The sequence below is a fragment of the Nostoc parmelioides FACHB-3921 genome (genome assembly GCF_014696625.1).
Taxonomy (GTDB): Bacteria; Cyanobacteriota; Cyanobacteriia; order Cyanobacteriales; family Nostocaceae; genus Trichormus; species Trichormus parmelioides.
On sequence record NZ_JACJQL010000006.1, the window covers coordinates 115,344 to 171,334 of the forward strand.

Here is a 55,991-nt window from a genome sequence, read left to right on the forward strand (position 1 = left end):
CGGTAACAGTATCTTACTAAGTACCTGGCAGGAATTTTATAGATAAAGAAAGCGTAGAAGGACGCAGAATATTACTAAGTAATACTCAAAACTTAGAAAGCTGCTCAACGTCCCACTACAGCTAATATCACTCGGCACTTATTTTGACCTCATCGGCAAAATTATGCAAACGTACAAAATAGAACGGCCCAGCAACAGAACCCCAGATGTGTGCATCGGTTTCTAAATCTCGCCCTCTATCAAGACTGATAAATTTCTCTTCGTTAATTTCAAATTCGCTATCTAAGTAGGTCTTTTGACCTTTACGAACAACAATACAACCTTTTCCTGGTTCTACCGTACCTTTAAAGCTGTTACCAGTCCACTCAACAATCATGTTACAGCCTGGTAATTTTTCCAAAGATTCGCTAGTTAAAGTTTTCAAACGATTAAGGTCACGGGAAGCACCGTAAAAATTTTCTTCTTGCTTAACTATATAATTTTCAATATGGATGCGATCGCCTACGGTCATTAGCTTGAGTACCCGCAAACGATAGGGATCGTTGAGCATATAATCATAAGCTTGTTCAACGAAAAAACCTACTCCAGACAATACTTCCCACGGTAGAGGACGCATACACACACGAATATGGGCGTAAAAAGGTGGGTTTTCAAAGGCTTGGGCTTGATTACTAAAATCGGCTGCCATCCACCGTGCTAAGGTGGCTATGTCTGTAGAATGAGTCATTACATCAGATTTATTAAAAAATATCTGAGAGTATTTTAAAGCTTAATGGGGATTGGAGACTGGGGATTAGGAATTGGGGATATTTATTTCAGGTTGATGCGTCTAATGGATTTGCAGTTAAAGTTATTAGGCAGCAACTCATAAGGTGATACGCACTTAGATCAAATATTCTTGCGTCAGGGCTGTCCATAGTCAAGAGTCCAGAGTTAAAGGTTAGCTTGGACTGTGGACTTTGGACTTTTGACAACCTGAGTGCGAAATATACCATTTAAATGCGTAACAGCTTACCCATTATCGGTTACTCACCTTCATACCCACAAAATCGTCAAATCCTTATGCTAAGGCGCTTAAGTCTCCTCATTACGACTGTGATTATTTGGCAACTTACCAATTCTGTAACTCTAGCCAGGAGTAACGATCCTCAACAAGCAGACAGGTTTCCTCCTAGCCCATTGGAAATTACTACACCTGATCCGCTTGTACCGACTTTACGCGATAAACAACAGTTAACTGTTGCAGAAAGACAAAAGCTGGAGGCTGCGTTAGATGATTTGAACCAACAAGCAACAGCAAAGCTACAAGCTGGGGATAGTTTAGGGGCGTTTGAAATTTGGAACCGTGAACTACGCTTGCGCCGTTATTTAGGGGCTGTTGCTGAAGTCAAGGCGCTGTCACGAGTTGGTGAGATTGCGTGGAATCAAAACGATCGCCAAGAGCTACTGTACATCACTCAACGATTACAAGCAATTCAAAAACAGGCACAACCGCGAAACAAAAATGTGCAGCACAGTGTTGACTTACCACTACTACAAGCTTTAGGCGAAGCTTATCAGAAAACGCGATCGCTAAAAAGTGCCATTACAGTTTACAACGAAGTTTTAGCCACAGTTCGAGAAAAACAAGATTTAGTTGCCCAAGTAAATACTCTCACAACCATAGGGGAAATAAATCTCAATTGGTTTGATTATCCCCAAGCAGCTACCGCCTACGAGGAATTGCTCAGATTAGCTACCTCTGGGGGAGAAAATCAAAATCAGGAGTTCACATACTTGCAAAAGCTGGCTTATATTTATCAACAATCTAAGCAAGCACAAAAATCTATTGATGTTTTAAACAAAATAAAAGCTATTTATGTTCAGAATAATAATTTTACTCAGTTGCCAACCCTACAGCTAGCGATCGCCGCTAATTATGAAATGTTAGCGCGAAAAAATCCTGCTTTAATAGAAGCAGCTTTTAAAAACTATCAAGAAGCTTACATAACTGCATGGCAATTGCAACAATATCCTAGTGCGGCGGAAGCTGTACAGAAGTTAATCTCTCTGTACCGTTCTCAAGGACAACTAGATGAAGCTTTGCAAGCCAGCGAAATTCTTTTAGAAATACAAACACGAGCCGTCAACTTTTATGGTCTGATGGAAGCTTACGACCAAATAGGAAAATTATATTTAGAGCGTAAAGACTCCCCAGCAGCCCTCGCAGCATTTCAAAAAGGTTTAGAACTGGCGAGACAATTAAAACATCAAGAAGCTTATTTCACACAGCAAATTAACAGTATTTAAGTTGCACAATCCATTGTGAGGGCTGTTGACAGTTGACAGTTAACAGCCCTTATTAGTAGTTAGTTAGGTACGCGTTAGCTTATTACACAGAAGTTACTTCTTGCTTGCCGGAAGATTGTACTAATTCATACAGCTTGCTTTCAAACTTTTCCATACAAGCTGACCAATCGTAACCTATGATGGAAGGGCGGGCTTGTTCACTCAAGGCAGATTTGAGTTCAGGATTTTCCAAAATGGTAATTATTTTTTGAGCAAAATCCTGCGGATTATTCGGTTCTGCTAAAAGACCATTCATACCAGGGAAAACTTGTTCTGAAGTTGATGGTGCGATCGCCGCAACGACGGGAGTACCAGAGGCTAAGGCTTCGTTGGTTGTGGTGCAGAAGTTTTCTGTTACAGAAGGATTGACAAAAACATCGGCGCGGGCGAACCAACCTAAAAGTTCTGTACCGTGAGACTCACCCCAGAAGGTAATACCGGAAGGGAATTTTTGGGCGCGTTTGCGGATTTCTTCATCTAGAGGCCCACTACCAATAATTACCAAATGCACATCAGGAATTTTGGCAGCAATCATAGGATACATATCTATGAGTTGCGTGACATTTTTCTCGGCGGTAATGCGTCCTACAAACAATAGAGTCGGTCTACCATCGTTGGGAATGGGGTTGTGAGTGATGTTGCGGGGATGAAATTTCTCGCAATCAATTCCTTGATAAGGCACGTATTCACTACGCTGACATTTTAAGTTGTGGTATTTCTTGAGTTGTTCTCGTGAAGGAAACACATTCAAGTCATAATTGTCACTAAACTGTTTTACTAAAAGTGGAATCAGAGGACGCACCAAGCTAAAGAAGATATCACCAAAGTAATATTTGATATAGGCAACAATGTCTGTGTGGAAGACAGAAATAATGGGGGTATGGGTGCGTTTAGCATATTTCACACCTACAGGACGACCATAACCTTGCAACAAACCAGAGTATAAACCCCGCATTTGCGCTGCTTCTTCCACTACGATAATATCTGGTTGGAAGTCTGAAAGTAACTTACTATCACTCCAATGGCGATAGCTTAAAGGTTGGGGAAGAGACTTATAAAATATTAGTGGCTGTGTAGGAAATGCAAAGGAAGAAAAATTAGGGAAAGGTTTTAGTTCTTCTAGTCCCACCATTGGGCGGCTTCCAACTTTTTTGGGGAACTTGTCGTTGATTTGGGGGTGAACAAGTAATACTTCATGCCCTTGTTTTAACAACCAATGAACCCTCTGGTGTACCGCAACTGAGACTCCAGTTAAGAAGGGTGCATACAAACCGCTAAACAGCGCAATGCGAAGCTTTGATTTTTGCATACTTTTAGTAAATTTTTGTATTTCTTAGGGAAATTTGGTATTTGCAAGCACCCTATTGTTTATTAGTCATTAATCAACAGTTACAGCTGTAGCCAGATAAATTAGGACATCAAGCTAAGGTCAAACCCTAACAATAAAAGGCTTTCAAGTCTGTTAACCGTCAACAGTCAACAGCTATATCTTCCCCTTACACCCATACCTGAATTTCCCTCATCAACAAATTTGGCGGGACTTATGGGTTAATTCAATGGTTGATAAGGACGATAATCAGCTAGGCGAATATTCACAGGCCCGTTAACTTCATAGGTGACACCGCACCAATTAACTGTTTGCATCCGTAGAGAGGCTATCATCGCCCAGCCATAAACCCAGTGTGTAAGGGGTATTCCCATGACTATTCTCAAGATGAGAGAGGCTGACAATTGACTCACAGGTTTACCTTGTGAACGGATGATTGGTTGTAAACCCAACTCTAAAAACAGGATGAGCATAGTTAATGCCAATATATAAATGACATACCAGCTCAAAGCAAAAATGGCTGTATCTCCTTGTCCGCTAAAAAATGAGATAAACCACACAAACAATAGAAGTTGAGATAGCCCTATTGTTAAAACCGCTTCACCTACTAACACCCACCACCAAGGATGATAAAGTCGGAACGAAAGTAGTTGGCGCTGGAACGAGTATTTTAAATTTGGTAAATCACACTCTTGTGGATTGACCATAATCAGAGAAGGTACAAACTTTACTTGAAGATTATATTTAGCCATGACGCTAGATAGCATCGTATCTTCGTTTAGGGTATGTTCCCACCTCTCTAACAATCCTGTTCGATGCAGCACTTCCGTTTTGATTGCTAAACTTCCACCCCAAGGAATGCCGTATAGGCACATCTGGACGATCGCCGAAATATTGCCAATGTACCTAACCACAGTCCCCCAATAGGTTCCTGTAGGTACATACCAATGATTACCTGTAGTTACTCCTACCGTCGGATTTGTCAGAGGACTAACTAATTCTCGTAACCAATTGGCATGAACGATAGTCTCAGCATCTACTAAAGCCACTACCTGATAAGAATCATCTAATTCTGAAACAGCTTGCACTAAGGAACTGCATTTGAGACTACAAGTTTGGCTGATAGTCCGCAAATAATTAATTTGAAAATTATTTGCACCTATTTCTTTGATAGTCTCGTTGACAACTTGCCAAGCTGGGTCTTGTTCACTATCGACGATCAGCTTTAAATCATAGCGTGGATAGTTTTGCTGGAGGAGCGATCGCAAACAATCAGGTAATAACGGATATTCTCCCCGCAAATATAACAATACTGCCGTTTTTGGCAACTTCTCATCAGGTAAGCTATGGGATCGTAAGTTCAAAGACCACAAAAATCTTAGTACCAAGCCCACCTGAACAACTAACCAAATCACCAATAACTTTGATATTGATATCGCCAATTCATCCATTTATTGATTACCTCTACGCGATTTCTTAATTGGCGTGATTGAGAAGGCATTGCAATGCAACGCCTCTACATGGCATTTTGGTAATCTCACAGAGACATTTTGCTATCAATAGGTTGATCCAAAAAATCATAGGCATGATACTCAACTAAGCGGATATCGTCATGGCTATGAATCCGATAAATAATGCCCCGCCATTTAACAGTTGATATCCACACAGAAGATAGCATTGCTAACCCATACACCCATTGTGTTAGGGGAATTGCCAGTAACATTTTGCCCATTCTGGCAACTGATAACTGTGTCCCTGGTTGACCTTGAGCGCAAATTACTGGTTGTAGTCCTATCTCCATCACCAGCATAAGTAAGAGCAATCCCAGGGTATAAATGCTGTAAGAATTTAACAATAAACCTGCTACGTCCCATTGAGCATCACCCAAAGACAACAGAAACACAATAATGCTTAAAGTGGGGAACAAAATGCTAGAAACAGCTTCACTAACTATAGCTAGCCACTGGGGATGATAAAGCCGAGAATAAAGCAGAAAGCGCTGGAGATATTCGATAATTCCTAATAAATCGCACTCTTCACGATTGACCATAATCAAAGAAGGCACAAATTTAACCCGCAAACCATGCTTTTTCAGCACATTGGGCATCATTAAATCCTCGCCAAAGGATTGCGCCCACTTTTCCAGCAGTCCTGTTTGACGCAACACCTCTGTTTTCACAGCTAGAGTCCCACCCCAAGGAATACCAAATAGGTACATCTGCACAACAGTAGCTATATTACCGGTGTAACGTACCAAAGAACCCCAATAGCGGTTAGTAGGAACATACCAGCGATTACCAGTTGTCGCCCCAATTTTGGGATCACCCAGAGGGCTAACTAATTCCCGCAACCAATGAGGATGAACGATTGTATCTGCATCGGCTAAAGCAACTACTTGATAAGAATCATCCAAATCGGAAATAGCTTGAATTAGGGAACTGCACTTAAGACTACAGTTGTGGCGGATAACTCGCAAATGGTTGATTTGAGCGTTAGTTGCGGCTAATTTATCGATGCTATCACTAGCAATCTTCCAAGCAGGGTCATCCTGACTATCAACAACTACCTTTAAATCGTAATTTGGGTAATTTTGCTGTAACAGTGCTTCTAAGCAGTTGGGTAAAAAAGGGTCGGCTCCCCGTAAACAAATAATTACCGCCGCTTTTGGTAACTGCTCGTCAGGTATGTTTTTAGACCGCCATGTCCGCACATACAGCAAAAATACCAATGAAAGACACATCTGAATAACTAACCACCCCAGCAAAGACTTAGACAAGAAAATTGCCAACTCTTTCATCACATCTTTGTCTCCGGCAAATTTTGTCTTGCTTGTGTAATGGTCAAGATATGGGAGATTGAGAAGTGTTCAGCTCATCCCACCCCTAAAAGGGGATGGGATTTCACGTTGACGGTTGACAGTTAACAGTCAGCAGTTAACGGTGGCGGGGCGGCTATCCCTCCTACTCCTTGAAAGGAGCAGGTTTCCCGCCGCCTTCGATGAGTAAACATCTATTCCCCAATCCCCAATCTCTACTCCTTATGGATCAAGTGAGTATTTAACGGAAATATTCACGCTGGTGCTTTTTGTGACTGTAAAACTTGACTTACTAAATGCTGGTGTTCCTGTTTGGATAGAAACGATGGGATTATTAGAAATTCCAAAACCTTCTTTGGGAATACCAAAAAAGTCTGTATCTAATTTGCGATTGCCATTTTCATCATGGACGATCGCCACCGCATATTTACCTGGTTTCAAGCCGGAGAAACTTTTAGTTACACTCTTACCTGTAACTCTTGTACAGCCACTTTGGATTTCGCTAGTATCACTCATGGGAAATCCTTTCTCGCTGGCGTACACCCGGAAGCATATTGCGCCTTTTTGTTGGCGTATCCCATTGACTACAACAGTTAATTTAGTTGTAGGTTGTGCATTTACGGCTTGAACACAACCTAAAGCTAATAAGCTAGCTAACAACAGATGAGAGATTTTGTGCATAATTATTACCCCGCATAATGGTATATCTGAGCTTGTTTGATTTATTTGTCTGTTGGAAAAACTGAATGTTTTTCCAACCGAAGCAAACGTTTAGGAAAAAAATCTTGTTTGCAGATGTGAGAAATTAAACAAACTTCTCCATAATGTTTTCCCTGCAACCCATAAATCCTTGATTAACAGCCATTCTGTACCTTTCAACTGTTGATTTAAGCTGATAAAACAAAGGATGCGATCGCGTACACTCATTTTGAACATCAATATAGAGAAAATATACTCTTTCAGTAATCTCCAATGTGGCAATAATAGCTTTCCCTTTTTATCTGTATCAAACCAGACTGCATAAGAATAAAAATCAGGTAACATATTCAATGAATAATCCGGATCATTACTGGTAAAGGCAAGATAGTTAGGGAAAAACATACTCATTGATTGTTCTGGATGAATTCTTGCAGAAAATAGACATTCAGGAATTTCATAAAATTGACCAAGTACACCAAGTCTGAGTAATAAAATTCCATCTGCATTACCATAACCGCCCATAGGTGGAACAGCTTTGAGCATCCGGGAGCGAATTACTCCATAGCATGGATAACATAAATGTTTTGTCAGCAAGGAGTAAAAACGCTTATACAAATAAGGTGAATTTACGTCCAGTTTAACGTTGTAATTTTGGACAAATTTCCCTTGTTGATCAATGAAGTGAACTTCAGAGTAGCACAAAACTAAGTTTGGGTCTTTTTCAAGGATAGCAATACATTTTTCTACAAAATCTGGAGCGTGCAAATCATCATAAGCTATCCATTTAAAATACTCAGCAGTAGACAGTTCAAACACACGATTAAAGTTACGAGCGCAGCCGATATTATTTTGATTGCGATAGTAACGAATACGTGAGTCTTTAGCAGCATACTTTCGACAAATATCTTCTGTTTTATCTGTCGAAGCATTATCAGAAATGATTAACTCAAAATCTGTAAAAGTTTGAGCCAGGATAGAGTCTAGAGCTTGTTCTAGAAATTTTTCGCCATTATATACAGGTAGCCCAATGCTCAATTTTGGTTGATGGTTAGTCATGACAAACAATCTTTATTAAAAGGAAAGGTAACAGACTATCAGTATGGTTCAGTTAATCAAGGTTATTAAAGCTGGTATTGGCACACGCTCATCCAGCTTATCTGAACCGCATTTTATTGATTATTTAACTAATTTCTGAATGTCAGTTGTTTGTAGCCAGGCTTTTGTTTTTTGTAAACCCTGCTCTAGGTCAATTTTGGGTTTATAATTTAGTAAATTTTGGGCTTTGGCTATAGAATAGGCATGAGGGCGAGTCATGAAATCTACTGATTCTGGCAGAATATCGGCTTTTTTGCGAAATAGTTTTTGTCCCTGGTTTCGCAGTTTTAAAAACAACTTCATTTCATCCTTTGGTATAGACATGGGAGCAGATGCACCTTCCATTGCTGCTAGGCGCATGAAGTATTCCTTCCAAGAAGTTTCTTCGCCATCGGTGATATTAAAGATTTCACCATAGGCATCTTTTTCTACTGCTAAAAAGATGGCATCAATTAAGTTATCGATATACACATGATTGATAACTCCTTGACCTTCGTTAGCATAGGCGAATAATTTCTGCCGCATCATTAATATTGGTCTGACTATCCAGGGAATACTTCCCGGCCCATAAATATCCCCAGCGCGAATGATAATTAAGCCAAAATCCGGTGGAGAATTTAGGGGTAAAAGTTCGGTTTCCGCTTCGATTTTAGTTTGACAATAGGGATTGTTATCACCGGAGAGTGTCCCAGATTCAGTGATGCGATCGCTATAATTAAACCCATACACCATAACGCTGGAAAGATGCACAAAGCATTTCACACCAGCATTTTTGGCAGCCTTAGCCATATTGACTGCACCAGTCACATTAATTTCCCGAAAATTCTTGATGGGGCCTGCTTCTTCAGTCAATTGTTCTGTATGTAGAACAATATCTACTCCTTGACAAGCCTTGTGGGCGATCGCTGCATCAGTTATACTACCAACTATCACCTCAGCGCCTAATTTATGCGCTTTATCTTTATTAGTGGAAGTTTGCAGTCCACGCACTTTCATTCCCTGCGCGATCGCCAACTCAGCTGCACGCAAACCGATAAATTCATCAATCCCAGTAATCAGCAGAGTTTTATTTTGCAAATCCATAATACAGAGTTATTGTTTTACTAAAATTTCCATTCTCAACCCAGGAGAGAAATTACTCCTGACTCAGCACTAACTACTCCCTAAAAAATATCAGCCGGGTCAGCAGAACGAAGTTTGTTAATAGCTAATGCGCCGGAAGTGATGCACATTAACACTACTGATACAAAGACGATGAGGGCATTATTTGCAGTCATCACAATTGGTAACTTAGTAGCTGTCATCGCAAAATCATATAAGCCTACTGCAAATAAAAATCCTGGGATGTAAGCTAATAATGCCAAGATTAAAGCCTGTTGAAATACCACATTTAAAAGGTAAATGTTAGGATAACCAATAGCTTTTAAGGTGGCGTAAGCGATAAATTGGGTAGCAATATTACTGTAGAGAATTTGATAAACGATCACCACACCCACAACAGAAGCCATTGTTAGCATTATGTTCAGAATAAAACCAATTGGTGTTCTGACTGACCAATATTGTTTTTCAAAATCGATAAAGCCTTTACGAGTGAAAACTCTTACATCATTAGGTAAATTAGCTTCTAAATTAGCAACAATTCTCTCTTGATCAGCACCTGCTGTAAGAGTGATTGCACCAATATCAATTTTCTCTGCGGGGCGGGTATTAGGATTGATGCGGAGAAATGTGGAATCGCTGACAATTAAGTTACCATCAACGCCAAAAGAAGGGCCTAAACTGAATAGTCCACCTACTCTGACTTTATAGCCAATAGGCGCATCGAAGGGAAAAATTTCAATTGTCTGCTCTGTATCTCCTTTGTTAAAATTGGCAGCAATTGGGCCAAATTCTGGACGGGAATCTCTGTCAAAAAGCATGACATCAGGAATTTTGAGCTTGTCTAAATTTTCTTCCACTTCGGGAATATTCATGACTGGTTGACCTGGGTCAAAACCAATTACATAGATTGAATATTTCTCTCCAGTTTCCGGATTTTTTAATTTTGCAAACTGCAAATACATGGGGCTGACTGATTCTACCCCATCGAACCCTAAAGCTTGATACAATCGAGTGCGAGAAAAACTTTGACTTGCTGTCAAAGATTTATATTGTGAACTGACTAAGAACAAGTCACCGCGTAGATTTTGATGTACTGCGGTAGCACTAGAGTAAAGCGCATCTTGGAAACCAAGTTGCACAAACATCAGTAAGACAATAAAAGCAATGCCAGCTACAGCTATAAGAAAACGAATTTTCTGTTGGACTAGCTGTAGCCATGCTAAAGGAATTTTAAAATTCATATTGATTGTGTCAGTTGATAGTTGTCAGTTGTCAGTTGACGGTTGACGGTTGACGGTTGACTATTGACCAATGACAATTAAATTTGAATTGATACATCAACTTGTAAGTTGGTTAAACGTGCGACTTTTTCGCTATCTGCGGGGTTATCAATGGAGACTTTGACCTCAATGATTCTCCGGTCGGTATCTGATCTGGGGTTGAGGCTAAAAATGCTTTGTTTATCAACTTGCCAACCAATCTCCTTAACAGTTCCTTGGAGTTTGCCAGAAAATGCTGTGCTGGTAATTGTTGCTTTTTGACCTACACGCACTTTTTGAATGTCAGTTTGGTAAACTTCGGCAATTACATACATCTGTGATGTTTTACCAATATCAGCAAATCCACTACTGGGGATAACTTCCCCTGTTTTGGCATGAGTTTTTAAAATTCTGCCATCGATGGGAGCTTTTATGTAAGTTAACTCCTGGTCAGCTTTGGCTTGCTTAACTGCTGTTACCGCGCTTCTCACTTCCATCTGGGCTAAGTCTACATCTACAGCCCGTACTTCTTTGACGCTGCTAAGTTTAGCTTTAGCCTCTTTGATTTGGTCAGCTAGGGTGTTTTGAGAGCGACTGAGAGAGGCTTTGGCTTCTGTGAGTTGTTGTTCGACAGTTTTGAGTTGTAAAGCTTTGCTGTCGGCTACAGATGCAGAAACAGCGCCTTCTTTGAATAATTTTTGATAGCGATCGTTTTCAGTTTGGGCGTTGTTGAGTTCAGCGTTGATCCGATTGATTGTTGCTTGTTGGGTAGCAACTTCTCCTTTTAGTTGTGACTCTAAACGGGCAACAGTTGCTTTTTGAGCATCAATGTCTCCAGGTTTAGCACCTGCTTTTACTTGTGCAAGTCTGATTTTGGCAATTTGCAGTTTATCTAAAGCTTGTTCTAGGGCTGAGGTTGCACGGCTATAATCTTCCAGATATGCCAATACTTGTCCTGCTTGTACTTCGTCGCCTTCTTTCACCAGTAATCTATCTACACGGATACCGTTGGTGGAACTGGGAGCAGATAAAGTAGTGATTTGACCTTGTGGTTGCAAGCGTCCTAAAGCGGTGACAGCAACTCTCACTGGTGCAACTTTGGGAGGATTGGCAACAGGGGTCTTCACTGGTGCGGAAAATCGATTGGAGGACAAACTATAGAGGGATATTAGCCCAGCCGCTAAAGTGAGGGATGCTGCCAAAATTAACCGCCACCGGCCTTGGGGTTTGATAAATAATTGGCGTTCTTTATTTACTGCCATATTTTCATTCCAGTTTCTAATTGTAATTATTTAGGAGATAGCCCAGATGGCTATATTGGTAAACTGCTACTCGTCGGCAATTCACCAAAGACTCTTTTCTTAAATGGTTTTTTGAAAACAGGGTGTAGGAGTGTAGGGGAAAGACTTTTTCATGTTTGGTGGCTGTCTGGAAAGAGGGTGTAGGGGTGTAAGGGTATGAGGGTGTAGGGGAAGGATATCTTTCATCTATGACTGTGAAATTTTTTCATCGGGACTGTCTGGAAAATACTGTTGATGTGGTGGCCTTGCTGAGTAAAAATTCCAGTCCCTAGAGTTTACCAAACCGAAATTTCTCGGCTAGGGGAAGCAGGGGGAGAAAGAGGTTTTTTTGCTGTTATTAACCTTACAAAGTTGACTTGCCAGCCTACTAAGTCAATGCGAATGGACTGGCCTGTATTTAAAAGTAAAGCATTTAAGTCCTGAGAACCGAGAGGACGCAACGAAGGTATTTATGCTCTTTTGATCAGCGATCGCCTGTGAATATCTAGCAAAAAACTCTACTGTCAAGAATGGCGCTGACATTGGCTGATTGACCACTGTATTATCGACGCATTATTCTTGCCCTAGCTGTGTAGTATAAGACATTCTCATAGATTCTGGGGGGAAAATCATCATTTCTAGATACTGATGAAACTTATTAGGTGTATCTTAGTCGTATTTGCTTGGTGTGATAATTGACTGCACTGAAAAATAGTAATACCAATTTGAGAAAAGAATGGGACAGATACATACTCCAAAACCATAATTCAGCTTGGCTTCCTTAATTTTGAATTTTGAATTTTGAATTGGTATAACTATGCCTACAGTACCCATAGACCAAATTAAAATCGGTCGCAACCGCCGTCCGGTCAAGGGTGAAAAAGTTGACGAATTGAAGGAGTCCATCAAAACGAATGGTCTATTAAACCCTATCACGGTAGATCAACGCCTTACCTTGATTGCTGGACTACATCGGCTGACAGCTTGTAAGTTGTTGGGGTTAGAGGCTATTGAGTGCAATATTGTTAATTACGATGATGCTGACCAAGCCAGGTTGGCCGAAATCGATGAGAATTTGATTCGCAATGAGTTAGAGCCTTTAGAGCGTTCAGAATTGTGGTTGGAACGTGACCAAATTCTAGCACGTATGGGACTGCGGGCGAAAGTTGGAGATAATCAACATTCTTTTAAAGGTGGTGAAATGGTTTCACCACCTAAAAGAACAATAGAGTTAGCGAAAGAGGCTGGTTACTCGGAACGCACCTTTCAGCATGGTAAGCAAATTGCCAAAAGTATTCATCCGGAAGTCAAACAGTTAATTAAGGGTACACCCATTGCGGATAGTCCCACAGCCTTGTTACAGGTGGCAAGGGCGGGGACGCAGGAGCGAAATTTGGCAGAGTCAGCACAGCAGGCTTGGGAGTTAGCCAAGACTCAGGGTGATCAAGAAGAGGCGGAACGACAAGCAAAGCTGATAGAAGAGTTAAAGGTAAAGCAGAAAGCCGCGCAGTTATTGGCTTATAAAAGTGCGATCGCCCAAAAGGAAGCGAAGTTAGCAGCGAAGAAAACTCAACACCAAGCAGAACCAGTCACTGCCGATGAACCCAGGACTCAAATTGGGGATGAATGGATTTTAGGCAGACATTTAGTATATTGCGGCGACACAGCCAAGATGGAATTCCGCAATTTGTTGCCTTCGGATGCAGCACTGGCGATCGCTACCCTCTCACCCACCTGGGAGCATAATTACTTGGTAGATGAAGCCAAAGTTGTGGCGGTTATCCGTTCGGAAGGGCATATTTACGAATTTTACAAGCGTAGTCAAATGCCCTTTCAATATGAATTATTACTAGGCAATCTTTATGTAGGAATATTTTCTCATCAAGTAATAGCTAAACCCCAAACACCAATTAATATTGAAGGTGTTGAAGGAATTGTTAACTATTTGATCAATTTGTACACCAGTCCCAATCATTTTGTGATTGCTCCATTTATGGGACATGGTGAGATTTTGATTACTTGTGAGAGGATGGGAAGAATTTGTTTTATTGGCGACAGTAATGCAGAACTAACTAGTCGAGGTATTGGGAGATGGCAAAAGTGGACTAGCAAAAAAGCTATAAAATCAGTTACTAGTGAAACCAAAATTAAAAAAGCATAATCACTCATCAATACACCAAGATAGATGAAAATAAAAGTATTAATACCAATTTGAAAAAAGAATGTGACAAATAAACCATCTGTAGAGACACGATTCATCGCGTCTTCACCCAAGGACGTGTTGCAATCATTAATTGAATTGGTATAAGTTGGTATTGCCGCAGTCTATTAAGAATTAAAATTTATTCTGTAGCTTGTTTACCAAATACTAATTTAGATAGATGCAATTTAGGTAATTCCTAACAAGCCTTTCATATGTTTATTCTGCACAATCAACAAAATAAATATTTGCTTGATAAATACTCATTCGTGTTTATAGGTCATTTATATTAAAAATTCCTCAAAAATGACAGCTTAATTATGTCGTTATGCTGAAAAATTAATCTATGGATTTAAGTCATTAAATTTATTTATTCCGAGAATGATTACTGATGTGACAAATGGCTTGAAATTTCCGTACATCAAGATATAGTTAGCATTACAGCTTGGATCAAGCAAATTAACTGTTTTGATTTATTGGTTCTTAGTTATACTTTATTACTATATGCAAATTGTAATTTGCATCAACAAATAGCTAGTTTTTTTATAAAAATAATTTAAACAAATGATTTAGTTTCTATGAACTGTGCTATTGTTTGTATTAATTCAACGTAAAAAAGCGGCAAGGCAAATTAGTTATTTAATCCCGCGTGTAACAGCAAAAACTAAACCTAGTAAGCATGGCAGAAATAACTACTCAATTGAAAAGGCTAAAACACTTTCTTTAAATTCTGCCTCGTGCTTCCCGCCCCCTGCCATCTCACTACTGCATCACTATCACCTTTTATATGCTTGAATATTCGTTTAAATAATGGTGTGAATTTGGATTCAAGGTGATGTTTCTTCTGTAACGAACTTGTCAACTTTTCTGGGTTAAATCCCATAACATATATTATCCTGGACGCTGAAACTGGCTATGGCATTCATCAAGATACAGAACGTTGTCATTAATACCAGCTACGTGGCTGCGGTGAAGCTAGAAAATCAAACTAGTTTGGGAGAAAAAAGCGTTTCTGTCCTAATAGCTACTCCTCAGTTGCCATCGTTCCAGTGGGATACAATTGCTCAAAATCTCTACCATTACGAATGGATAGAATTTACTGGTCAAGCAGCTACCGTTATCCAAGATTATTTTACCAGTTTCAACAACGTGATTGACCTATTGCCACAATATCAAGAGTCAAGCGTTGGATAACATTCTACTAATTCAGGGTATAGGGGTATAAATCTGTTAACTGTTAACTGTTAACTGTTAACTGTTAACTGTTAACTGTTAAAACCCTCAGACCCCTATACCCCTCAAATTAACAGGGTTGAATGACCAGTATGTATGGTGTGGTGTTTCAAAAAAGCATTTAGCCTGACCTACAGCAATAGCAATTCACCAAAATTCAGTCATAAATTCAAACTCAAAAACCTGAGAGAAGATGGGTCTTTAAGTTTTCTATTTTGAATTTTGAATTGATATCAGCTGTGCCAACGCGCATAGGATAGCTAGTTGCTAACAAGAACCAATCGCTTATTTTAACTGAGCAACAGAAATTACTGTAGCTGCAAATTCCACAGTACTCCAGAACAGTATATGTCCTATGTCTGCTAATCCAATTGATACAGCCTTAGCGGAGTTAGAAGCCCAAATAAATAACTGCGAAAAGGCTTTGTTGAGGTGTATTGAGGAAAAGAAAATGAAATCAGAAAAACCAATGTCAATCAACAAAATTAATAGACAGCTACAACATAATCCTATTGCCATTATTGGTATGGCTTCCCTACTACCCGAATCGAGAAACTTACGGGAGTATTGGCAAAACATAGTTAACAAAATTGATTGTATTACTGATGTTCCCTCTACTCACTGGAGCGTTGAAGATTACTACGACCCCAACCCTAGAACCACCGAAGATAAAACCTATTGTAAACGGGGTGGCTTTATTCCTGAGGTGGATTTTAACCCAATGGAATTTGGGATTCCTCCCAGCATCTTGGAAGTAACCGACGTTTCCCAACTATTAAGTTTAGTAGTTGCGAAAGAAGCAATGGAAGATGCTGGTTACGGTGAATCCCGCGAATTTAACCGCGAGTTGGTGGGTGTAATCTTAGGTGTGGCGATGGCGAAACAATTGGGTATGCCATTGTCTGCAAGGTTAGAATATCCAATTTGGGAAAAAGTCCTCAAAAATAGTGGACTCTCCGACGAAGATACCAAGAAAATCGTCGATAAAATCAAAAGCGCTTACGTGAAGTGGGATGAGAACGCTTTCCCCGGTATGCTAGCTAACGTTGTGGCTGGACGCATCGCCAACCGCTTGAACTTTGGCGGGATGAACTGCGTTGTGGATGCAGCTTGCGCGAGTTCCTTCGGTGCGTTGAAGATGGCGATTAGTGAACTAGTCGAACATCGCGCTGATATGATGCTGACTGGTGGTGTAGATACTGATAACACCATCATGGCTTATATTTCCTTCAGCAAAACCCCAGCCGTATCTCCTAGTGATAACGTCAAACCCTTCGACGCTAAATCCGACGGGATGATGTTGGGTGAAGGTATCTGTATGCTGGTGCTGAAGCGCTTGGAAGATGCAGAACGTGATGGCGATCGCATTTATGCAGTCATCAAAGGGATTGGTACTTCCAGCGATGGTCGTTACAAGAGTATATATGCTCCCCGCAAGGAAGGACAAGTCAACGCATTGCGCCGTGCTTATGAAGATGCAGGCTTCTCTCCCGCTACCGTTGGTCTGATGGAAGCCCACGGGACAGGGACAATGGCTGGTGACCCCACCGAGTTCGGTTCTTTAAGAGATTTCTTTAGTGAACACGACAAGAAAAAGCAGCATATTGCTTTGGGTAGTGTGAAATCTCAAATCGGTCACACCAAAGCTGCTGCTGGTGCAGCCAGCTTGATTAAAACAGCTTTGGCGCTGCATCATAAAGTATTACCAGCGACAATTAATATTACTGAGCCTAACCCCAAGCTGAATATTGAAGAATCTTCTTTTTATCTCAATACTGAAACCAGACCTTGGATTCGTCCAGAAGGGGAAGCACCAAGAAGGGCTGGTGTAAGTTCCTTCGGTTTTGGTGGGACAAACTACCACGTAGTTTTGGAAGAACACGAAGCAGAACAAAATCGCCCTTACCGCTTACACAACAGCGCCAGCGAAATCTTACTGTTTGCGGCGAATCCGGCGGAACTCCTCAAACAATGTGAGGAAGTTTTAGGTAAGTTGCAATCAGAGGGTGGTGACAAGCACTATTCCCAATTAGTTCGGGATTGTCAAGGGGTACAAATTCCCCAGAATGCAGCTAGATTAGGCTTTGTCGCTGAGAATCTGCCAGAAGCTTGCAAGTTCATGCAAACCAGCATTGACTGGCTGAAGCATAAGGCTGGTGTAGCAAATTGGGAACATCCCCAAGGGATTTATTACCGTGCTTCCGGGATGGAATTAAACGGTAAAGTCGTGTCTCTGTTCTCCGGTCAAGGTTCTCAATACCTGGAGATGGGACGGGAACTGGTGATGAACTTCCCCACCTTGCGCCGTCTGTTCGGTTACATGGATGGATTGTTACTCAAAGATAACTTGCGCCCTCTGTCGGAAATTGTTTTCCCCCATCCTGTGTTCTCTGAAGCAGAGAAAAATGCTCAAGTTGCTGCACTGCAACGCACAGAATACGCACAGCCAGCAATTGGGGCATTTAGCGCCGGGTTGTATGCCATCCTGAAGCAAGCTGGATTTAAATCTGACTTTGTAGCCGGACACAGCTTCGGGGAAATTACCGCCTTGTGGGCTGCGGGTGTGTTGAGTGACGCAGATTATATGTACCTAGTGAAAGCTAGGGGTCAAGCAATGGCTGCGCCAGAAGACCCAGACCATGATGCGGGGACAATGTTGGCGGTGAAGGAAGACCTGAGCAAAATTGAACCCATCCTCAAGCAGTTTCCCCAAGTTAGCATCGCTAATTACAATTCTCCCACCCAGATTGTTTTAGCAGGGCCGACCGCCGAAATCGCTAAAGTCCGTCAAGCTTTACAAGCCCAAGGTTACGCGGCTGTACCCTTACCAGTTTCCGCCGCCTTCCACACCTCACTGATTGCTTTCGCCCAAAAATCCTTTGCGATCGCCACAAAATCAGTCCAATTCAACGAGCCAAAAATCCCTGTCTTCACCAACGTTACAGGTAAGCCTTATCCCAAAGAACCCCAAGCGATTCAAAAAATCCTGGAAACTCACCTAGCTAACTCGGTGTTGTTCAAGCAGGAGATTGAAAATATCTATGCGGCTGGTGGTCATTGCTTCGTAGAATTTGGGCCGAAGCGGATTCTTACCAACTTGGTGAAAGATATTCTCGGCGATCGCCCCCACATCACCGTCTCCTTGAACCCCAGCACCCAAAAGAACAGCGATCGCTCTCTGCGGGAAGCTGCTGTACAAATGCGCGTGATTGGGATGCAGTTGCAGAACCTCGACCCATACCAAGCCCCACCCGCACTACCCCCAGCCGAGACAAAGAAAGGTCTGAATGTCACCTTACGGGGTATCAACTACAGATCGGAAAAAACCAGAAAGGGATGGGAAGAAGCACTCAACGACGGCTTTAAAGTATCCCTACCTCCTGCACAAGTTACACCCGCCATTTCTGAACCTGTAGCACCAGTCAAAGAGACGAACGGTAACGGACACGGCAAAATCGCCGAACTGTCGAAAATTATTAATAACTCTACTAGTATTACCCCTGCCAAACCTGAAATGAATTCTGCGATCGTTTCACCTCAACTAGTCGAAGAAAAGAAGATGCAAACACCAGAAAAACTGGACAACTACAAGCGAGTGCTAGAAAGCTTAGAGTACCTGACAACTCAGTTCCAACAAAACCAAACTGAGAACCTGCAAGTTCATGGTACTTACCTCAACCATCAGATGGAATATACCAAAGCGTTCTTCCAACTGATGCAGCAACAAAACGCCTTGTTTGCAAACGCCAAATCTTCCCAAGAAGCTGCCCAGCTAAAACTAGTGGTGATGGAAAGCTTGGATCGCAGCATGATGCAGTTTCACTCCCAACAAGGCGAAACCCTCCGCATCCATGAAAAATATCTCCAGGAACAGGTAGCATACGCCAGAGAATTTTTTGAACTGATTCAACAACAATACTCAATGGTGTTGTCTGGTCAGGTAAATCCCCCAGCAACTCCAACCCCAGTCAAGGAAGTTCCTGCTTTCACCATCGAAGCACCCGTAACTCCCACCCCCAAAATAGTTGAGCCTCAACCTGAGTCTGTAGTCAAAAATGGCTTTAGCATAGTTGACGCACCCATTCCCCCCGCACCCACAACCTGGGAAATTCAGTCCGAGCCTGTGGTGACAGCACCCGCTTCTGTCGTCTCTACAATTGAGCCTGAGCCAGTAATTGAAGCACCCGTAGCTGCACCCGTAGTCAACCAAGTTGTAGAATTTACTCCCACACCCGCACCTGTCGTTACACCAGCTATTGATGTTGCTGACTTGGATAAGAATCTTCTAGCAATCATCAGTGATAAGACTGGCTACCCAGTGGAAATGCTGGAACTAGAAATGGACATGGAGGCGGACTTAGGGATTGACTCCATCAAGCGGGTAGAAATCTTAGGCGGATTACAAGAAGTGTATCCTGACCTACCCAAGCCCAACTTAGAAGAACTGGCAGAAAAACGCACCATCGGACAGATTGTCGATTATCTCAAAGCTAACACCGCCATTAGCCAATCTGTAGGCATTGCCATTCAGCAAGCGCAACAAGCAGCCGAAATACCAACACCGGTAGTCACTGCAAGTATTCCCGCACCAGCCCCCGTTGTCCCTGAGCCTGTAGCTATCCCCGCAACTCCAGCACCGGAAGCCCCAACCGACACCTCAGACTACGCAGACTTAGGACAAACCCTACTTAACATTACTAGCGATAAGACTGGCTACCCAGTGGAAATGCTAGAACTCGATATGGACATGGAAGCAGACCTGGGGATTGATTCCATCAAGCGGGTAGAAATCCTGGGAGCAATGCAGGAGGCATACCCCAACCTACCCAAGCCCAACATCGAGGAATTAGGCGACCTCCGCACCATTCGGCAAATTGTTGACTACCTCCAGAAGCTGGCGGGAGGTGAAAAAAAAAAGTCTCAGCCTGAGCGGGACTGGCAGCCAGTCAGTATAATCGGCAACGTCCCACGCCGTCCAGCCAAACTCAAATACCTGCCAACACCAGATAGCTTGGACTTTTCTTTACCAGAGGGACACATCTGTTTAATTACCGATGATGGTTCCCTCACCACCTCCCAAGTAGCCCAATCTCTGACAGAGCGTGGTTGGAAAGTTGTAGTCCTAAGCTTCCCCCAATCCCTGGTTCCCCAGCAATCGCCCTTACCCGCCAATGTGAATCGTGTCACCCTCGCAGATATGAGTGAAGAATTACTCCAACACAAATTATCAGCGATCGCCACCAACTACGGCAAGATTGGCGCTTTCATCCACATTCACCCGACGTTCCAAAACTTGGGAATTTACATACCACAAGAAAAGTCAATTGTCAAGCACGTCTTCTTTATGGCGAAACACCTGAAGAAATCCCTCACGGAAGCCGGACGTTATGAGCGTAGTTGTTTTGTGACAGTGACTCGATTGGATGGAGCCTTTGGCTTAGAGCATAACACTAATTTTGGGGCGATCGCTGGCGGGTTGTTTGGACTAGTGAAAACTCTCAGATGGGAATGGCCAAATGTCTTCACCAGAGGGATTGACTTAAGCCCCGCGTTGAACCCTCAACAGTCGGCGCAGTTTATTCTCGACGAACTACACGACTCCAACCTCTATATCCCTGAAGTCGCTTACGGTTCCCAAGGCCGTGTCACCCTCATCAGTTAATTACTCCGCGAAACTTTGCGCTTACCTCCGCGTTCCTCTGCGTTAAAAAATACACTTCTTTCCCTCACGCAGAGGCGCAGCGAAAAGTTCCTCGAAGCCGGGTTTCCCGGCGTAGGAAACTTTTCAAGACAGAGGCGCAGAGAGATAAATGAAATACTTTTACAATTCAAGTATATGACTACACTCACTCAAGTTCGTCCTGCTTCGGTTTTTGTTGTAAGTGGCGGTGCAAAAGGCATTACGGCGCAGTGTGTGATTGAATTGGCGCAGCACCAGCCTTGTCGTTTTATTCTTCTTGGTCGGTCGGAAGTTATTGAAAATGAGCCGGATTTTGCTCGTGATTGTGTTGAGGAGTCGGTTTTAAAAAAAGCGATTATGCAGCACTTGGTGGCGCAAGGGGAAAAGCCTACGCCGATGAGTGTGCAGAAGGTTTATCACAAGATTGTTTCTAGTCGAGAAATTAAGGCGACTTTGGAGGCGATCGCTGCCACAGGATCACAGGTAGAATATATTGATGTTGATGTGACTAATGTGGCTGAGTTACGCCAAAAGTTAGCGGCTGTGGGGAAAATAACAGGTATTATCCACGGCGCGGGTAATTTGGCTGATAAGTTGATTGAGAAGAAAACAGACCAGGATTTTGAGAAGGTTTACACGGCGAAGGTGCAAGGTTTAGAAAATCTGCTGTCTTGTGTGGATGCTAATCAGTTAGAACATTTGGTGTTGTTTTCTTCGGTGGCTGGTTTTTATGGGAATATGGGGCAATCGGATTATGCGATCGCTAATGAAATTCTCAATAAATCTGCCCATTTAATTAAGCAAAACTATCCCCAGTGTCACGTTGTAGCTATCAATTGGGGTGGTTGGGATAGTGGGATGGTGACACCAGAACTGAAAAAAGCCTTTGCAGAACGGGGAATTGATATTATCCCTGTGGATGTGGGGACAAAGATGCTTGTGAATGAATTACATCCTAGTCACCATGATTCTACACAAGTAGTCATTGGTAGCCCTATCATCCCCGCACCGGGAAATCTTGACCCCCAGTTACGCAGCTATCGCATCCGTCGCCGCATGACTGTAGAGGCTAATCCCTTTCTCCTAGACCATGTAATTGCTGGTACTCCGGTATTACCAGCTACCTGTGGGATGTCTTGGTTGATTAACGCTTGTGAGGAGTGTTATCCCGGTTACAGGTATTTCCGTTGTCAAGATTTTAAAATTTTGAAGGGTATTACTTTCAATGACAAGGTAGCTACCGAACATATTTTAGAAATACAAGAAGTTGCGAAACATGGTTCTGAATCCATCGAATTTCAGACCAAGATACTCAGCAAAACACCAGAAGGGAAAACCCATTATCATTTCAGCGCTCACATCACCATAGTGCGGGATTTACCAGCAGCGCCAGTATATGAATCTCTCGACCTCACAGAAGATCATACCATTGGAGCGATCGGTAAAGATTTTTATCAAAAAGGTGGTTTATCCCTATTTCATGGAATCTCATTTCAACAAATCACCAGAGTTTTAAATATCAATTCCCAAAAAATTACTGTTGAATGTTGTTGGACAGAAATTCCCCTCGAAGTTCAAGGACAATTCCCCGTCAAATGGCACAATCCCTATGCTACAGATTTGAGTACACAACCCCTATGGCTATGGTTGAGTCATGTACATCAAGAAGTATGCTTACCCGGACAAATCACCAAATCAGAACAGTTTCGAGCCATCCCTCGCAACGAACCATTTTACGTTTCTTGCGAAATCGAAAACAAAACCCCATCAGGTGTCACAGCTGATATCATCCTCCATGACCGAGAAGGAAATATCTACTTCCGTATTTACCAAGCAAAAGCTATCATTGCACCAATGAATTTACACTAACCAAAGTCAGAGGCATGGGGAGCAGGGGATGAAATTTGATGTACTAAAAGTTCAAACTCTTAACCCTCTCTGCGCCTCTGCGTGATAGAAATCATCAACCCTGACACACTCCCCAATTCTTAAAATAAAACCCTCAAAATATCCTAAGTGATTTAGGATTGCTATAGTAGGCCGAAACGAAATCAGCCTCATATCTTTGCTTGTCTGTAAAGTAGCGTAAATCCTGTAAGACTGCGATTTGATTTTTGCCAAAAATGCGGAGAATCCAAAAGGTTTCTTTCTTACTTCCTAACTATAGCGATTTGCAGTTGAGTCAAATACAGACCTAACCCCCAACCCCTTCCCTACAAGGGAAGGGGAGTAAGAATCAAAGCCTCTCTCCTTGTAGGAGAGAGGTTTGGAGAGAGGTCAGAATGTATTGTATACAAACCAGAATCGCTATATTGATACAAGTAAGTTATAGCTACACCAAACTGCGCGGACGAAAATCAAAGCAGGTTATTGTATTAAGTCTGGGGAATAGCGTAAATCCAATAATTCGTAATTCGTTATACCCTAACGAGGATATCAGTAGTGGAAAAAATCGCCATCATTGGCTTATCATGCCTCTTTCCTGATGCTAACAATCCTGAGCAATTTTGGCAGAATCTCACCGAGCAGAAAGATTCAACATCATCTGTAACTGTCAGGGAAATGGGTGTAGATCCCACAATATTTTACGACCCAGTAAAAGGCAAGCCGGAAAAATTCTATTTTCTCAAAGGTGGATTTATTCAAAACTTCCAATTTGATGCTAGTGAATACAATCTGCCATCAGAATATGTGGAAAGCTTGGATAATACCTTCAAATGGTCGCTATATGCGGCTAAACAAGCAATAAAACATAGTGGTTATTGGGGAAATCAAGATGTCCTCTCTAAATGTGGAGTCATTTTAGGTACTCTTTCTTTCCCAACTAAGCTTTCTACTCAACTGGTTACACCAATTTATCGACAAACTATAGAGCCTGCTGTTGCCGAACTTTTACAAAATCAAGATTTTCATCTGGCTGCTTTACCCACAGCGACTAAACCATCTCTACATAATGCGATGATATCTGGTTTACCAGCCGCATTAGTTGCTCAGGCTTTCTCTCTATCAGGTACTCATTTCTGTATCGATGCGGCTTGTTCTTCTGCTTTCTACGCTATCAAGTTAGCATCTCACTATCTGTGGACAGGTAAAGCTGATGTAATGTTAGCTGGTGCTATTAGTTGCTCAGACCCTTTGTTTTTAAGGATGTTGTTTTCTGGAATTCAAGGCTATCCAGAAAATGGGATTAGCTCTCCTTTAGATAAATCATCCAGAGGCTTAGTTACATCCGAAGGCATTGGTATGGTAATGCTGAAACGGTATAGCGATGCTGTGAGGGATGGGGATAAAATTCTGGCTACGGTTTGCGGTAATGGTCTTTCTAATGATGGGAAAGGTAAGCATTTGCTCAGTCCCAACACCAAAGGACAAGTTACAGCCTTTGAGAGAGCCTATAAAGAAGCCCAACTTAGCCCCAAAGCTATAGATTATATGGAGTGTCACGCTACCGGCACTTTGTTAGGAGATACCACCGAATTTAACTCCATCGAAACCTTTTTTGGCGCACATGAAGCCGCACCATTAATAGGTTCAACCAAAGCTAATGTGGGTCACTTGTTAGTTGCGGCGGGGATGGTGAGTTTGACGAAGGCCATTTACAGCATGAATTATGGTGTGATTCCACCCACAATTAATGTCAATGACCCCATAGCTACTGATAACAATGTCATTTCTCCCCAAAACATTGTTCGGACTCCCACAGCCTGGCCTAACAATACCGGAATTAAACACGCGGCTTTAAGTGCTTTCGGTTTTGGTGGTACAAACTCCCATCTGATTTTGGAAAAAACAACAGATTAGTAGCCATCTGAGGGAACACCAAAAAATAGGCATTGCTAATGAGTTTAGAGGGTGCGTCAGTATGAATAATTTCTGGGTATGTTTAAGTCTTATTGCACTGACGCACCCTACATCTTCTTAAACTCTTTGCGTCTTTGCGCCTACCCTTCGGGAACGCCAAGGGCGAATGCGTGAGACAAAAATCATCCCACCAATCAACAACGCCATTAATTCTCCATTCAACCTTGACAGGCTAATAGTAAAGTCATGTTTGCAGCAGAAAATAACAACACAGCAAAAATCGCCATTGTAGGTATGGATGCCTTCTTTGGTGAGTGCAATGGCTTAGATGCTTTTGAACGCAGTATTTATGACGGTAAGCAGCATTTCATTACCCTACCGCCGAAAAGATGGTACGGTATTGACGAGCAGAAAGACTTACTGCAAGAGTATGGTTTAACTGATGGTAAAGCCCCTGTAGGTGCTTATATCAAAGACTTTGATTTAGACACTCTCGCTTATAAGATTCCTCCCAACGAAGTCGAAAAACTCAACCCTCAACAATTGCTACTGTTGACAGTGGCCGATCGCGCCCTAAAAGATGCGAAAATTCCTGAAGGTGGCAATGTAGCTGTGATTATTGCGGCTGAAGCCGAATTGTCGGTACACAAGCTACAACAACGGTGGGATTCATCTTGGCAAGTTAAAGATGGTTTGAATGCGGCGGAAATTACTTTACCATCACCCCAAGTTGCTCAACTGGAAAGTATTGTTAGAGACAGTGTTCACCATCAAGTAGAAATTGGTGAGTATTTAAGCTACATCACCAATATCATGGCTAGTCGGATTTCCTCTTTGTGGAATTTCACCGGCCCTTCTTTCACCCTCACGGCTGTAGAAAGTTCAGCTTTCAAGGCGGTGGAAGTTGCCCAAATGCTGTTGATGACTCAAGAAGTAGATGCAGTGGTTGTGGGTGCGGTAGATTTGGCTGGCGGTGTAGAAAACGTATTATTACGCAGTCAAGCAGCACCAATTAATACTGGCGCTAATACTCTCAGCTATGACCAAAAAGCCAATGGTTGGACGGTGGGAGAAGGCGCAGGTGCAGTTGTTCTCAAGCGTCATCAGCAAGCGATAGAAAATGGCGATCGCATTTATGCTGTAATTGATGCTATTAGTATTGGACAATCCCACACCAAAATCGATGGGGACAGTGTTAATCAAGCCTGTCAACAAGCCTTAAAGATGGCGGGTGTACCACCTGAGCAAGTCAAGTATGTGGAGGTTTGCGCTAGTGGTATTTCCCAGGAAGATGAGGCGGAAATCGCTGGTTTAGTTCAGGCTTATCCATCGGTGGGTGATGGCTTGCACTGTGCTATTGGCAGTGTCAAAGCGAACATTGGTCATACTTTTGTGGCTTCGGGAATTGCCAGCTTAATTAAAACTGCTTTGTGTCTGTATTACAGATATATCCCGGCTACTCCTAACTGGTCTGGCGTGAAGACTCCCCAAGTATTTGAGGGTAGCCCTTTTTATGTAGTCACAGAGTCTAGACCTTGGTTTTTGAGTAAGAACGCCTCACGACGTATTGCGGCGATTAATGGTATGGGTTGTGATGGTAGTTATGCCCATGTAATTTTGTCGGAAGAAACTAATCAAGGCGAACGCCCGAATCAGTATTTGGAACAGATGCCTTTTTTGCTGTTCCCGGTGGCTGGTGATGACCGGACAAGCCTATTAGAGGCTTTAAATAAGCTGCAAAAGAGTATTGCTGAGAGTGCTGATTTTTCTCGTAGTGCAAGCCAAGCTTTTACTACTTTTCAGCAGCAATCTCCAGCTAACTACGCGGTATCAATTACGGGGCGGAACAAAAAAGAACTCCTGCGAGAAATCGAATCTGCACGGAAAGGCATTAACACCGCTTTTGATAAAGGTACAGACTGGCAAACCCCTGTAGGTAGTTATTTCACCGCCCAACCCTTGGGTAAAAAGGGTGAAGTGGCTTATGTGTATCCGGCGGCGGTGAATTCCTACATAGGTATCGGGCGCAATCTTTTCCGCCTCTTCCCCAAACTCCACGATAATTCCTTTGTCAAAAGCCTCTACAAGCGGGCTGCGGATATTGAAAGATTGGTTTTCCCCAGAAGCTTGAATAAGTTATCGACTAGGCAGTTAGAACAGCTAGAGAAAAAACTCTTGAGCGATTCTTTAGCAATGTTTGAGGCGGAAATTTTCTGCACCAGATTGCTAACGACAATTATTCGGGATGATTTTCAAGTCCACCCCAAATATGTGTTTGGCTATAGCTTGGGTGAAACCAGTATGATGGTTGCTCAAGGGATTTGGAGCAATTTTTCGGAAGTTAGTAACTCTTTTAACTCATCAACTTTATTTGGTGATAGGTTATCCGGGCCGAAAAATGCAGTGCGTGAGTATTGGGGATTACCAAAAGCAGATACAGCTTCAGGTGATAATTTATGGGGTAATTATGTGTTGATGGCTAGTCCCCTCCAGGTGCGCGATGCTATCCGAAACGAACCCCGCGTATATCTGACGCAAATTAATACACCGGAAGAGGTATTAATTGCTGGTGACCCAGCAGCTTGTCAAAGGGTGATTAAAACCATTGGCTGTAATTCTTTCACAGCGCCCTTTGATCATGTTATCCATTGTCAGGCGATGCGATCGGAGTATGATGAGTTTGTTGAACTAAATAGCTTACCAGTCCAAGATATTGCTGATATCACCTTCTACTCTGCGGCTGAGTATCAACCGATAAAGCTGGAGACTGGAGTTGTTGCTAACAGTCTGGCGACTGGGTTGTCTCAAGAACTAGATTTTCCCAAGTTAGTCAACCGCATCTACGACGACGGGGCAAAAATCTTCATTGAGGCTGGCCCTGGTAGTGTTTGTTCTCGGTGGATTGACAAAATTTTAGAAGACAAAGAACACATCACCGTCTCCCTCAACCGTCGGGGAATTGATGACCATACTTCTTTTGTGAAAGCTTTAGCTAAACTTGTCAGCCATCGGGTGAATGTGGATTTGTCACCACTGTACAGCCCAGTTATTGAAACTAGCAACTTAAATAAAGTCATACTACGAAAAATAACCGTGGGTGGTGACTCAATTACTGAAAAAATCTTGAGTCCAGAAAACCTCCAGCTATTTGCAGAAGTTAGGGAGAAAAAGCAGCAAAATATAGCACCATCTAGTAAGGTTTTAGGTATCAATTCAACGTATTTATCTCATCAAAAAAGTCTACCAAAGCCAAAACCGTTTTCCGCAGAAAATATCATTGAACACGGTTTAAAGCCAGAAGAACCATTAAAATCGTCTGAGTTAACTGCAACTCAACCAGCCACACCGTCAGATTTTCTCTCCAATACCACCACCGATATCGAATTTGCCACCATTATCAATATGTTGGATTTAAATAAGGCTCAGTATCAAAAACTGAATGCGAACAATTTGCAAATCACGCAAAATCACACAGCCTTCTTAAAAGCCAGACAAGATTTTAGTCAGCAAATGAGCGAAATTATTCAATTACAAATGGTTTGTGCTGAAGATTTATTGCAGGAAGACGGTAACTAGTTTAGTAAGAGTTTTAGTTTGAGGGGGATTTGGTAATAGATAATTGGTCATTCTCTACTTCCTATTACCTATTACCTATTACCTATTACCCATTACCAATAGGTAGTAATTCATTGCTAATCGTGCGAGGGAACGACCGTGACCACTGTTGATGCGTTGATAAATAAATATGATAATGGTTTAGGCTTTTTAGCTTATACCTCATATCAAAATCTAGCTTGGAAAGGTTCTTTAGACTGCATATCTTTTGAACACACAGCCATAAAAAACAAACTACTGGCTTTAGATAAACCTTGTTATATTGTGAAAGTTGCTGGCAAGATTGGTGTCACAAATGACGGTTATCTATCTGCGGTTGAACTTGGGACAACAGGACAAGTAGAACTTTTAACATCTCTACCATCTATCTGCATTCAACAATTGGGCGACCCCAGTTTTCTCTCGTTTTATGGCGTACAATCTGCCTATATGACTGGAGCAATGGCTGGCGGTATTGCTTCGGAAGAAATGGTCATTGCTTTAGGTAGAGAAAAAATTCTCGGTTCTTTTGGTGCAGGTGGTTTACCTCCAGAACGCTTAGAAGTAGCGATTAATCGCATCCAACAAGCCCTACCTCATGGCCCTTACGCCTTCAATTTAATTCACAGCCCCAACGATATGGCAATTGAACGCCGGGCTGTGGATTTATACCTCAAATATGAGGTAACAACTGTGGAAGCTTCAGCATTCTTAGATTTAACTGCCAACATTGTTTATTATCGGGTGGCGGGATTAAGTTTAAATGATGCCAATCAAATTCAAATTAAAAATAAAGTCATTGCCAAAATTTCTCGCCGGGAAGTTGCGAGTAAATTTATGCAGCCTGCACCAGCCCGAATTATTAAAGAACTGCTGGAACAAGGTTTAATTACTGAGTTACAAGCAAAGCTGGCTGCTCATATACCGATGGCAGATGATATTACAGTGGAAGCTGATTCTGGCGGTCATACAGATAATCGTCCTTTGGTTTGTTTGTTACCTTCTATCATTGCTTTGCGAGATGAAATTCAAAGACAATATAATTACTCGCAACCTATTAGAGTCGGTGCAGCTGGAGGAATTGCCACACCAGAATCAGCTTTAGCAGCTTTTATGATGGGTGCTGCTTATGTGGTGACTGGTTCGGTGAATCAAGCTTGTATTGAATCGGGCGCTTGTGACCATACCAAGCAATTATTAGCGCAGGCGGAAATGGCTGATGTAATTATGGCTCCCGCCGCCGATATGTTTGAAATGGGAGTGAAATTACAAGTCCTCAAACGGGGGACGATGTTCGCTATGCGGGCGCAAAAGTTGTATGAATTGTACCGCACTTATGACTCAATTGAAGCAATTCCTCCAGCCGAGAGAGAGAAGTTAGAAAAACAAGTTTTTCGCAAGACAATTGCTGAGGTTTGGGAAGGAACTGCGGCTTATTTATCTCAGAGAAATCCTGAGAAATTGGGTAAGGCAGTTAATAATCCTAAATTAAAAATGGCATTGATTTTCCGTTGGTATTTAGGTTTGTCTTCCCGTTGGTCTAGTGCTGGGGAAAAAGGCAGAGAAGTAGATTATCAAATTTGGTGCGGCCCGGCAATGGGTGGGTTTAATGACTGGGTGCGTGGTTCTTATTTGGCAGAAGTAAATAATCGGCGCGTTGTTGATGTGGCTCATCACATTATGACTGGTGCGGCGTTTTTATATCGCATTCAAAGTCTGAAAATTCAAGGAATGCAAATACCTGATTCTTACTGTCAATATCATCCAGTTCGTTACTAAATAATTTGGAGATTTCAAAATGAGTCTAAAACAAAATTATAGTGCAGCAGATATTCAAGCTTGGATGATTACTAATCTAGCTGAATTGTTGGGAGTAGATAGTGATGAAATCGATGCTACTGTCAATTTAGAAAGCTATGGTTTGGATTCGGCACAGGCAATGGTTTTAGTTAGCAAACTAGAACAATTGTTGGGATTTCAACCATCACCTTTGTTGTTGTGGCATTACCCCACTATTGAGTCATTGTCTGAGCGTTTAGCTGAAGAGTTGACAGAACAATCAGAGGAACAAGATACAGATTCTGCTACTGCTAGTCATAGTAATGGTACACCAGTTCTCGACTTACAAGCTGAGGTGGTTCTCGACCCCACAATTCATCCTGGTGGTGCTATCCCGGTTGATTTTCCGGTAACTCAACCTAAGAAAGTATTTCTGACTGGGGGGACTGGATTTTTAGGCGCTTTCTTAATTCGGGAACTGCTACAACAAACTCAGGCTGATGTCTATTGTTTGGTACGCGCTGCTGATGCAGAGGCAGGTAAAGCCAAAATCCAAACCAATCTGGAAGGTTACGCGATTTGGCAGGAGGAATATCAGTCGAGAATTATTCCAGTTGTTGGTGATTTAGCGGAACCACTTTTGGGTTTAAGTTCCACACAGTTCCAAACTTTGGCGGCAGAAATTGACACTATTTATCATAGTGGCGCGTTGTTGAATTATGTTTTCCCTTACTCAGCCCTGAAGGCTGCGAATGTATTGGGAACTCAAGAAGTTTTAAGATTGGCTTGTCAAATTAAAGTTAAGCCTGTGCATTACGTTTCTAGTGTGGCGGTGTTTGAATCACCAGTCTATGCTGGTAAGGTAGTCAAGGAAAGCGATGATTTTAGCCATTGGGAAGGAATTTTCCTTGGTTATTCCCAAACCAAATGGGTAGCAGAAAAATTAGTGAAGATTGCGAGCGATCGCGGTTTACCTGTTACTATCCATAGACCACCCTTAATTGGTGGAGATAGTGAGACTGGTATCGGTAACACCCACGACTTTATCAATTTGATGGTCAAGGGTTGTCTGCAAATGGGATGCTTCCCTGATGTAGAATATATGCTAGATATGTCTCCTGTAGATTATGTCAGCAAAGCGATTGTGCATCTATCGATGCAGAAGGAATCGCTAGGTAAAGCTTTCCACCTACAACACCCAGAACCAGTATCTTTAAGTGTCTTAGTTGACTGGGTACGCTCCTTTGGCTACGAGATTAAAACCCTTCCCTACGAAGAATGGCAAGCAGAGTTAATCAATAATGCCACTTCTGTAGATAATCCTTTATACACCTTGCGTCCTTTCCTCCTAGAACGCTGGTCTGATGAACAACTCACCATCCCCGATTTATACCTCAAAGCCAGAAGACCCCACATTAGCTGTCAAGACACCATCAAAGCCCTAGCTGGTACTTCTATTGGTTGTCCGCCCATTGATGGCAAATTATTCATGACTTACACAGCTTACTTGATTCAAACCGGGTTCTTGACCTTGGCGTGAGGAGAAGACGCGATGCTAGTCGCTACAACGGGGGGAACCCCCGCAACGAGCTGGCTCATGAATCGCGTCTCTACAGATGGTTTATCGTAAATTCAAGGGTTTAAAACCCCGACTCCAACTGTCTTTAATTTTGAATTTTGTTGGCGCAGCCTTCCCGCAGGGTATTTTGAATTGTTAATTCATGCGTGTAACCCAGTTTCGTTGAGAAACTGGGTTTTTCCTGTTGCATGACATTAAATAAGGTTTATCAATAACACTACCCCCCTTAAATAAATGCTATAAATGTAGTTGAATTCAGGTTAAACCTCATTGAACAAATCCCTAATCTAAATTAATGCCTGTTCTGCAACATAGGCGATCAACACTGTTATGAGTGAGTTATCCTAGTTTTTGCCAAACGAGTGCAGTCTACGCGCGTAAGTTCTATGAGCGAGTGTGAAGTGTAGCTGTCTTTATCGCATTTAGTTGTGGATGGGTGGGTAGTTTGATGATTTCAACTGTCTGTGGTCATGGCTGAATTAGGCTACACAGAGTTTACCCAAGATATCGATGCGTAAATCCTGCGGCTCAGAATTTGGAGACTAGCAGGTTACAATGACAACTCTTACAGGTAAGACAGTACTTTTAACCGGCGCTTCACGCGGTCTTGGTGTCTACATTGCTCGTGCTTTGGCAAAAGAACAGGCAACGGTAGTTTGTGTTTCTCGTTCTCAATTAGGATTAGCCCAAACCTGTAATGTAGTTAAGGCTGCGGGTGGTAAAGCGATCGCTATTCCTTTTGATGTGAGGAACACATCACAATTATCGGATCTTGTCCAGCAGGCTCAAGATATTGTCGGCCCTATTGATGTCTTGATTAACAATGCTGGCATAGAAATTAACGCAGCTTTTGCGAATTATTCTCTAGCGGAAATTCAATCAATCTTCAACACTAATCTATTGGCTGTTATGGAATTAACACGTTTGTTACTACCCAGCATGATGGAACGCGGTAGTGGTCGGATTGTCAATATAGCTTCTTTAGCTGGTAAAAAGGGCGTTGCTTTCAACAGCGTTTACTCAGCTAGCAAAGCAGGTTTGATTATGTGGACTGATGCGATGCGTCAGGAATTAGTTGGTACTGGTGTCAACATTTCGGTAGTTTGTCCAGGCTATGTCTCACAAACGGGGATGACTGTTGATACTCGTGTATCTGCACCCAAGTTAGCAGGTATTTCTACACCCAAAAGTGTAGCTAATGCCGTCGTTAAAGCTATTAAAAATAAGACAGCTGAAGTAATTGTCAATCAAAATCCCATCACGGAAAGTTTGACAAAATTCATGTTGGCTGTGGGACAAATTTCTCCTACTTCGGTGGATAGAATTTATCGTTGGTTGGGTGTGGTGGATTTCAACCAAAAACGGTCAGACAATAGAGTCCAAGACAGCTATGTAGCTGTCGAGTCTCATCGCTCATGACAACGCAGTTGCTTAGGGAATGAGGTTTTGATTATATCAATACTGCCAGAACTTTGGCTGCCAGCCAAAACCCGCCACGGCAACAGCAGCAACACAATTATCATCTGGCACTAGCTCTAGGAGACTCCACGCTGGAGATGTCTGTAACTTAGCTGGTTCTGTGGGAGTTAGTGCTATTTCAATTTCTTCTAATTTAGCGATGCCGTCACCCGTTGCTTTAAGATAAGCCTCTTTACAAGTCCAGTAACGAAAGAAAATTTTTTGTTTTTGCTCATCGGGTAGCGATCGCAATAATTCATATTCTCGCGGTAAAAAGAACCTTTTGGCAAGGGATTCTAAATCAGATGTGGGGCGGAGATATTCTAAATCGATGCCGATTGGGCGCGTGTAATTGACTGCACACAAGGCCAAGTTCTGGGAGTGTGACAAGTTAAATAATAAACCACTCTCAGCAAAGCGATCGCCTAATATTGGTTTCCCACGGGATTCATATTCAAATTTAACTTGACTTGGTTCCACACCCAAATAGCGCCCCAAGATACTGCGGAGAATACCACGACCAGCAGTAAAGCGTTGCCGATGTTCGGGAAAATAAAATCTGTTCGCACGGGCTAATTCGTCACTAGATAAGGTGGCGGCTAAATCCTGTAGCTGTGATTCTGGTCGTTCGAGAGGAATGCGCCAGAGATGAACTTCATCTGACAATAAGGTTAAATCTGAGGGTTTTGGTAGCCAAGTATGCTGCAACAATTAACAATTAAAAATAAATGAACGCAATTATTAATATAAGATTTTTACTAAACTTTTAGAGACTAGTGATTTGGTAAGTTTGGGAGCGCCTGTTGTTCCACCAACTGAAATCTGCTAAATATTACTGACGATATTAAAGTATGGTAGTTACTAAAATGACTACATCTCGAAAGGCAGTATATGCAGCAAGACCTTAGCCGGCGTAAATTTGTATTATATGGTGCAGCTACTTTTACCACTAGCCTATTACTAAAAGCTTGTAGTAGTAATCAAACTCCCACGCCAACGGCTAGTAGTGGTGCGGAAGGGTTTAAAATAGCGATCGCCCTACCTGGTGCAATCACAGACCAAGCGTGGAATCAGTCTGGCTATGAAGGACTCAACTTAGCTAAACAAAAGCTCAATGCAGAAGTCGCCTATGTGGAACAAGTCGCCCAAGCCGACCAAACAGAAGCACTAACAGACTTTGCTCGTAAGGGTTATAATCTTGTATTTGCCCACGGTGGACAATTTGATGCAGCAATAGAACAAGTCGCGCCCCAATTTCCCAACACATTTTTTGTGGGTGTTAATGGTAATACCAAAGCAGAAAATATCGCCTCTTTGCGAATCGACCACTTGCAAGGTAGCTATTTATGTGGAATCATTGGTGCGGCTATAACTAAATCGAATAAATTAGCTTATATAGCTGGACAAGAATTTCCCGCCACGCAAGAAGAACTAAGGGGATTTGAATTAGGAGCAAAATCTGTTAACCCCAAGATACAAATTGTTTCTACATTTACAGGTGATTGGAGTGATGTTGCTAAAGCAAAGGAAGCAACATTAGCTTTAATTTCCTCCGGTGTTGATGTCATTTATCAATGGTTTGATAGTGCCGCACCCGCAGTTTTACAAGCAGCCAGTGATAAGGGTGTTTATGCTTTTGGCAATACCAAAGACCAGTTAGATATTGCCCCCAATGCAGTGTTAACTAGCGCAGTTAAAAGATTAGATATAGCCATAGCCCATTTAGCAGAACTTGCAAAGCAAAAACAACTGAAAGGGCAGATATATACTATTGGTTTGGAACGAGAAGATATATTATTTTTAGGTAAATTTGGCGCAGCAGTGCCGGAAGCTGTGCAACAAAATGCTTTAAAAGCAAAACAGGAAATTGCTGATAAGAAAATCACTTTTGCAACTTGCCAGGAAGCTGGTAAAAATACACGTTGTGTCAAAAAAGCCTAAATGTACTTACGTTTAGAAAATATTAGTAAACGCTTTAATTCATTTATCGCTAATGATAATATTAGCCTGAGTGTTGATGCAGGTAAAATTCACGGAATTCTAGGTGAGAATGGCGCAGGTAAAACTACTTTAATGAATATTATTAGTGGTCTATATCAGCCTGATGCGGGAGAAATATATTTACAAGATCAGCTAATAAAAATAAATTCTCCCAATGAAGCCATAAAATTAGGTATAGGCATGATATATCAACACTTCATGCTTGTGCCTCAGTTAACTGTGACTGAGAATATCATCTTGGGTAGGGAAAATAGCTGGCGTTTAAACCTGCGACAAAAACAACAAGAAATTACGGCTTTATCCCAAGCGTATGGATTAGAAATTGATTCTACAGCGAAAGTAGAAGATTTACCTGTAGGCACACAACAGCGAGTAGAAATCCTGAAAGTTTTATATCGCCAAGCTAAACTATTAATTCTCGATGAACCAACAGCCGTTCTCACACCCACAGAAGTAGAATCATTAATTAATATCCTGCGACAATTAGCGGCGGCTGGTAATACGATTATTTTTATCAGTCATAAGTTAGAAGAGGTAATCAATCTCTGCGATACTGTCACAGTGTTGCGGCGAGGTAAAGTAGTAGCGACAACAACAACTAAAGATGTGACTCCTCAGCAATTAGCAGAATTGATGGTGGGACGGGAAGTAGTTTTACAAGTCAATAAATCTGCATTTGTACCAGGAAAAGTCATACTCTCAGTAGAAAATTTACAAGTTGCTGATGATAGGGGTGTTGTGGCTGTCCGTAATGTTTCTTTTCAATTGCACGCTGGGGAAATTTTGGGAATTGCTGGTGTAGATGGGAATGGACAGCGAGAATTAGCTGATGCCATCACCAATTTAAGAAGTATCGTCAATGGTAAAATTCAATTTAATAGCCCTTATCCTCAACAAAAAATAGGCTACATCCCTGAAGATAGGCAAAGAATGGGACTGGTGTTGCAGTTCACCATTGCTCAAAACTTAATTTTAAATGTTTTTAAAAACATACCCTTTTGTCGCCATTTCTTACTACAACCATCCGTCATCAAAAATCATACCCAAGTTACCATGCAGGAATTTGATATCCGGGCGACTGGGGAAGATATCCAGGTAAGCCAATTATCAGGCGGAAATCAACAGAAGGTAGTTTTGGCGCGAGAACTGGGGGGAGAACCAGATTTAATTGTAGCGATGCAACCCACACGGGGGTTAGATGTCGGCGCGACAAGTGCAGTCCATTCGCGGTTGTTGGCAGAACGCGATCGCGGTGCGGCAATATTGTATATTTCTACTGAGCTAGAAGAAGTGATAGCAATGAGCGATCGCATTGCCGTAATCTATAGAGGTGAGTTTGTCGCTATTTTGGATGCACAGATGGCGACGATAGAAGAAATTGGTTTATTGATGGCCGGGGGGACGCGCAGATAATAAAATGCCAAGTCTGTACATCATTGGTGGTAGCAGTAGAAAGGATAGCACAACGAGTTGCTAACGGCGGACACTCGATTCCTGAAGATGTAATCTGAAGACGCTACCTCTGATACGTTTGAGAATTAGAAGTTAAAGCTAAAGCGTATTATATTGGTTTAAACAATCCAGAAACATCTGAGGAAAGTTCAGGAATGCTGATACTCATTTTTTGGGTTGAGGGATGGCAATCACCGCATCATGATCACAAATAAACGCTTTCAACTCCTGCTACCAATCCTATCACCGCTAATTGCAATTATCTTTGCTCTCATCGTCGGTGCTATCCTCATCCTACTCGCTGGGGCAAATCCCATCACCGCCTACACAGCTTTATTCCAAGAATCCCTTTCTACTTACTTCGGCTTTGGTAACACCCTCACCAAAATGATACCCTTACTATTCACCAGTTTAGGTGTCTTAATAGCATTACAGGCTGGTCAATTTAATATCGGTGGCGAAGGACAAATTTATCTCGGTGCGTTGGGTAGCGCGTTAGTTGGGTTATATGTGCAAGGATTACCACCCATCTTACATATTCCCCTAGCCCTTATTGCAGGGTTTGGATTTGGTGCGGTTTGGGGTTGGATACCCGGTTATCTCAAAGCCGTGCGGGGAGTCAATGAAGTTATCACCACCCTATTACTAAATTACATCGCCGTCAATTTAATCAGCTACTTAGTGCAGAACCCCTTAAAAGCACCAGGCGCACCTAGTCCCTATTCGCCATTGATTGCTAAATCTGCACAATTGCCCATCATCCTACCCCAAAGTCTAGCCCATGCAGGTATCTTACTAGCTTTACTCACTGCCGGACTACTATGGGTGCTATTAGAGCGATCGCCTCTAGGATACCAAATTTCCGCCGTTGGTTTTAACCCCACAGCCGCCCATTATGCCCGAATTCCCGTCAAAAATACCATTATCCTAGTAATGTCATTAGCCGGTGGTTTAGCAGGCTTGGCTGGTGCATCGGAAGTCATGGGGTTGAAATATCGCTTATTTGAACAAGTTTCCCCTGGCTACGGATTTGATGCCATTGCGATCGCCTTCCTCAGTCGCGGTAGTATTAACGGTGTAGTCCTAACTTCTTTATTTTTCGCCGCTTTGCGTAGTGGTGCAAACGTCATGCAACGTAGCGCAGATGTCCCCGTCACCGTAGTTTACGCCATCCAAGGATTCACCGTCCTATTCATCGCCATCAGCCTCGCCGTAGAAACACGAATCAAAACGCAAAGTAACGCGGAGGTTTAACGCCAAGACTCTCAGCGATACTCTGTCTTGAAAAGTTTCCTACGGAGGGAAACCCTCCTTCTCCTAACGGAGACGCTACGCGAACAGAACTTTTCGCTGCGGTTAAAAACCATGAATAACCTCAACTTCTTCTCTGATTACCTAGTCGCTAGCTTAAACCTATCTGTACCCTTAGCCTTTGCAGCCCTTGGGGGAATGTACTCAGAACGCTCAGGAGTGCTAAATATTGCCCTAGAAGGGATGTTAATAACAGGTGCTTTTACCAGTGCAGTTGCCACACTTTACACAGGTAATCCTTGGTTTAGTGTCCTCTGTGCCTTAATCACTGGGGGATTAGTCGGTTTACTCCACGCTTTTTTATGTGTTACTTTATACGTCAATCAACTAGTCTCAGGATTAGCAATCAATCTGGTAGCTGCGGGGTTAACATCATTTCTAGCGCGATTAGTATTTCATGGTAGTAGCACCCAAAGATTGCCAGGAATTGAGCCTATCCTTATTCCTGCTCTAGCAAATTTACCCATACTTGGAGCTTTATTATTTCAACAAGATATTTTCGTATATTTACTTATAACTTTAGTGATTGTCAGTAATTATATTTTATTTCATACTAGCTTTGGGCTAACTTTACGGGCAGTGGGTGAATATCCTAAAGCGGCTGCAACGGCTGGTGTGTCCGTATCAAAGGTGCGATATGCGGCTGTAGTTATCAGTGGTTGTCTTGCTAGTTTAGGCGGTGCTTATCTCACCTTAGTACAGATAAAATTTTTCACCGAAAATATGAGTGCAGGTAAAGGATTTATTGCGATCGCGGCTTTAATCTTTGGTAGGTGGCATCCTTTAGGTAGTACTCTGGCTTGCTTTTTATTTGGCGCAACAGAAGCCTTACAGTTACGCATTCAAGCCTTGGGTGCAAATATCCCTTATCAGTTTCTTGCCATGTTACCCTATGCGATCGCTTTATTTGCATTAGTAGGATTAGCAGGTAAATCTAGACCACCCCAAAGTAATGGTGTTCCTTACTCACCAGAACATCCCCAAAACAATTAAAATCTAGCCTTTATCCCGACCAAATCAATATCCGCCAACCATATCAGTCTACTTTGAGCCGTTGTAGTTTCTTCTAAAATAGGCGATCGCCATTCTACAGCATAAAGCCAATTTTGTTTTAGACTAAAAACCCCTTGAATAATACGCCGATTTGGCAACTCACTAAAATCAACCTCAACCACATCGCCTAATTGAAAAGCTTGATGAGAAACAGTTTGACTTTTGAATACACTTGTTGGTGAAAATTCCCCACTGCGTAGATAAAGAGTTTCATTATGGGAAACTATTGCATAAACCCACTCTTCCTCTTCCCAATGAACCCCGCAGCAATGGCCTGACAAATCAGAGCTTAACAACACCTCTTCTCTGATTTGAACAGCTAATGGAGGTGTGACTGCACCCCAAGGAGGAGAAATATGCCAACAAGACTCTAAAGTCGTAATCTGATTCATCATGATGCTTTGCGGTTCTATTTTTATACATAGACTTGCTTGCACAAGTAATATCCGGAACATAATTCCCATATGTTTAAAACAAGACAACATCCGAATCAATAACTTCATCAGATCAACAACACAGAATCGAATTATGGAGAGATGAAAATTATGGGTTTCTATTCACAAGTCATTTTTCCCCGTCTTCTAGACTGGAGTTTGTCAGATTCTACCCTAGCTACATATCGTCAAGAAATACTAACAGACGTAACAGGAGAAGTACTAGAAATCGGTTTTGGCACTGGATTAAATTTGGCTTACTATCCTTCGTATATTCACGAAATCACCACAGTTGACGTGAATCCAGGGATGAACACCATAGCACAAAGGCGTATTGATGACTCTGGGATTAAAGTTCAACAACTCCTGCTATCAGGTGAAAATCTTCTTATGGCAGATAATACCTTTGATAGTGTAGTCAGTACTTGGACGTTATGCAGTATTGCCAATGTGGAACAAGCCCTAAAAGAAGTTTATCGGGTATTAAAACCAGGTGGTAAGTTCTTTTTTCTAGAACATGGACTGAGTAATCAGCCTAATGTACAAGTCTGGCAGAATCGCCTAACCCCAATTCAAAAAGTCTTAGCCGACGGATGTCACTTGAATCGAAATATTCAAAAATTAGTAGAACAAAGCTTTGACCATGTAGAGCTAAAACGCTTTACACCTGAGAATTTTCCTGATTTGATGGCACATTTGTACCAAGGATGTGCAACCAAAAAAGCAATATAAATTCATGATCAAGGAAATCAATTTTGTGCATTGATTTCCTTGATCTACTTCAAGTCTTAAATATCTCATCTACAGGAATTTGATAGCCATTAGCAAGGCGATTAGTTGTGTTAGCCGTAGCGATAATAGCCAAGAGTTCACCAAACATAGCCTCATTCATTCCCTTCCCACGGGCTGCTGCTGAATGGGAAGAAATACAATAATCACAGCCATTAGTGACACTCACAGCAATGTAAATCAGTTCACGTACCAAAGGATCAAGTTCACCAGGACTAGCCATCACCTCTTTGATGGTTTCCCAGGTTCTTTTTAAGGTGGGAGGATGGTTAGCTATCGCTTTCCAGAAATTGTTGATGTACTCCGTCTGACGAGTAGCGCGGATATCGTCGTATACCGCCTTTACTTCATCACTTGCGTCTTCGTATTCAATCAGCTGAGTCATATTGTTCTGACAGACAAATCACAATTAGGCATTTTGGCACACTCAATTTTAAAAGTATAGATATCCTGTAAGAGTGGGATATATTCATGTGAAAAGTAATAAAAGGCAAAATCTCTCAGTTTATCGCTGAGAGATTTTTATTCAAAATACCTCGGTTCAAATCTGATGATGCACCCAGTTCATCACAGCTATTTAGTCCAGTCATCCTAAATCATGGTGATCATTAAAGTTTTTTTAGGACTGGATTAAAAACTATTAGGACTTACGCAACTGGCATATTTTTTATGTAGGGTGTGTGACGCTACGAAAGTATTTGAACGTAGTAATGAGACTTATAGCGTCACGCACTAACCATCGATTGTGACACTTGCGTAAGTCCTGACTATATCTTGCAAGTTTCTCCATTAATCTATTCAATATTTTGCCTGAGCGCACCTTTGTTTATAGCGGACTAAACAAAATATCAAAGTCAACAACAGAATAGCTTTCATAGTCGATGGTTCCATTACCCTCGTCACTTCTGTTGGGGGTTGAGTAATGGGGGTTTCACAAACTCCTCCATTTGGGTTTCCATCAGGATTCACAAAATCACATACATTACTGGGAGGATTAGTTGGTGGAGTCGGGAAACCTGATGTTCCCGGAGGTGAGGAACTGGATGAATTACGGTCTCCACCCAACAATGCTAGTAAAACCACAAGTGGCAGCAGTGCCATGAATGGCATGACAGGAAGACTTTCGGGCGAACTTATCAACAGTTCATCACCCCCAAGTTCTTCTCCCTGCACAAATTCAGATTCTCCTGGTGTTGCTAGCGTCTCCTTTAAGCCACCAGGAATTGTTGCTCCCTCCTCAGAAAAAGCTACTAAAGTTTGGGGTTCCCGCCCATACGGTTGACCTGTTAATACGGAAGTATATGGATGAGAGAGTATTCTCAAACTTATCTCTTGGGTTTCTTTATTGTTTCCTGAACGTAAAGCATTTAATCCTCTTGCAATATTATTGACATAGAATTCCGTCATTCTTGGCTCTAAGCCAAGCTGACGAATTTCTTGCTCTAGGTTAGGTATTTTTGATGCTTCCTGTAAAAGAGTGTTGACATAACTAATCTTCAAGTTTATGAATCCGCTACGAGGATCTGATCCTCGAAGAGGTGCTAATAGAAAGTTTTTAGTGACATCTCTTAAACCTGCGACAGGATTAGAACTCAGCCTAGAACCAGAACTATATTGAACAGAATCTAAAATCTCTCTATCAAATCTTCTCCAGACAGAGGCGTATGGGTTGGGATTATAACCGTAAAAACTAGAAAACTTGCGATAGTTATCTTCCCCACCAGCTGCTCGCATTAACATCTGTTGATAGGTAGGGCCGCCATTAGACTGAATGACTTGCTCAAGAATCGTTCCAGTTTTGTTACAGCCTAAAGCAAATCCTACGACGCATTCGGGAATGACTCTGATCTGACGCAGACCTTTACCATCATTCTGGAGCTGATACTGGAGTAACTGACGCTCTTGTCCAGGTGGAATCTTTGCACCGACATTTAAACTTCCTTTGCCTGCATTTGCGTTCTCGCATACAGTTAATACTGCTGCCAAAGATGACAGCAATATGACAATATTTTTAACGAATTTCATATATGCTTGGTAAACGACACAAAACTAACTAAGTACAGCAACCACCTTTGAGAGGTGAGTATTTATTGATTGGGCTTTACAGTTCCTTGTGGAGATACTGGCAATATATTTTTGAGGGAGCCAGAACTCACACTCTTAGGCACTTGAATATTCAGGGTAATAGCAGTGCCTTGCAGTTCTCCAGTAGTGAGTTTGTGATAGATAACTAACGCACGATTGGGCTGGTCGAAGACAAAACCACGACGAGAAGGTTGTATTTTTCCTTCCTCTACTAACTCAATAAAGGCTTCTAGATATCTACGTATACTTTGACGATTTTCTGGCTCGATATTTGTGTGGTTTGCAATCAGAGTCATAAAGAAATCTAGACTCCGGCTATCTTGTCCAGTGGTGAGAGTACCACCATCCAAAAAAGAACTACCAATTAGCTTGCCGTTAACTTCTTGAACTTTAAATAAGGTATAGTAACGCCCCTCTTTTTTGGAGTCGTTCACATAGCATACCCAAGACCCGTCTTCACTTTGTGTAAAGCCTTGAGCAGCAAGATAGGAAAGCGCAGAATCATTACCTCTCTTTTGTCCAGGTAATGGAGGTAGCAAATTTTCGACTGGATCTGAGGTACAAATTTTCTGTGCAGCTTCTGGCTGAGGGGATGCTTGAGTTTCTTGTGCAACTACAACGTTAGGAACCGACACGAAAGCTAATGCTGAAAAGGTAAGTATTTGAGACAAAAAAATAATGGGTTTCATGATTTTTATTTCCTTATTTGAAATATTTATGGACTGATTTGTAAACAACATGGAAATTTTATAGGTCTGCTACAAAGGAAGTGAAATTTATTTGATTTACTCGCTATCAACCATTAGATAGATTTACTGTATGTAAATTATTTATGTATTATTCCGGATATCGCTACTTTATATAGATAAATCTAGAAGGTAATAGAGAGGAATCTTGATTATTGAGATTAAATATGTCTCCTTTTATAGGCAGCCTTTAACTCCAAAGTCATAGAGGAATGACTTTGTTAATTTTTTGAAAAACTAGCTTATACTTAAGTTTTTGCCACTAATTAGAGAATTTGCTACATTTATCTAGATTTTGAATCCCTCCCTAATATTTCCTAGAATCATTTACTGTATTGAGCTTTTTCGTGGGCGCTAATAGAGTTTTTTCGTCATGATACAGAGTATAAATTACATAAATGTAATTTATGCTACTTTAGCGCCTGATTTAGCTTGTTGCAGTTATAACAAGCTTTTAAGCTTTACAATGAGTATGTAACATTTTTTAAAATGTTACTTGGGTATCAAAGAAATTAATTCAGAATCATACCCTAATTTATGGAATCTTAACTCTTTGTTCCGCTAATTACTGATATTTCTGACAAACACTAGGAGCATTTGCAGTTAATCTTGAACATTTTTTTGTCTTTGTAGATAATACCTCTATATCACTTAGTTTTAACATCTTCAGGCAATATCAAAACATTGATTTTGTATGTGTGCAGTAATTCTACCATCAGAAAGTGAGAACCTAAGAGTAGCATATACAACTTTAAAAATTGCACACTAAATAACTTTATTCCTTTAAATAACGCAGATACAAGTGAAAAGTAACGTTGCTATGTTTATAGTGATAAGTATATACTTATATAAATATGTAGAATTGTGAAAAAACGTTAAAGTAATAAGTATTCAGGATAAAGAACTAGCCGGGGTCGCTGGTAGGTAACACTAATTAAAAATACCCTACGGGTAGGATTACGCCTGCGTAGCATTCGTATATCATTCCGCACCAAAAGCTACACCAACAAAATCGGGAATCGGTATAAGTGCAGCTACAAGGGATAAAAAAAGAATGCCACAGATATACAGTCCTAAATGCTTTTCCTGTATTGATTCTTAATTTTGGTACTCCTGCGGAAAACTCGTACCCCTATGGTGAAGCAAGCTACGCGGTAGCGTTGCGTAGCAAAGGGTATTTTGTTGGCGCACCCTTGCTGTAGGCTATGAGTGAATTTTGGATTGGTATAACCATCATTTTTCCAGTGGATACAAATGTATCCACAAATCAAAAAGTCCACCTCGTAGGAAGTGGACTTGTTAACTATATTTACTGTTAGTGGATCCGAGCAGAGTCGAACTGCTGTCCAAATTGGGTATTGACCCCCCGCTCATTCACAGGTTTAGCCTTTCTGACCCTCAAGGCGGGAATCGTTCATTATCCCGAACGTAGGATACTCTGATTGAATCTTAACTAACAAGCTAACCAGAGAACACTTGTTAGAGCATCCGTTGGGGGTTGGTCTTCAGTCCTTAACGGAGTCAAACCGAAGACGCTCGAACCTGAAAGAGGCTATTTAGGCAGCTACTAGAGCGTCCTTACGAGCAAATTTTACGATGTTATTCGCATTTACTTTTGTTTTGAGCCTTGATTTGCGAGAGGAGACTCACTCTCGACCTGAATCACAGAGTAGCGTTCGCCAACCTGTCGAAACCGTTACGGACCCATGATCGCTATGTTCCCATTATAGTACGGGATTTTTAATTCGGAGTAAACCTTCACGGATATAGATGTTGACTGTTGACAGTTGACGGTTGACAGACTTGAAAGTCTTGTGTTGTCAGGGTTTTATCTTGGCTTGATGTCCTAATCTATCTGGCTACGGCAATAACTTCAGAAGCCGAAGTATACATACTACTTTTCACTTTAGCTTGACTTGCTGAAGACCCAAACATTATTCATCATCCAGAGCTACAAATATAGAATCTAAATCCCGATAACCGCTTACTACCCGCACAATCACAACACTATCTTCAAAAACTTGATAAAAAATAATGTAGCCATTTAGTGGTATTCCTCTCAGCCTGGGGTCAAACTTGGCGTAACTTCGCCCTATATTGGGAAATTGAGCTATATTTTGGCATTTTTTATTAAATTCTCGAATAAATTTTTCTCCAGCGTTGACATTGCGAACTAAAAAATAATCCAAAATTTCATCTAAATCTTGGCTGGCTTCCTTGGCAATAAAGTATTCCATTATCCTTGAGTTTCACGGGCTAGGCGTAATTTCTCCTCTAGTCGCCCCATGACTATCCCAGCATCCTCAATTTCTCCACGTTCAACAGCAGCCAGCCCAGCAGCTAGTTTTTTCTCAGTTTCTTTTTCCCATTCTTGATAACCTTTCTCCCATTCCTCCAGCAGTTTTAATGCTTTGATAATCACATCTTCAGCATTTTCATATCTACCTGTAGCAATTCGGGTTTGTATAAATTGCTCGTATTCAGCTTTCAGTTGGATATTCATACTATTTATCTATAGTTGCCTAAAAGCGTTAGCTGTGGCTTTGGGAAATATGATAACGTAACGCTCCTCACGGTAAGAGCGATCGCTCTTACCAACTACCACTCTACATAAATAAGTAAGAACTAAGCGGGGAGTTTTTCACTTTTTTGAAAGTAGTTTATCTATCAAGATTTCAGATAGGCAACGCTGAGTAGCTTTATTGCGAAGTCGATGCTTTTCATAATAATGATGAATCTTGCCATGATAAGTTGCGGTATAGGTAACAGTCATAGAACCACAGTATGTTAATCAACTGCCTACAATCCCTAATCATCTCCATTGGATTGTACAGGGATATTTTGGTAATAAGTAGAACAGGGTAAATAATTAAAGGTTTGTAGTGAGAACTTTAGTTCTCAAAAAAGGACTAAAGTTCTTACTACGAGAGGAATCCTAGTATTTTTACATTACTTAACATAGTTTGTTTTTTTAATTCGTTCTACTTACAGCTAGAGAATTACGTCGTGAATATAGACAATCTTGCGAAACGTCAAAAACCTTAAATCGCTCTGGTATAGTATTTCAACCTTGTGTAATGTGCTTGAATGTCTTGCTGGAAGATGACTGTCTTTAGAGTAAAAACCCCAGCAACTTAAAAAAGTAAGTGCCAGGGTTTGCTGAAAAATACGTTAGATAATACTGCCATGAATACGACCATAATCAAAATGGTTCTGATTGCCATAGCTACTGTTCCTGTAGTTAAGGCTATCCAAGATGCAAGCTATATCCCGTTTGCTTCGACTATCACACCTGCTGCTTTGGCTGCTATCCCATTTGGCAAAGGTAGTACATTAGATGATGAGAAGAAGGAGGATGAGGACAAGTAACGACAAATAGATAGCGAATTCTAGCATCATTTTGCTTGAATATAGACTCATCCCTTAGAGGGTTTGTGAATCTGTTTGATTCACGAACCCTAAAAAAAGACTTCAAACGTTTGAGTACAAGCAACCTTTGTAGTGAAGTGCGATCACGCATTGGGCTAGTTTGGGGTTTTTAATACCTTACTATTGGTGCATTTCGGGAGATTTCGTCATACAGTACTTCACCAAACATAATCGAAAAAAATTTTTTCCGACTCTAGAGCGAAACCTAACATCCAATCACCGAAACTAAAAATAGCTAATCGCTAGACTTAAAGTCACCAGCAATTAGCTATTTTTTATAGTCAACAATTGAGTTTTTCCTAAGTCAACGCTTCTGCACCGCCGACGACCTCAAGGAGTTCTTGGGTAATAGCGGCTTGACGGGCTTTGTTGTAGGACAGTGAAAGAGACTTGATTAATTCACCGGCGTTATCACTGGCATTGCTCATTGCTGTCATCCGCGCAGCTAGTTCACTGGCAGCTGATTCTTGCAGCGCCCGTAATAACTGGTTGCTTAAATACAAGGGCAATAGTGAATCAAGAATCTGTACTGGGTCTTGTTCAAAAATCATGTCGCGGGGCAAGGGACGAGCTTGGCTGGTCACTGTTTGCCGTTCCACTTCAAATTGACCGCCACGAGTTGTCAGGCGGAAGATTTCGTCATCAGCTGCTTCTAAACCTTGAGTATCAAGGGGTAGCAAGGTTTGGATGACAGGACGAGAACTCACCAAGGAGACGAAGCGGGTGTAAACTAACTCGATGCGGTCTACTTTTTCAGAAAGAAATAAAGACAGCAACTCGTCAGCAATTTTATTAGCTTCATCGGCGGTGGGGATTTGCTCTAAGCCAGTATAACTAGCATCAATGGGTTGCTCACGCCGTCTAAAATATTGTTCAGCTTTCCGCCCAACAATGACAAATGTGTAGTCTAGACCTTCTTTTTTGAGTTCCTTGGCACGGTTTTCGGCACGACGGATGACGTTGGTATTGTAACCGCCGCACAAACCACGATCGCCAGAAATAACTAACAAGCCTACTGATTTAACTTCACGTTTTTTCAGTAGTGGTAAGTCTACATCTTCAAACCGCAGACGAGTTTGCAAGCCATACAAAACTTGTGCCAAACGGTCAGCAAAGGGACGAGTAGCAATTACTTGTTCTTGGGCGCGACGTACACGCGCCGCCGCTACCAGCCGCATGGCTTCTGTGATTTTCTTGGTGTTTTTGACCGACTGAATGCGATCGCGTATTGATTTGAGATTAGGCATAATATTTGTTGATTGTCAGTTGTCAGTTGTCAGTTGTCAGTTGTCAGTGTGTATTACTACTGACCACTGACCAATGACTAATGACTAATTACGCTGTAGCTTTGAAGGTTTTTTTGTAGTCGTCTAAAGCTGCCTTCAATGCTTTTTCTTCATCATCACCCAGTGTTTTCTTGGATTGTACGTCTTGGAAGTAGGGGTTAACGCCAGACTTCAAGTAATCTCTCAAGCCTTTGGTGAAGGTGGTGACTTTATCAACAGGGATATCATCTAAGTAACCGTTGATACCTGCGTACAAAATGGCTACTTGTTCAGCTACGGATAGGGGCTGATTTTGGGACTGTTTGAGGAGTTCCCGTAGGCGTTGACCTCTTGCCAATTGGTCTTGAGTAGCTTTATCTAAGTCGGAAGCAAATTGCGCGAAAGCTTGGAGGTCGTCAAACTGTGCTAGTTCGAGTTTGATTTTACCAGCAACTTTTTTCATCGCCTTGGTTTGTGCCGCAGAACCCACACGGGATACGGAGATACCAGGGTTTACAGCCGGACGAATACCAGCGTTAAATAAGTCAGAAGATAAGAATATCTGACCGTCTGTAATAGAAATTACGTTGGTAGGAATGTAAGCAGAAACGTCACCAGCTTGGGTTTCGATGATTGGTAGCGCGGTCATGCTACCTTTACCCAATTCATCGCTGAGTTTAGCTGCTCTTTCCAACAAACGAGAGTGAATGTAGAATACGTCTCCGGGGTAAGCTTCCCGTCCTGGTGGACGACGTAACAGCAAGGACATTTGGCGATAAGCTTGTGCTTGCTTCGATAAATCGTCGTAAATTACTAAGGTAGCTTTGCCTTTGTACATGAAGTACTCAGCAATAGTAGCGCCTGTGTAGGGAGCCAAGAATTGTAGGGTAGCAGGTTCACTGGCACCAGCAGCAACTACTACTGTGTAATCCATTGCACCTTTTTCTTGCAGGGTTTGGACTACGTTAGCAACGGTGGAAGCTTTTTGACCAATGGCAACGTAAACGCAAACTACATCTTCACCTTTTTGGTTAATGATGGTGTCGATAGCGATCGCAGTTTTACCTGTTTGACGGTCACCAATGATTAATTCCCGTTGACCACGGCCGATGGGAATCATGGAGTCAATCGCGGTGATACCGGTTTGCATCGGTTCGTGTACGGAACGACGAGCAATAATACCGGGGGCTGGTGATTCAATCAAGCGGCTTTCGCTGGCTTTGATGTCGCCTTTACCGTCAATAGCACGACCCAAAGCATCAACCACACGACCAATTAAGGCTTCACCGACACCAATTTGAGCAATTCTGCCAGTAGCGGTAACGGTGCTACCTTCTTGAATTTCCCGGCCTTCACCCATCAGTACCGCACCAACGTTATCTTCTTCTAAGTTTTGGGCGATACCAACTGTGCCGTCTTCAAATTCCAAAAGTTCCCCAGCCATAGCCTTTTCTAGACCATAGATCCGGGCGATACCGTCACCTACTTGTAGTACAGTACCGACGTTAGCAACTTTGACTTCTTGGTCGTATTGCTCGATTTGCTGCTGAATAATACTGCTGATTTCGTCAGGTCTAATTGAAATGCTCATGTGTGTATCTTTTTTTCTTGCGAGACGGAAGATATTTAATAGACGCGATATTATTTCTCGCGTCTGCATTTAGTTTGAGGTGTTAAGAGTTAACCACAAATCACAAACAATTTTAATTGTCAAGTGCCTAATGTGAAACCGCTAACTTTAACCTCTGAACTTTCTAGCTATTGCTTAAGCGCAAGGAGAGGCGACGCAATTGACCCCGGATACTAGAGTCAATTACCTGAGAGCCTACTTTAATGATCACACCACCAATCAGGTCACTGTCTACCTTGGTTGCCAGTTCCACTTGACGAGCTTTGGTGAGTGCCAATACCTTTTCTTTAACTGCTTGCTGTTGATCTTCTGTTAAAGCCACAGCAGAAGTGACTTCCGCTAATACGGTTTGATTTAGTTGCCGTAAGAGAGCCAAATACTGCTGTAAAATCTCTTCCAAGAAGAAAATGCGTCGTTTATCTACCAACAACAGTAAGAAGTTACGTAGGTAAGGGCTAGCTTCACTCAATATTTGTTTGATGAGAGCTTTTTTGTTCTCAGCTGCAATAAATGGGTTATCGATAAAGTTGCGTAGCTGCTGATTCTCTGCCAGCAGGTTCAGCAAAGTACGCGCATCTGTGCCGAACTCTTCCGTCAAGCTTTTCGATTTGGCGATTGACAACAGTGCCTGAGCGTAAGGTTGAGCTACCTCAGTATTTGCTACTTTACTTGTCATACTCCGCCTCCCAATTGTGCGATGCTACGGTCAATTAGAGTTTTTTGAGCATCTTCACTAATGCCACCTTGCAGTTCTGATTCGACCTTTTGCAATGCCAAAGCAACTACTCGCTGCCGCAACTGAGCGATCGCTCTATCTAGTTCTGCATTCAAGTCTGCTGCCCCTGCTTCTTGTAAGCGTTCAATATCTACAGCAGCTTGGGCGAGGATGGCTTGACCTGCGGTTTGAGCATTGTCTTGGGCTGATTTTTTGATTCTCTCAGCTTCTGCTTGTGCTTGCTCTAGTTTTTGTTGCGCCTCTTTCAGTTGCTTGGCTGCATCTGCGGCACGTTGTTCTGCATTCTTAATTGCTGTTTCAATGTTTTCGCGGCGAGTTTTCAGGGTATTACCCAGAACCTTCCGTCCAAAGACAAACAGCACAGTAATAATAATGGCCAGGTTAATCAGGTTGGTGTCGAGAATATTGGTATTTAAACCAAAACCACCTTCCGCCGCACCTTCTGCCAATTCACCTCCAACGGCGCTGGCTTCCGCCATCAACAGTAAAAAAGTCCCCATGATTTTTCATCCACAACTGCGCTGCCAAAGGTTTGCGTCATTCGCCCTTCGTCATTCTCTCTTTTGACTAATGACTAATGACCAATGACTAATGACTAAATTTATTGAGTTAGCGCTGCTTTACTAGATCGGCTCCCAAAAGTTTTTCTAGGATTTGGCGACTTAGGGCATCTACTTGTTGCTCTAAAGAAGCCAGAGCCTGCTGTTTTTGCTGCTCAATTTCACCGGCCGCTTGTTCTCTTTGTGCCTGAGCTTCTTTTTGAGCTGCTGCTACTTTTTCGGCAGCAATTTTTTGGGCTTCGGCTTGAGCTTCAGCAATAATTGTTTGTGCTTGCCGTCTAGCTCCTGCTAACTCTTGTTCGTAAGCCTCTGCTAATTTCTCCGCTTTGGACAAACGCTCTTGGGCTTCTAATTGATTGTTACGAACATATTCATTTCGTCCATCAATAGCTTTACCCAATGGCTTGTAGAGAGTGGCATTCAATACCAGAGCTAACAAGAGAAACTGGATTGCCATCAAGGGCAAGGTAGCATCTAAATCAAATAGCCCGCCTTCCTTGGCAACCTCTTCCACCGCCAATAAGGTGATCCAATGTGTCATGTTTGCTTGTTCCTATCTACTATGTTAGTCCTGAGTTCTGAGTTGTGAGTTGTGAGTTATAAGTTATGGGTTAAAGGCTTAAACCCTTAACTCCTAACTATTTTCACTCAGCACTCAGCACTCAGTACCCAGTACTCAGTACTGATTATGCGAAGGGGTTAGCAAACAACAATACTAGAGCAACTACTAGACCGTAGATGGTTAGCGCTTCCATGAACGCCAAACTGAGTAGTAATGTACCGCGAATTTTACCTTCTGCTTCGGGCTGACGGGCAATACCTTCTACAGCTTGTCCTGCTGCATTACCTTGACCAATACCAGGGCCGATTGCAGCCAAACCAACAGCTAGAGCAGCAGCTAAAACGGAAGCAGCAGAAACTAATGGATCCATGATATTCTTTCCTTACTTTAATGAAACGAATGGTTTTGTTAGTGGTCAGTTGTGAGCCAGTGCGGTCTTGGGGGTTTCCCGCATGAGCAACTGGCGAACCCGAAGGGTCAGTGGTCAATTGTCAGTTGTTATTTACTAAATAACTAATGACTAATGACTAATGATGTTCCTCATGCTCTTCGCCATGATGATCTTCCATCGCTTCACCGATGTAAGCCGCAGCCAAAGTAGCAAAAATTAGTGCCTGGATAGCGCTAGTAAATAGTCCCAAAGCCATTACTGGCAGAGGTACAAATAAAGGCACTAGTAATACCAGTACGCCGACTACAAGTTCATCAGCTAAGATGTTACCGAATAAACGGAAACTCAGGGAAAGGGGCTTAGTGAAGTCTTCAATAATCTTGAATGGCAACATGAAAGATACAGGTTGCACGTAGTTACCAAAATACCCCAGTCCTTTTTTGCTGAATCCAGCGTAAAAATACGCTAAAGATGTCAACAAAGCTAATGCAACAGTTGTATTGATGTCACTTGTCGGTGCTGTTAATTCTCCTTCAGGCAAATGAATCAGCTTGAAGGGAACTAAGGCTCCTGACCAATTTGACACAAAAATGAACAAAAACAAAGTGCCAACGAAAGGCACCCAGGGGCGATATTCTTTTTCGCCAATCTGGTTTTTAGCCAAATCCCGAATGAATTCCAGGGCATACTCCAGTAGGTTCTGTATGCCACTAGGAATCCGTTTAACGTTACTGCTTGCAGCCACAGAAGCTAGTACTAGCACGCCAATAACAAACCAAGAGGTGAGAAACACCTGACCGTGCAGTTTTAAGTTGCCTATTTGCCAGTACAGATGTTTTCCCACTTCCAATTCGGCAAGTGGAACAGAGTAAAAGTTCAGAAAATTCAACATTTTCCTTCCATTTCAATTGCTTCTCCAATATTACCTGGAGAAGAGGAGCCTTTTAAGGTTGCCGGAGCTTTGGCGAGTCAGAGATAAAAGCCACCCTAACTACATAGATGATGAGCGTTGCTTTGTAGGTGAGAAATCCCAAAAAGATGGGCATTATTTGCAATTGATTCCACCGCGATGCCAGCAAAATCAGCGCTATTAATAAGGCCAACCGAGTTTTACTCAGCGACTGTTTTTCTCTACCTAAACGCTCAACATCTTTTGCCAACATCCTCAAGTAAACCACACCTGTACACGCCCCTAATAAATAATTCAGGGCAATGTTTAAGGAATAAAAGATCCAGACAGAGATAAATACAACCCCTGTTAAGACAAGAGTGATTAACACCAACTCTTGATAGAGTTGATAAAACTCCTGCATAGAAGAGTTTGCTGGTTCTGCGTCCTCAAAACCAGGTTGAGTATCTTGTCGTGTTGTCGGGGTGGGTGCGATTGGTTCTTCTGACAAGCTCACGGGACTTGAAACCAGTACAGCTAACTTATTATGACTGCACATTCAGTCAGCTGAATCATATCACGATCCGGTAACAATACTTTAGAAAAAAACAATTAACTTCTTGTCAGGGAGATACGGATAGGGAAAAATTTACCCAAAGGATAAAGTATATACGAGGGGACAGACCAGGAAATGTTTCTCGATCCTGTTGTATGGTTAATTACATAGATACTAGTTAGAGAGTAATTTCTCTATCGAGTCTAGTTTCTAGCTCTTATTCCCCAATCTCTAATCCCTGCCTGAGAAATCGCAAGTTTTTAACTGATTTTGGTGAATAACTATCCTCCAATATTGTTTTCAGGTGTCTAGCGAGTGCCTTGATGTTGTGATGGAGTTAGGTTTTATCAAATCAGCTAGTGCTTGAGGCGGATCACACCACTGCTAAGTTTTCCAAAACCTGGACTTGTAGAGTTTGTCATCCCCAGTATGACGGGCAACGGCTACACACACTTCTACTTTACATGAGATTTGAAAAAACGGGTTGTGGGCGATCGCCTGTCATGGGATGTGTCCCTTTGCTTATAGGGATTCCTGGTTAAGTTTAGGTATGGAATTAATGTTTTTAAACGCAGAGGGGCGCTGAGGAAAACGCAAAGTAGCGCAAAGATGTGTATGTCACTACACATTTTAAGTTTTGTTTGGTGATTATGATTTTAAGTCGGTGTCACCATAATCAGCTGTTGCTTAATTAAGCTTCTAACCTCATCTAAGCTTAACTGCACACTTACCAAAATCTCAGCTACGGTAGAATTGCCATCACATTTTTGTAAAAACTCAAACTCTAGTGCTGACAAGTTCACAATTTGGTAATCGTGATTAAATATACATTGACTAGGAAATCCATCAATACAAGGATTTAATTCGGGAATTGCTTGCTGTAAAGCTTGATCATTCGACCAGTCAGCTTTGTTGATAGGGGGACGAGCAAGGAAAAATTCGTAATGGGTAACTTCTGGGTCTAGTAATTCTATTAAACGATAACGTTGGCGATCGCTCAATTCTTCAGCTCGTTCTATTAACTCTGGCGCTTTCCCCAACAACCTGTCTAAATTCCAAAAACTTGGATTTGAAAAGCCGATAAACTCTAAGCCTGAAGCATCAATCAATTCAAACAATGTATCAATGTTGTAGTCCACTTCTTGGGGATGAACGTACATATCAGCAAAGCATTCATCCCGTTGGTTTTCCATTGCCCAACGTTCTTTTTCTCGCTTGACAAGACGGTTATTCTCTGGTAGAGAAGCAAATATTTTTCGTCCGACTTGCACACCATCGCGGTAATCGCCTCGTTTTTCATTTTGCAGGAGAGCGATCGCTTTTTGCATGAGTTGAATTTCCCAGCGTCCCAATTCCCCATACACAAAAATGTGCATTAAGCCACCAGGTGCTAACTTTTTCGCCAAAGCTTGAATACCACGAATGGGATCTGGTAGGTGATGTAAAACACCCACGCAGTTAATTAAATCAAACTCACCCGGTAACTGTTCCACATCGTACAAACTCAGGTGATGAAACTCCACGCGGTTTGCACCAGAACGCTGACAACGTTCTTTGGCTACAGCTAAAGTACCAGCACTTAAATCAATTCCGATTACTTGCGCTTGGGGGTTGAGATGTACTAAATATTCTGTCCCCACACCTGAACCGCACCCAGCATCTAATATCCGGATATCTTGCTTTGTTGGTTTTTGTCCTGTGCAGAAGCTGTAAGCCGCTAACCAATTCCAGCGCCAGTTGTAACCAGGAGGTGGTTCATCTAGTATCGGTTCTGGCGGGAAGGGATAAGTATCGTAGAGTTTAGCTACAGCATTACTAACGGTTTGGGGGTCGGACATGATGAGGAAGAACGCAGCATTTCTGAGTTTACCGGATAGGGGTAATTAGGGCAAAGGTTGATATTTTCAAATTTTATTTAGATTTAGCTGCATCATCCCTGATGTAGTTAATTAAAGGTTTATCCAACAGCAAAATCTGTAAATTGACGTTTATAAGGCGCGTGAAATCCTAATACAATATCTTCTTTTGGTACACCAACAGCAACTAATTCATTAGCAATACCGATTTCTGTACCATCTCTTTGTATCCAAATTTTCTCATTTTTAATATCAACATGAATAATGACACCATAAGTTCTTTTTTGTTCTTTCCAACCAATATTTAAAACTTGATAATGATGGCGCTCTGTGTCAAATAAAAGTTGAATTTCTGTATTTTTATCCAAATCATTAGCGGAATGATTGCTGAGAACATCTTGAATAATTTGAGAATATTTTATTCTTTCCATAAAACAATCTCCTTAGTTATAAAAGTAAATATCAGCAGTTTTATTTGATATTCTTTTAACGAGTCTTGAATAAATTGACGAGAGAAAAAATCTTGGTATGTATCTTGGCTAATAGCTAAATATAAAATGCGTTCTGGATCTTCTTTCTTTAAGGCTAAACGATAATTGAGAGTTTGACCTAAAGCCAAATGAAACTCAGTTACTTCAGATGCACCAACAAAAGATTTAATTTCTACAGCTATTCTTTGTCCTTCTTTTTGTGCTGCTAATAGTCTTTCTGCTCCTAAGTCTATAAAAAATTCGATATCATCGACTTTAAGGTGTAGTGGATCGTGAGTAATAGTCCAAGCATCTTTTTCTAAAGCAGTGCGAACAGATTGATGAAATATATCTTTAGATGGCGTATGTACAATTAAATCTACTACCTTAATAAATAATTATCTCAAAAATGATTATCTTTACTAACATCATAATTATTATTAGGACTTACGCATTGACAAAATGGCAAAAGAGTGGATTGATAAAAAGTATCATCTACTCACTAGGTATCGAACAATCAGAGAAATCAGCAAACCCTCGACAGCACA

Annotated in this window: 45 protein-coding genes and 1 other RNA gene (1 of these 46 only partly in view); 18 read left to right on the forward strand and 28 right to left on the reverse strand. The window is 41.8% G+C overall.

What is annotated here, in order from left to right:
• A protein-coding gene (gene cpdA / locus H6G14_RS06750; RefSeq protein WP_190566322.1) for a 3',5'-cyclic-AMP phosphodiesterase crosses the window boundary here: on the forward strand, positions 1 to 20 show its 3' portion. 781 nt of this gene lie to the left of the window's left edge; the window shows 20 of its 801 coding nt (coding positions 782-801); its start codon lies off the left edge, out of view; the stop codon is at positions 18 to 20.
• Between the two features lie 107 nt (positions 21 to 127).
• Here the strand turns inward: cpdA and H6G14_RS06755 are convergent, their stop codons facing one another.
• The gene (locus H6G14_RS06755) at positions 128 to 727 is read right to left on the reverse strand and encodes a chromophore lyase CpcT/CpeT (protein ID WP_190566323.1); all 600 of its coding nucleotides are present in this window, start codon (positions 725 to 727) and stop codon (positions 128 to 130) included.
• A 335-nt stretch (positions 728 to 1,062) separates the two neighbouring features.
• Between H6G14_RS06755 and H6G14_RS06760 the strand changes: the two genes are divergently transcribed.
• Positions 1,063 to 2,289 (forward strand): tetratricopeptide repeat protein, encoded by a 1,227-nt coding sequence (locus tag H6G14_RS06760; RefSeq protein ID WP_190566324.1) that lies wholly within the window; start codon positions 1,063 to 1,065, stop codon positions 2,287 to 2,289.
• An 82-nt stretch (positions 2,290 to 2,371) separates the two neighbouring features.
• Here the strand turns inward: H6G14_RS06760 and H6G14_RS06765 are convergent, their stop codons facing one another.
• The 8 genes from H6G14_RS06765 to H6G14_RS06800 form a co-directional block, all read right to left on the reverse strand.
• On the reverse strand, positions 2,372 to 3,637 hold the full coding sequence (locus H6G14_RS06765; RefSeq protein WP_190566325.1) for a glycosyltransferase: 1,266 nt from the start codon (positions 3,635 to 3,637) through the stop codon (positions 2,372 to 2,374).
• A gap of 239 nt (positions 3,638 to 3,876) precedes the next feature.
• The gene (locus H6G14_RS06770; RefSeq protein ID WP_190566326.1) at positions 3,877 to 5,106 is read right to left on the reverse strand and encodes a glycosyltransferase family 2 protein; all 1,230 of its coding nucleotides are present in this window, start codon (positions 5,104 to 5,106) and stop codon (positions 3,877 to 3,879) included.
• 86 nt (positions 5,107 to 5,192) lie between these two features.
• Positions 5,193 to 6,452: a glycosyltransferase family 2 protein gene (locus H6G14_RS06775; protein ID WP_190566365.1), complete on the reverse strand. Its 1,260-nt coding sequence runs from the start codon at positions 6,450 to 6,452 to the stop codon at positions 5,193 to 5,195.
• A gap of 240 nt (positions 6,453 to 6,692) precedes the next feature.
• Positions 6,693 to 7,151 (reverse strand): DUF2141 domain-containing protein, encoded by a 459-nt coding sequence (locus H6G14_RS06780; protein ID WP_190566327.1) that lies wholly within the window; start codon positions 7,149 to 7,151, stop codon positions 6,693 to 6,695.
• 90 nt (positions 7,152 to 7,241) lie between these two features.
• Positions 7,242 to 8,225, reverse strand: a complete 984-nt coding sequence (locus H6G14_RS06785) for a glycosyltransferase family 2 protein (protein WP_190566328.1) — start codon at positions 8,223 to 8,225, stop codon at positions 7,242 to 7,244.
• A gap of 120 nt (positions 8,226 to 8,345) precedes the next feature.
• Entirely contained in the window at positions 8,346 to 9,347 is a 1,002-nt protein-coding gene (locus H6G14_RS06790; protein WP_190566329.1) for an NAD-dependent epimerase/dehydratase family protein, read from the reverse strand.
• Between the two features lie 80 nt (positions 9,348 to 9,427).
• The gene (gene devC, locus H6G14_RS06795; RefSeq protein WP_190566330.1) at positions 9,428 to 10,606 is read right to left on the reverse strand and encodes an ABC transporter permease DevC; all 1,179 of its coding nucleotides are present in this window, start codon (positions 10,604 to 10,606) and stop codon (positions 9,428 to 9,430) included.
• 77 nt (positions 10,607 to 10,683) lie between these two features.
• Positions 10,684 to 11,886 (reverse strand): ABC exporter membrane fusion protein, encoded by a 1,203-nt coding sequence (locus H6G14_RS06800; protein ID WP_190566331.1) that lies wholly within the window; start codon positions 11,884 to 11,886, stop codon positions 10,684 to 10,686.
• A gap of 835 nt (positions 11,887 to 12,721) precedes the next feature.
• Between H6G14_RS06800 and H6G14_RS06805 the strand changes: the two genes are divergently transcribed.
• The 9 genes from H6G14_RS06805 to H6G14_RS06845 all read left to right on the forward strand — a co-directional run bounded on the left by H6G14_RS06805 (position 12,722) and on the right by H6G14_RS06845 (position 33,189).
• Positions 12,722 to 14,065 carry a ParB N-terminal domain-containing protein gene (locus H6G14_RS06805; RefSeq protein ID WP_190566332.1) on the forward strand — a complete coding sequence of 448 codons (1,344 nt, stop codon included), beginning with the start codon at positions 12,722 to 12,724 and terminating at the stop codon, positions 14,063 to 14,065.
• A gap of 954 nt (positions 14,066 to 15,019) precedes the next feature.
• Positions 15,020 to 15,298 (forward strand): hypothetical protein, encoded by a 279-nt coding sequence (locus H6G14_RS06810; RefSeq protein WP_010999474.1) that lies wholly within the window; start codon positions 15,020 to 15,022, stop codon positions 15,296 to 15,298.
• A gap of 394 nt (positions 15,299 to 15,692) precedes the next feature.
• Positions 15,693 to 20,999, forward strand: coding sequence for a type I polyketide synthase (locus H6G14_RS06815; protein ID WP_190566333.1), 5,307 nt, complete (start codon positions 15,693 to 15,695; stop codon positions 20,997 to 20,999).
• A 174-nt stretch (positions 21,000 to 21,173) separates the two neighbouring features.
• A complete protein-coding gene (locus H6G14_RS06820; protein WP_190566334.1) occupies positions 21,174 to 22,886 on the forward strand; it encodes an SDR family NAD(P)-dependent oxidoreductase in 1,713 nt (570 codons plus the stop codon).
• Positions 22,887 to 23,459: 573 nt separating this feature from the next.
• Positions 23,460 to 24,818 carry a polyketide synthase gene (locus H6G14_RS06825; protein ID WP_190566335.1) on the forward strand — a complete coding sequence of 453 codons (1,359 nt, stop codon included), beginning with the start codon at positions 23,460 to 23,462 and terminating at the stop codon, positions 24,816 to 24,818.
• A 246-nt stretch (positions 24,819 to 25,064) separates the two neighbouring features.
• Positions 25,065 to 28,394 (forward strand): PfaB family protein, encoded by a 3,330-nt coding sequence (locus H6G14_RS06830; protein WP_190566336.1) that lies wholly within the window; start codon positions 25,065 to 25,067, stop codon positions 28,392 to 28,394.
• 138 nt (positions 28,395 to 28,532) lie between these two features.
• Positions 28,533 to 30,191, forward strand: a complete 1,659-nt coding sequence (locus tag H6G14_RS06835; RefSeq protein ID WP_190566337.1) for a PfaD family polyunsaturated fatty acid/polyketide biosynthesis protein — start codon at positions 28,533 to 28,535, stop codon at positions 30,189 to 30,191.
• 19 nt (positions 30,192 to 30,210) lie between these two features.
• On the forward strand, positions 30,211 to 31,731 hold the full coding sequence (locus H6G14_RS06840) for a thioester reductase domain-containing protein (RefSeq protein WP_190566338.1): 1,521 nt from the start codon (positions 30,211 to 30,213) through the stop codon (positions 31,729 to 31,731).
• A gap of 594 nt (positions 31,732 to 32,325) precedes the next feature.
• Positions 32,326 to 33,189: an SDR family NAD(P)-dependent oxidoreductase gene (locus H6G14_RS06845; protein WP_190566339.1), complete on the forward strand. Its 864-nt coding sequence runs from the start codon at positions 32,326 to 32,328 to the stop codon at positions 33,187 to 33,189.
• Positions 33,190 to 33,225: 36 nt separating this feature from the next.
• Here the strand turns inward: H6G14_RS06845 and hetI are convergent, their stop codons facing one another.
• Positions 33,226 to 33,939 carry a 4'-phosphopantetheinyl transferase HetI gene (gene hetI / locus H6G14_RS06850; protein WP_190566340.1) on the reverse strand — a complete coding sequence of 238 codons (714 nt, stop codon included), beginning with the start codon at positions 33,937 to 33,939 and terminating at the stop codon, positions 33,226 to 33,228.
• A gap of 180 nt (positions 33,940 to 34,119) precedes the next feature.
• Here hetI and H6G14_RS06855 point away from each other — a divergent pair, with 180 nt between their 5' ends.
• From H6G14_RS06855 to H6G14_RS06870, 4 genes are all read left to right on the forward strand, one after another.
• Positions 34,120 to 35,169, forward strand: a complete 1,050-nt coding sequence (locus tag H6G14_RS06855) for a BMP family protein (RefSeq protein ID WP_190566341.1) — start codon at positions 34,120 to 34,122, stop codon at positions 35,167 to 35,169.
• A complete protein-coding gene (locus tag H6G14_RS06860; RefSeq protein WP_190566342.1) occupies positions 35,170 to 36,642 on the forward strand; it encodes an ABC transporter ATP-binding protein in 1,473 nt (490 codons plus the stop codon).
• Between the two features lie 240 nt (positions 36,643 to 36,882).
• Entirely contained in the window at positions 36,883 to 37,935 is a 1,053-nt protein-coding gene (locus H6G14_RS06865) for an ABC transporter permease (RefSeq protein WP_190566343.1), read from the forward strand.
• Between the two features lie 111 nt (positions 37,936 to 38,046).
• Positions 38,047 to 38,985 carry an ABC transporter permease gene (locus tag H6G14_RS06870; protein WP_190566344.1) on the forward strand — a complete coding sequence of 313 codons (939 nt, stop codon included), beginning with the start codon at positions 38,047 to 38,049 and terminating at the stop codon, positions 38,983 to 38,985.
• Here the strand turns inward: H6G14_RS06870 and H6G14_RS06875 are convergent.
• Positions 38,982 to 39,440 carry a DUF1392 domain-containing protein gene (locus H6G14_RS06875; RefSeq protein WP_190566345.1) on the reverse strand — a complete coding sequence of 153 codons (459 nt, stop codon included), beginning with the start codon at positions 39,438 to 39,440 and terminating at the stop codon, positions 38,982 to 38,984. The two genes, H6G14_RS06870 and H6G14_RS06875, sit on opposite strands and share 4 nt — an antisense overlap.
• 150 nt (positions 39,441 to 39,590) lie before the next feature.
• On the opposite strand from H6G14_RS06875, the gene H6G14_RS06880 reads away from it, so the two are divergent.
• Positions 39,591 to 40,211: a class I SAM-dependent methyltransferase gene (locus H6G14_RS06880; RefSeq protein ID WP_190566346.1), complete on the forward strand. Its 621-nt coding sequence runs from the start codon at positions 39,591 to 39,593 to the stop codon at positions 40,209 to 40,211.
• A 49-nt stretch (positions 40,212 to 40,260) separates the two neighbouring features.
• Here H6G14_RS06880 and H6G14_RS06885 read toward each other — a convergent pair whose 3' ends face one another.
• The 6 genes from H6G14_RS06885 to H6G14_RS06910 form a co-directional block, all read right to left on the reverse strand.
• Entirely contained in the window at positions 40,261 to 40,653 is a 393-nt protein-coding gene (locus tag H6G14_RS06885) for a carboxymuconolactone decarboxylase family protein (protein WP_190566347.1), read from the reverse strand.
• A gap of 413 nt (positions 40,654 to 41,066) precedes the next feature.
• Positions 41,067 to 42,293, reverse strand: a complete 1,227-nt coding sequence (locus H6G14_RS06890; RefSeq protein WP_190566348.1) for a hypothetical protein — start codon at positions 42,291 to 42,293, stop codon at positions 41,067 to 41,069.
• Positions 42,294 to 42,355: 62 nt separating this feature from the next.
• Positions 42,356 to 43,093 (reverse strand): hypothetical protein, encoded by a 738-nt coding sequence (locus H6G14_RS06895; RefSeq protein ID WP_190566349.1) that lies wholly within the window; start codon positions 43,091 to 43,093, stop codon positions 42,356 to 42,358.
• 1,322 nt (positions 43,094 to 44,415) lie between these two features.
• Positions 44,416 to 44,805: a transfer-messenger RNA gene (ssrA, locus tag H6G14_RS06900) on the reverse strand.
• 228 nt (positions 44,806 to 45,033) lie between these two features.
• Positions 45,034 to 45,336 (reverse strand): type II toxin-antitoxin system RelE/ParE family toxin, encoded by a 303-nt coding sequence (locus tag H6G14_RS06905; RefSeq protein WP_190566350.1) that lies wholly within the window; start codon positions 45,334 to 45,336, stop codon positions 45,034 to 45,036.
• Positions 45,336 to 45,602, reverse strand: coding sequence for a ribbon-helix-helix domain-containing protein (locus H6G14_RS06910; protein WP_190566351.1), 267 nt, complete (start codon positions 45,600 to 45,602; stop codon positions 45,336 to 45,338). Before H6G14_RS06910 ends, H6G14_RS06905 begins: the two co-directional genes overlap by 1 nt.
• Positions 45,603 to 46,285: 683 nt before the next feature.
• On the opposite strand from H6G14_RS06910, the gene H6G14_RS06915 reads away from it, so the two are divergent.
• Positions 46,286 to 46,468 (forward strand): hypothetical protein, encoded by a 183-nt coding sequence (locus H6G14_RS06915; RefSeq protein ID WP_190566352.1) that lies wholly within the window; start codon positions 46,286 to 46,288, stop codon positions 46,466 to 46,468.
• Between the two features lie 359 nt (positions 46,469 to 46,827).
• On the opposite strand, the gene H6G14_RS06920 is transcribed toward H6G14_RS06915, so the two are convergent.
• The 8 genes from H6G14_RS06920 to H6G14_RS06955 all read right to left on the reverse strand — a co-directional run bounded on the left by H6G14_RS06920 (position 46,828) and on the right by H6G14_RS06955 (position 53,078).
• The gene (locus H6G14_RS06920) at positions 46,828 to 47,775 is read right to left on the reverse strand and encodes a F0F1 ATP synthase subunit gamma (RefSeq protein ID WP_190566353.1); all 948 of its coding nucleotides are present in this window, start codon (positions 47,773 to 47,775) and stop codon (positions 46,828 to 46,830) included.
• Positions 47,776 to 47,863: 88 nt separating this feature from the next.
• Positions 47,864 to 49,384 (reverse strand): F0F1 ATP synthase subunit alpha, encoded by a 1,521-nt coding sequence (gene atpA / locus H6G14_RS06925; protein ID WP_011319378.1) that lies wholly within the window; start codon positions 49,382 to 49,384, stop codon positions 47,864 to 47,866.
• Positions 49,385 to 49,547: 163 nt separating this feature from the next.
• Positions 49,548 to 50,099, reverse strand: a complete 552-nt coding sequence (gene atpH / locus H6G14_RS06930; protein ID WP_011319379.1) for an ATP synthase F1 subunit delta — start codon at positions 50,097 to 50,099, stop codon at positions 49,548 to 49,550.
• Positions 50,096 to 50,659, reverse strand: coding sequence for a F0F1 ATP synthase subunit B (locus H6G14_RS06935; RefSeq protein ID WP_190566354.1), 564 nt, complete (start codon positions 50,657 to 50,659; stop codon positions 50,096 to 50,098). The genes atpH and H6G14_RS06935 overlap by 4 nt, the downstream gene beginning before the upstream one ends.
• Before the next feature lie 109 nt (positions 50,660 to 50,768).
• Complete coding sequence (locus H6G14_RS06940; protein WP_190566355.1) at positions 50,769 to 51,260, reverse strand: F0F1 ATP synthase subunit B'; 492 nt, start codon at positions 51,258 to 51,260, stop codon at positions 50,769 to 50,771.
• Between the two features lie 145 nt (positions 51,261 to 51,405).
• Positions 51,406 to 51,651, reverse strand: coding sequence for an ATP synthase F0 subunit C (gene atpE, locus H6G14_RS06945; RefSeq protein ID WP_010994186.1), 246 nt, complete (start codon positions 51,649 to 51,651; stop codon positions 51,406 to 51,408).
• Between the two features lie 157 nt (positions 51,652 to 51,808).
• Positions 51,809 to 52,564 carry a F0F1 ATP synthase subunit A gene (atpB, locus tag H6G14_RS06950; protein ID WP_010994187.1) on the reverse strand — a complete coding sequence of 252 codons (756 nt, stop codon included), beginning with the start codon at positions 52,562 to 52,564 and terminating at the stop codon, positions 51,809 to 51,811.
• Between the two features lie 52 nt (positions 52,565 to 52,616).
• On the reverse strand, positions 52,617 to 53,078 hold the full coding sequence (locus tag H6G14_RS06955) for an ATP synthase subunit I (protein ID WP_041456793.1): 462 nt from the start codon (positions 53,076 to 53,078) through the stop codon (positions 52,617 to 52,619).
• A gap of 398 nt (positions 53,079 to 53,476) precedes the next feature.
• Here H6G14_RS06955 and H6G14_RS06960 point away from each other — a divergent pair, with 398 nt between their 5' ends.
• The gene (locus tag H6G14_RS06960; protein WP_190566356.1) at positions 53,477 to 53,659 is read left to right on the forward strand and encodes a hypothetical protein; all 183 of its coding nucleotides are present in this window, start codon (positions 53,477 to 53,479) and stop codon (positions 53,657 to 53,659) included.
• A gap of 114 nt (positions 53,660 to 53,773) precedes the next feature.
• Here H6G14_RS06960 and H6G14_RS06965 read toward each other — a convergent pair whose 3' ends face one another.
• From H6G14_RS06965 to H6G14_RS06975, 3 genes are all read right to left on the reverse strand, one after another.
• Entirely contained in the window at positions 53,774 to 54,955 is a 1,182-nt protein-coding gene (locus H6G14_RS06965; RefSeq protein ID WP_190566357.1) for a class I SAM-dependent methyltransferase, read from the reverse strand.
• A gap of 119 nt (positions 54,956 to 55,074) precedes the next feature.
• Positions 55,075 to 55,404 (reverse strand): XisI protein, encoded by a 330-nt coding sequence (locus H6G14_RS06970; protein ID WP_190566358.1) that lies wholly within the window; start codon positions 55,402 to 55,404, stop codon positions 55,075 to 55,077.
• Complete coding sequence (locus H6G14_RS06975) at positions 55,392 to 55,817, reverse strand: XisH family protein (RefSeq protein ID WP_190566366.1); 426 nt, start codon at positions 55,815 to 55,817, stop codon at positions 55,392 to 55,394. Before H6G14_RS06975 ends, H6G14_RS06970 begins: the two co-directional genes overlap by 13 nt.
• Between the last annotated feature and the right edge of the window lie 174 nt (positions 55,818 to 55,991).

What these genes read in the sequence shown, in the direction of transcription:
- H6G14_RS06755 (WP_190566323.1), bottom strand. Translation starts at nt 727, where the DNA reads ATGACTCATTCTACAGACATAGCCACCTTAGCACGGTGGATGGCAGCC.
- H6G14_RS06760 (WP_190566324.1), top strand. Translation starts at nt 1,063, where the DNA reads ATGCTAAGGCGCTTAAGTCTCCTCATTACGACTGTGATTATTTGGCAA.
- H6G14_RS06765 (WP_190566325.1), bottom strand. Translation starts at nt 3,637, where the DNA reads ATGCAAAAATCAAAGCTTCGCATTGCGCTGTTTAGCGGTTTGTATGCA.
- H6G14_RS06770 (WP_190566326.1), bottom strand. Translation starts at nt 5,106, where the DNA reads ATGGATGAATTGGCGATATCAATATCAAAGTTATTGGTGATTTGGTTA.
- H6G14_RS06775 (WP_190566365.1), bottom strand. Translation starts at nt 6,452, where the DNA reads ATGAAAGAGTTGGCAATTTTCTTGTCTAAGTCTTTGCTGGGGTGGTTA.
- H6G14_RS06780 (WP_190566327.1), bottom strand. Translation starts at nt 7,151, where the DNA reads ATGCACAAAATCTCTCATCTGTTGTTAGCTAGCTTATTAGCTTTAGGT.
- H6G14_RS06785 (WP_190566328.1), bottom strand. Translation starts at nt 8,225, where the DNA reads ATGACTAACCATCAACCAAAATTGAGCATTGGGCTACCTGTATATAAT.
- H6G14_RS06790 (WP_190566329.1), bottom strand. Translation starts at nt 9,347, where the DNA reads ATGGATTTGCAAAATAAAACTCTGCTGATTACTGGGATTGATGAATTT.
- devC (WP_190566330.1), bottom strand. Translation starts at nt 10,606, where the DNA reads ATGAATTTTAAAATTCCTTTAGCATGGCTACAGCTAGTCCAACAGAAA.
- H6G14_RS06800 (WP_190566331.1), bottom strand. Translation starts at nt 11,886, where the DNA reads ATGGCAGTAAATAAAGAACGCCAATTATTTATCAAACCCCAAGGCCGG.
- H6G14_RS06805 (WP_190566332.1), top strand. Translation starts at nt 12,722, where the DNA reads ATGCCTACAGTACCCATAGACCAAATTAAAATCGGTCGCAACCGCCGT.
- H6G14_RS06810 (WP_010999474.1), top strand. Translation starts at nt 15,020, where the DNA reads ATGGCATTCATCAAGATACAGAACGTTGTCATTAATACCAGCTACGTG.
- H6G14_RS06815 (WP_190566333.1), top strand. Translation starts at nt 15,693, where the DNA reads ATGTCTGCTAATCCAATTGATACAGCCTTAGCGGAGTTAGAAGCCCAA.
- H6G14_RS06820 (WP_190566334.1), top strand. Translation starts at nt 21,174, where the DNA reads ATGACTACACTCACTCAAGTTCGTCCTGCTTCGGTTTTTGTTGTAAGT.
- H6G14_RS06830 (WP_190566336.1), top strand. Translation starts at nt 25,065, where the DNA reads ATGTTTGCAGCAGAAAATAACAACACAGCAAAAATCGCCATTGTAGGT.
- H6G14_RS06840 (WP_190566338.1), top strand. Translation starts at nt 30,211, where the DNA reads ATGAGTCTAAAACAAAATTATAGTGCAGCAGATATTCAAGCTTGGATG.
- H6G14_RS06845 (WP_190566339.1), top strand. Translation starts at nt 32,326, where the DNA reads ATGACAACTCTTACAGGTAAGACAGTACTTTTAACCGGCGCTTCACGC.
- H6G14_RS06855 (WP_190566341.1), top strand. Translation starts at nt 34,120, where the DNA reads ATGCAGCAAGACCTTAGCCGGCGTAAATTTGTATTATATGGTGCAGCT.
- H6G14_RS06860 (WP_190566342.1), top strand. Translation starts at nt 35,170, where the DNA reads ATGTACTTACGTTTAGAAAATATTAGTAAACGCTTTAATTCATTTATC.
- H6G14_RS06865 (WP_190566343.1), top strand. Translation starts at nt 36,883, where the DNA reads ATGATCACAAATAAACGCTTTCAACTCCTGCTACCAATCCTATCACCG.
- H6G14_RS06870 (WP_190566344.1), top strand. Translation starts at nt 38,047, where the DNA reads ATGAATAACCTCAACTTCTTCTCTGATTACCTAGTCGCTAGCTTAAAC.
- H6G14_RS06875 (WP_190566345.1), bottom strand. Translation starts at nt 39,440, where the DNA reads ATGATGAATCAGATTACGACTTTAGAGTCTTGTTGGCATATTTCTCCT.
- H6G14_RS06880 (WP_190566346.1), top strand. Translation starts at nt 39,591, where the DNA reads ATGGGTTTCTATTCACAAGTCATTTTTCCCCGTCTTCTAGACTGGAGT.
- H6G14_RS06885 (WP_190566347.1), bottom strand. Translation starts at nt 40,653, where the DNA reads ATGACTCAGCTGATTGAATACGAAGACGCAAGTGATGAAGTAAAGGCG.
- H6G14_RS06890 (WP_190566348.1), bottom strand. Translation starts at nt 42,293, where the DNA reads ATGAAATTCGTTAAAAATATTGTCATATTGCTGTCATCTTTGGCAGCA.
- H6G14_RS06895 (WP_190566349.1), bottom strand. Translation starts at nt 43,093, where the DNA reads ATGTTGTTTACAAATCAGTCCATAAATATTTCAAATAAGGAAATAAAA.
- H6G14_RS06905 (WP_190566350.1), bottom strand. Translation starts at nt 45,336, where the DNA reads ATGGAATACTTTATTGCCAAGGAAGCCAGCCAAGATTTAGATGAAATT.
- H6G14_RS06910 (WP_190566351.1), bottom strand. Translation starts at nt 45,602, where the DNA reads ATGAATATCCAACTGAAAGCTGAATACGAGCAATTTATACAAACCCGA.
- H6G14_RS06915 (WP_190566352.1), top strand. Translation starts at nt 46,286, where the DNA reads ATGAATACGACCATAATCAAAATGGTTCTGATTGCCATAGCTACTGTT.
- H6G14_RS06920 (WP_190566353.1), bottom strand. Translation starts at nt 47,775, where the DNA reads ATGCCTAATCTCAAATCAATACGCGATCGCATTCAGTCGGTCAAAAAC.
- atpA (WP_011319378.1), bottom strand. Translation starts at nt 49,384, where the DNA reads ATGAGCATTTCAATTAGACCTGACGAAATCAGCAGTATTATTCAGCAG.
- atpH (WP_011319379.1), bottom strand. Translation starts at nt 50,099, where the DNA reads ATGACAAGTAAAGTAGCAAATACTGAGGTAGCTCAACCTTACGCTCAG.
- H6G14_RS06935 (WP_190566354.1), bottom strand. Translation starts at nt 50,659, where the DNA reads ATGGGGACTTTTTTACTGTTGATGGCGGAAGCCAGCGCCGTTGGAGGT.
- H6G14_RS06940 (WP_190566355.1), bottom strand. Translation starts at nt 51,260, where the DNA reads ATGACACATTGGATCACCTTATTGGCGGTGGAAGAGGTTGCCAAGGAA.
- atpE (WP_010994186.1), bottom strand. Translation starts at nt 51,651, where the DNA reads ATGGATCCATTAGTTTCTGCTGCTTCCGTTTTAGCTGCTGCTCTAGCT.
- atpB (WP_010994187.1), bottom strand. Translation starts at nt 52,564, where the DNA reads ATGTTGAATTTTCTGAACTTTTACTCTGTTCCACTTGCCGAATTGGAA.
- H6G14_RS06965 (WP_190566357.1), bottom strand. Translation starts at nt 54,955, where the DNA reads ATGTCCGACCCCCAAACCGTTAGTAATGCTGTAGCTAAACTCTACGAT.
- H6G14_RS06970 (WP_190566358.1), bottom strand. Translation starts at nt 55,404, where the DNA reads ATGGAAAGAATAAAATATTCTCAAATTATTCAAGATGTTCTCAGCAAT.